General features: G+C 64.9%; 54 protein-coding genes (1 of these 54 running past the window's edge). 7 read left to right on the plus strand and 47 right to left on the minus strand.

Annotated elements, in window-relative coordinates; translation table 11 throughout:
• Positions 1 to 42: 42 nt before the first annotated feature.
• From N5D48_RS05485 to pmbA, 6 genes are all read right to left on the minus strand, one after another.
• Positions 43 to 936, minus strand: a complete 894-nt coding sequence (locus N5D48_RS05485) for a ZIP family metal transporter (RefSeq protein WP_279882139.1) — start codon at positions 934 to 936, stop codon at positions 43 to 45.
• An 11-nt stretch (positions 937 to 947) separates the two neighbouring features.
• The gene (locus N5D48_RS05490; protein ID WP_279881990.1) at positions 948 to 1,559 is read right to left on the minus strand and encodes a superoxide dismutase; all 612 of its coding nucleotides are present in this window, start codon (positions 1,557 to 1,559) and stop codon (positions 948 to 950) included.
• 1 nt (position 1,560) lies between these two features.
• Positions 1,561 to 2,022 carry a hypothetical protein gene (locus N5D48_RS05495; protein WP_279881993.1) on the minus strand — a complete coding sequence of 154 codons (462 nt, stop codon included), beginning with the start codon at positions 2,020 to 2,022 and terminating at the stop codon, positions 1,561 to 1,563.
• Between the two features lie 25 nt (positions 2,023 to 2,047).
• Entirely contained in the window at positions 2,048 to 3,424 is a 1,377-nt protein-coding gene (locus N5D48_RS05500; RefSeq protein ID WP_279881996.1) for a class II fumarate hydratase, read from the minus strand.
• Positions 3,417 to 3,821, minus strand: coding sequence for a FagA protein (locus tag N5D48_RS05505; RefSeq protein WP_279881999.1), 405 nt, complete (start codon positions 3,819 to 3,821; stop codon positions 3,417 to 3,419). The genes N5D48_RS05500 and N5D48_RS05505 overlap by 8 nt, the downstream gene beginning before the upstream one ends.
• A 208-nt stretch (positions 3,822 to 4,029) precedes the next feature.
• A complete protein-coding gene (pmbA, locus tag N5D48_RS05510; protein WP_279882002.1) occupies positions 4,030 to 5,376 on the minus strand; it encodes a metalloprotease PmbA in 1,347 nt (448 codons plus the stop codon).
• 109 nt (positions 5,377 to 5,485) lie between these two features.
• Here pmbA and yjgA point away from each other — a divergent pair, with 109 nt between their 5' ends.
• Complete coding sequence (gene yjgA / locus N5D48_RS05515; protein WP_028689647.1) at positions 5,486 to 6,007, plus strand: ribosome biogenesis factor YjgA; 522 nt, start codon at positions 5,486 to 5,488, stop codon at positions 6,005 to 6,007.
• Positions 6,008 to 6,145: 138 nt separating this feature from the next.
• Here yjgA and tldD read toward each other — a convergent pair whose 3' ends face one another.
• The 8 genes from tldD to mreB form a co-directional block, all read right to left on the minus strand.
• Positions 6,146 to 7,585 carry a metalloprotease TldD gene (gene tldD, locus N5D48_RS05520; RefSeq protein WP_279882006.1) on the minus strand — a complete coding sequence of 480 codons (1,440 nt, stop codon included), beginning with the start codon at positions 7,583 to 7,585 and terminating at the stop codon, positions 6,146 to 6,148.
• Between the two features lie 2 nt (positions 7,586 to 7,587).
• Complete coding sequence (locus N5D48_RS05525; protein WP_279882141.1) at positions 7,588 to 8,439, minus strand: carbon-nitrogen hydrolase family protein; 852 nt, start codon at positions 8,437 to 8,439, stop codon at positions 7,588 to 7,590.
• Between the two features lie 13 nt (positions 8,440 to 8,452).
• On the minus strand, positions 8,453 to 12,268 hold the full coding sequence (locus N5D48_RS05530) for a YhdP family protein (protein ID WP_279882008.1): 3,816 nt from the start codon (positions 12,266 to 12,268) through the stop codon (positions 8,453 to 8,455).
• 82 nt (positions 12,269 to 12,350) lie between these two features.
• Complete coding sequence (gene rng / locus N5D48_RS05535; RefSeq protein WP_279882011.1) at positions 12,351 to 13,808, minus strand: ribonuclease G; 1,458 nt, start codon at positions 13,806 to 13,808, stop codon at positions 12,351 to 12,353.
• Positions 13,809 to 13,862: 54 nt separating this feature from the next.
• Positions 13,863 to 14,462 carry a Maf family protein gene (locus tag N5D48_RS05540; RefSeq protein WP_279882013.1) on the minus strand — a complete coding sequence of 200 codons (600 nt, stop codon included), beginning with the start codon at positions 14,460 to 14,462 and terminating at the stop codon, positions 13,863 to 13,865.
• 28 nt (positions 14,463 to 14,490) lie between these two features.
• On the minus strand, positions 14,491 to 14,979 hold the full coding sequence (mreD, locus tag N5D48_RS05545; RefSeq protein ID WP_279882015.1) for a rod shape-determining protein MreD: 489 nt from the start codon (positions 14,977 to 14,979) through the stop codon (positions 14,491 to 14,493).
• Positions 14,979 to 16,010, minus strand: a complete 1,032-nt coding sequence (mreC, locus tag N5D48_RS05550; protein WP_279882143.1) for a rod shape-determining protein MreC — start codon at positions 16,008 to 16,010, stop codon at positions 14,979 to 14,981. The genes mreD and mreC overlap by 1 nt, the downstream gene beginning before the upstream one ends.
• 164 nt (positions 16,011 to 16,174) lie before the next feature.
• Positions 16,175 to 17,212 carry a rod shape-determining protein MreB gene (mreB, locus tag N5D48_RS05555; RefSeq protein WP_003255163.1) on the minus strand — a complete coding sequence of 346 codons (1,038 nt, stop codon included), beginning with the start codon at positions 17,210 to 17,212 and terminating at the stop codon, positions 16,175 to 16,177.
• Between the two features lie 202 nt (positions 17,213 to 17,414).
• Here mreB and gatC point away from each other — a divergent pair, with 202 nt between their 5' ends.
• The 6 genes from gatC to N5D48_RS05585 all read left to right on the plus strand — a co-directional run bounded on the left by gatC (position 17,415) and on the right by N5D48_RS05585 (position 22,647).
• Positions 17,415 to 17,702, plus strand: a complete 288-nt coding sequence (gene gatC / locus N5D48_RS05560; protein WP_134689941.1) for an Asp-tRNA(Asn)/Glu-tRNA(Gln) amidotransferase subunit GatC — start codon at positions 17,415 to 17,417, stop codon at positions 17,700 to 17,702.
• A 15-nt stretch (positions 17,703 to 17,717) separates the two neighbouring features.
• A complete protein-coding gene (gene gatA, locus N5D48_RS05565) occupies positions 17,718 to 19,169 on the plus strand; it encodes an Asp-tRNA(Asn)/Glu-tRNA(Gln) amidotransferase subunit GatA (protein ID WP_279882019.1) in 1,452 nt (483 codons plus the stop codon).
• Positions 19,170 to 19,180: 11 nt separating this feature from the next.
• A complete protein-coding gene (gatB, locus tag N5D48_RS05570; RefSeq protein WP_279882021.1) occupies positions 19,181 to 20,626 on the plus strand; it encodes an Asp-tRNA(Asn)/Glu-tRNA(Gln) amidotransferase subunit GatB in 1,446 nt (481 codons plus the stop codon).
• A 144-nt stretch (positions 20,627 to 20,770) separates the two neighbouring features.
• Entirely contained in the window at positions 20,771 to 21,145 is a 375-nt protein-coding gene (locus N5D48_RS05575) for a septal ring lytic transglycosylase RlpA family protein (protein ID WP_279882024.1), read from the plus strand.
• Between the two features lie 61 nt (positions 21,146 to 21,206).
• Complete coding sequence (locus N5D48_RS05580; protein WP_279882145.1) at positions 21,207 to 22,250, plus strand: calcium/sodium antiporter; 1,044 nt, start codon at positions 21,207 to 21,209, stop codon at positions 22,248 to 22,250.
• A 10-nt stretch (positions 22,251 to 22,260) separates the two neighbouring features.
• Positions 22,261 to 22,647 (plus strand): carboxymuconolactone decarboxylase family protein, encoded by a 387-nt coding sequence (locus N5D48_RS05585; protein ID WP_279882027.1) that lies wholly within the window; start codon positions 22,261 to 22,263, stop codon positions 22,645 to 22,647.
• Positions 22,648 to 23,364: 717 nt separating this feature from the next.
• Here the strand turns inward: N5D48_RS05585 and flhB are convergent.
• The 33 genes from flhB to flgG all read right to left on the minus strand — a co-directional run.
• On the minus strand, positions 23,365 to 24,507 hold the full coding sequence (gene flhB, locus N5D48_RS05590; RefSeq protein WP_279882030.1) for a flagellar biosynthesis protein FlhB: 1,143 nt from the start codon (positions 24,505 to 24,507) through the stop codon (positions 23,365 to 23,367).
• A 2-nt stretch (positions 24,508 to 24,509) separates the two neighbouring features.
• Positions 24,510 to 25,286 (minus strand): flagellar biosynthetic protein FliR, encoded by a 777-nt coding sequence (gene fliR / locus N5D48_RS05595; protein WP_279882033.1) that lies wholly within the window; start codon positions 25,284 to 25,286, stop codon positions 24,510 to 24,512.
• Positions 25,287 to 25,293: 7 nt separating this feature from the next.
• Positions 25,294 to 25,563 carry a flagellar biosynthesis protein FliQ gene (gene fliQ, locus N5D48_RS05600; RefSeq protein WP_279804628.1) on the minus strand — a complete coding sequence of 90 codons (270 nt, stop codon included), beginning with the start codon at positions 25,561 to 25,563 and terminating at the stop codon, positions 25,294 to 25,296.
• Between the two features lie 21 nt (positions 25,564 to 25,584).
• Complete coding sequence (fliP, locus tag N5D48_RS05605) at positions 25,585 to 26,340, minus strand: flagellar type III secretion system pore protein FliP (protein ID WP_279882036.1); 756 nt, start codon at positions 26,338 to 26,340, stop codon at positions 25,585 to 25,587.
• On the minus strand, positions 26,340 to 26,777 hold the full coding sequence (fliO, locus tag N5D48_RS05610) for a flagellar biosynthetic protein FliO (RefSeq protein ID WP_279882148.1): 438 nt from the start codon (positions 26,775 to 26,777) through the stop codon (positions 26,340 to 26,342). The genes fliP and fliO overlap by 1 nt, the downstream gene beginning before the upstream one ends.
• 12 nt (positions 26,778 to 26,789) lie before the next feature.
• Positions 26,790 to 27,248 (minus strand): flagellar motor switch protein FliN, encoded by a 459-nt coding sequence (fliN, locus tag N5D48_RS05615; RefSeq protein WP_279882038.1) that lies wholly within the window; start codon positions 27,246 to 27,248, stop codon positions 26,790 to 26,792.
• Positions 27,249 to 27,294: 46 nt separating this feature from the next.
• Complete coding sequence (fliM, locus tag N5D48_RS05620) at positions 27,295 to 28,263, minus strand: flagellar motor switch protein FliM (protein ID WP_279804633.1); 969 nt, start codon at positions 28,261 to 28,263, stop codon at positions 27,295 to 27,297.
• 10 nt (positions 28,264 to 28,273) lie between these two features.
• The gene (fliL, locus tag N5D48_RS05625) at positions 28,274 to 28,771 is read right to left on the minus strand and encodes a flagellar basal body-associated protein FliL (protein WP_279882039.1); all 498 of its coding nucleotides are present in this window, start codon (positions 28,769 to 28,771) and stop codon (positions 28,274 to 28,276) included.
• Between the two features lie 186 nt (positions 28,772 to 28,957).
• Complete coding sequence (locus tag N5D48_RS05630; RefSeq protein ID WP_279882041.1) at positions 28,958 to 30,277, minus strand: flagellar hook-length control protein FliK; 1,320 nt, start codon at positions 30,275 to 30,277, stop codon at positions 28,958 to 28,960.
• Positions 30,278 to 30,350: 73 nt separating this feature from the next.
• Positions 30,351 to 30,647, minus strand: coding sequence for an Hpt domain-containing protein (locus tag N5D48_RS05635; protein WP_279882150.1), 297 nt, complete (start codon positions 30,645 to 30,647; stop codon positions 30,351 to 30,353).
• Positions 30,648 to 30,755: 108 nt separating this feature from the next.
• Positions 30,756 to 32,444 (minus strand): fused response regulator/phosphatase, encoded by a 1,689-nt coding sequence (locus N5D48_RS05640; RefSeq protein WP_279882044.1) that lies wholly within the window; start codon positions 32,442 to 32,444, stop codon positions 30,756 to 30,758.
• An 8-nt stretch (positions 32,445 to 32,452) separates the two neighbouring features.
• Positions 32,453 to 32,758, minus strand: a complete 306-nt coding sequence (locus tag N5D48_RS05645) for an STAS domain-containing protein (RefSeq protein ID WP_232856532.1) — start codon at positions 32,756 to 32,758, stop codon at positions 32,453 to 32,455.
• Between the two features lie 328 nt (positions 32,759 to 33,086).
• A complete protein-coding gene (gene fliJ, locus N5D48_RS05650; protein WP_279882050.1) occupies positions 33,087 to 33,539 on the minus strand; it encodes a flagellar export protein FliJ in 453 nt (150 codons plus the stop codon).
• A 6-nt stretch (positions 33,540 to 33,545) separates the two neighbouring features.
• Positions 33,546 to 34,901 carry a flagellar protein export ATPase FliI gene (fliI, locus tag N5D48_RS05655; protein ID WP_279882053.1) on the minus strand — a complete coding sequence of 452 codons (1,356 nt, stop codon included), beginning with the start codon at positions 34,899 to 34,901 and terminating at the stop codon, positions 33,546 to 33,548.
• Positions 34,891 to 35,664 (minus strand): flagellar assembly protein FliH, encoded by a 774-nt coding sequence (gene fliH, locus N5D48_RS05660; protein WP_279882056.1) that lies wholly within the window; start codon positions 35,662 to 35,664, stop codon positions 34,891 to 34,893. The genes fliI and fliH overlap by 11 nt, the downstream gene beginning before the upstream one ends.
• A gap of 105 nt (positions 35,665 to 35,769) precedes the next feature.
• Complete coding sequence (gene fliG, locus N5D48_RS05665; protein ID WP_279882059.1) at positions 35,770 to 36,789, minus strand: flagellar motor switch protein FliG; 1,020 nt, start codon at positions 36,787 to 36,789, stop codon at positions 35,770 to 35,772.
• Positions 36,782 to 38,560, minus strand: a complete 1,779-nt coding sequence (fliF, locus tag N5D48_RS05670) for a flagellar basal-body MS-ring/collar protein FliF (protein ID WP_279882061.1) — start codon at positions 38,558 to 38,560, stop codon at positions 36,782 to 36,784. The genes fliG and fliF overlap by 8 nt, the downstream gene beginning before the upstream one ends.
• Positions 38,561 to 38,576: 16 nt before the next feature.
• On the minus strand, positions 38,577 to 38,909 hold the full coding sequence (fliE, locus tag N5D48_RS05675; protein ID WP_279882063.1) for a flagellar hook-basal body complex protein FliE: 333 nt from the start codon (positions 38,907 to 38,909) through the stop codon (positions 38,577 to 38,579).
• Positions 38,910 to 39,015: 106 nt separating this feature from the next.
• Positions 39,016 to 40,392: a sigma-54 dependent transcriptional regulator gene (locus N5D48_RS05680; protein ID WP_279882065.1), complete on the minus strand. Its 1,377-nt coding sequence runs from the start codon at positions 40,390 to 40,392 to the stop codon at positions 39,016 to 39,018.
• Positions 40,389 to 41,606 (minus strand): ATP-binding protein, encoded by a 1,218-nt coding sequence (locus N5D48_RS05685; RefSeq protein ID WP_279882067.1) that lies wholly within the window; start codon positions 41,604 to 41,606, stop codon positions 40,389 to 40,391. Before N5D48_RS05685 ends, N5D48_RS05680 begins: the two co-directional genes overlap by 4 nt.
• A gap of 555 nt (positions 41,607 to 42,161) precedes the next feature.
• Positions 42,162 to 43,637 (minus strand): transcriptional regulator FleQ, encoded by a 1,476-nt coding sequence (fleQ, locus tag N5D48_RS05690; protein ID WP_279882070.1) that lies wholly within the window; start codon positions 43,635 to 43,637, stop codon positions 42,162 to 42,164.
• Positions 43,638 to 43,803: 166 nt separating this feature from the next.
• Entirely contained in the window at positions 43,804 to 44,100 is a 297-nt protein-coding gene (locus N5D48_RS05695; protein ID WP_279882072.1) for a flagellar protein FliT, read from the minus strand.
• Between the two features lie 18 nt (positions 44,101 to 44,118).
• The gene (fliS, locus tag N5D48_RS05700) at positions 44,119 to 44,520 is read right to left on the minus strand and encodes a flagellar export chaperone FliS (protein ID WP_279882075.1); all 402 of its coding nucleotides are present in this window, start codon (positions 44,518 to 44,520) and stop codon (positions 44,119 to 44,121) included.
• A gap of 128 nt (positions 44,521 to 44,648) precedes the next feature.
• Positions 44,649 to 46,037: a flagellar filament capping protein FliD gene (gene fliD / locus N5D48_RS05705; RefSeq protein ID WP_279882078.1), complete on the minus strand. Its 1,389-nt coding sequence runs from the start codon at positions 46,035 to 46,037 to the stop codon at positions 44,649 to 44,651.
• An 83-nt stretch (positions 46,038 to 46,120) separates the two neighbouring features.
• The gene (locus N5D48_RS05710) at positions 46,121 to 46,471 is read right to left on the minus strand and encodes a flagellar protein FlaG (RefSeq protein WP_279882080.1); all 351 of its coding nucleotides are present in this window, start codon (positions 46,469 to 46,471) and stop codon (positions 46,121 to 46,123) included.
• Between the two features lie 75 nt (positions 46,472 to 46,546).
• Positions 46,547 to 47,962 (minus strand): flagellin, encoded by a 1,416-nt coding sequence (locus N5D48_RS05715; protein ID WP_279882083.1) that lies wholly within the window; start codon positions 47,960 to 47,962, stop codon positions 46,547 to 46,549.
• A gap of 354 nt (positions 47,963 to 48,316) precedes the next feature.
• Positions 48,317 to 49,246, minus strand: a complete 930-nt coding sequence (locus tag N5D48_RS05720; RefSeq protein ID WP_279882086.1) for a ketoacyl-ACP synthase III — start codon at positions 49,244 to 49,246, stop codon at positions 48,317 to 48,319.
• A gap of 283 nt (positions 49,247 to 49,529) precedes the next feature.
• Positions 49,530 to 51,092 carry a flagellar hook-associated protein 3 gene (locus N5D48_RS05725; RefSeq protein WP_279882089.1) on the minus strand — a complete coding sequence of 521 codons (1,563 nt, stop codon included), beginning with the start codon at positions 51,090 to 51,092 and terminating at the stop codon, positions 49,530 to 49,532.
• A gap of 12 nt (positions 51,093 to 51,104) precedes the next feature.
• On the minus strand, positions 51,105 to 53,147 hold the full coding sequence (flgK, locus tag N5D48_RS05730; protein WP_279882091.1) for a flagellar hook-associated protein FlgK: 2,043 nt from the start codon (positions 53,145 to 53,147) through the stop codon (positions 51,105 to 51,107).
• A gap of 10 nt (positions 53,148 to 53,157) precedes the next feature.
• Complete coding sequence (gene flgJ, locus N5D48_RS05735) at positions 53,158 to 54,339, minus strand: flagellar assembly peptidoglycan hydrolase FlgJ (RefSeq protein WP_279882093.1); 1,182 nt, start codon at positions 54,337 to 54,339, stop codon at positions 53,158 to 53,160.
• Positions 54,340 to 54,350: 11 nt separating this feature from the next.
• Positions 54,351 to 55,466 (minus strand): flagellar basal body P-ring protein FlgI, encoded by a 1,116-nt coding sequence (locus N5D48_RS05740; RefSeq protein ID WP_279882095.1) that lies wholly within the window; start codon positions 55,464 to 55,466, stop codon positions 54,351 to 54,353.
• A gap of 6 nt (positions 55,467 to 55,472) precedes the next feature.
• Positions 55,473 to 56,168 (minus strand): flagellar basal body L-ring protein FlgH, encoded by a 696-nt coding sequence (flgH, locus tag N5D48_RS05745; RefSeq protein WP_279882097.1) that lies wholly within the window; start codon positions 56,166 to 56,168, stop codon positions 55,473 to 55,475.
• Positions 56,169 to 56,247: 79 nt separating this feature from the next.
• A protein-coding gene (flgG, locus tag N5D48_RS05750; RefSeq protein WP_279882098.1) for a flagellar basal-body rod protein FlgG crosses the window boundary here: on the minus strand, positions 56,248 to 56,798 show its 3' portion. Its footprint extends 235 nt past the window's final position; only the last 551 of its 786 coding nucleotides appear in the window; its start codon lies beyond the right edge, outside the window; its stop codon occupies positions 56,248 to 56,250.

The raw sequence follows: 56,798 nt of genomic DNA on the forward strand, positions 1-56,798 counted from the left end.
CTTTCGCGACACAAGGCCGCTCCTACAGGGGCCGTGCCGAGCTCAGGACAGCGCCGTGTCCATGACCATCATCAGGCAGAACCCGACACACAGCCCCAGACTCGCCAAACGGTGATGCCCATTGCTGCGCGACTCGGGAATGACCTCCTGGGTCACCACCAGCAACATCGCCCCCGCCGCACAGGCCAGACCCAACGGCAGCAGCAGCTCGGCGACATTCACCAGCCAGGCACAGACCACCGCCGCCAACGGCTCGACCAGCCCGGACGCGGCGCCGATCAGGAACGCCTTGAAACGCGGCATGCCCGCCCCTGCCAGCACCAGCGCGATCACCAGCCCTTCCGGCACATCCTGCAGGGCGATGCCCATGGCCAGGCTGTCGGCATCGGGCATGCCGCCACCGGCGGAAACGCCAATGGCCATGCCTTCGGGAATGTTGTGGGCAATGATCGCGATGACGAACAACCAGATCCGTGCCGCGATCACCGGCTGCTGCGCCGTGCCCACCAGGGCCTCGGGTGAAGCCCCGGAGACCTTCAGGTCGACCAGGAACAGGCACAGGGCCCCGAACAGCAAGCCCGCGCTGATCAGGGCGCCGGCTCCCCAGGGAGTGAAGCCGATGGACAGGGCCGCCCCCAGCCCGGGAATGATCAGGGAAAACGCGGTGGCCGCAAGCATCACGCCCGCGCCGAAGCCCAACAGGGTATCGGCCAGGGCCACCGGCATGTTGCGAATGACCAGCACCGGTACCGCGCCCAGCGCCGTGCCCAACGCGCACAGGGCACCGCCCTCCAGGGCCCGCAACATGCGCGGCTCCAAGTCGAGCCAGGCGATGCCCCGAGCCACCAGCAAGGCACTGCCGACCAGCAACAGCAAAGTCCCCAGCGCCTGGCGGAACAGACGCACACTGCCGACAGACAACACCTGCGAGCGCATACCGGTTCGACTCACTTCAAGGCTTCAAGGTAGCGACGTTCGACTTCGGCCCAGTCGACCACGTTGTAGAACGCGCCAATGTATTCCGGACGACGGTTCTGGTACTTCAGGTAGTAGGCGTGCTCCCACACGTCCAGGCCGAGGATCGGCGTGTTGCCATGCATGAGCGGACTGTCCTGGTTGCCGCTGCTCTCCACCACCAGTTTTTTCTCCGGGGTCACGCTGAGCCAGGCCCAGCCGCTGCCGAAGCGCGTCAGCGCGGCCTTGGTGAAGGCCTCCTTGAATGCCTCGAAACCGCCGAGTTGCGTTTCGATGGCCTTGGCCACCTGCCCGTGGGGCTGGCCGCCGCCCTTGGGCGACATCACGGTCCAGAACAACGTGTGGTTGGCGTGCCCGCCGCCCTGGTTGATCACCGCGCCCTGCAGCTTCTCGGGCAGCTGCTTGACCGCGCCCACCAGCTTTTCCACCGGCCATTCGGCCCACTCGGTGCCTTCGATGGCGGCGTTGAGGTTGTTGATATAGGTCTGGTGGTGCTTGCTGTGGTGGATCTCCATGGTCTGGGTATCGATGTGCGGTTCCAGCGCATCGTAGGCGTAAGGCAAAGCAGGCAAGGTATGGGGCATATCAGTGGATTCCGTAGGCGGGTGTGCGATCAGTGATATCCGTTTGTGCGGCCAGCTCGCTGGCAGCCGGCGCCTGGCGATTGAGCAGGCGTTCGGTGCGCGGATACTGGCCGTATTCGGCGATGAAACTCAGCAATTCGGTGTAGGTGCGCCCGCTGTGGCGCAACGCGGCATCGCGCAGCGCCTGGGGCAGACGCTGGTCCTGGCTGGCCTGGAGCAGCCGCTGGTGGGCGGCACACAGGTAGTCGGCGCTTTCGTGCGGCTGGTTCAGGCGCAGGTGCAGGTCAGCCAGGTTGTGATGGGCGATGACCAGCGCGGCCACCGCTTCGTCGACGTCATGCCAGCGCTCGAACAGCACCTGGGCCAGCGCCAGCGCTTGCAGGCAGTGTTCCCGGGCATCGACCAGCTCACCCTGCTCGAACAGGCGATTGGCGGTTTGCGTGGTGCGTCTCCAGTGCTGCATGACGTGCCTCCAGGGCGGCCTTGGCTCAGATGCCGCCAGCGGTGAGTTTTTCCGGGTCCAGCAGGGCTTCGAGCTGGTCACGCGACAGGTCGGTGTGTTCCAGCGCCACCTCGATGATCGGCCGCCCCTGCTTGTAGGCGGTCTTGGCGATTTCGGCGGCCTTGAGGTAGCCGATGATCGGGTTCAACGCGGTGACCAGGATCGGGTTGCGCGACAGCGCTTCCTTGAGTTTGGTTTCGTTGACCTTGAAGCTGGCGATGGCCTTGTCGGCCAGCAGGCGACTGACGTTGGCCAGCAGCTCGATGCTCTCCAGCAGGTTGCGGGCGATCACCGGCAGCATCACGTTCAGCTCGAAGTTGCCCGACTGGCCGGCCACGGCGATGGTGGCGTCGTTGCCGATCACCTGGGCGGCGACCATCGCGGTGGCCTCCGGGATCACCGGGTTGACCTTGCCCGGCATGATCGAAGAGCCCGGTTGCAGCCCTTGCAGTTCGATTTCGCCGAGGCCGGCAAGGGGGCCGGAGTTCATCCAGCGCAGGTCGTTGGCGATCTTCATCAGCGCCACGGCGGCCGTCTTGAGCTGGCCCGAGAGCGCCACGGCAGTGTCCTGGGAGCCGATCAGGGCGAACAGGTTCTCTCCCGGGGTGAACTCGACCTTGGTCAGGCCGCTGAGCTGGCGGGCGAAACCGGCGGCAAACTGCGGATGGGCGTTGATCCCGGTCCCCACGGCGGTACCGCCCTGGGCCAGCGCCTGCAAGCTCGGCAACGTGTCTTCGATATGCGCCTGGGCGCCCTTGATCTGCGCCGCCCAACCGCCGAGCACCTGGCTCATGCGCACCGGCATGGCGTCCATCAGGTGAGTGCGGCCGGTCTTCACGTACTGGTGCACTTCGACCGCCTTGGCGTCGATCACCTGGGTCAGGTGCCGCAGGGCCGGCAGCAGTTGCTCGTGCAGGGCCAGGGCCGCGCTGACATGAATGGTGGTGGGGATGATGTCGTTGCTGCTCTGGCCACAGTTGACGTGGTCGTTGGCGTTGACCGGCTCGCCCAGCACGCGACTGGCCAGGGTGGCGATGACCTCGTTGGCGTTCATGTTCGAGCTGGTGCCGGAACCGGTCTGGAACACATCCACCGGGAAGTGCTGGATGAAATCGCCGGCCAGCAGCTGCTCCACCGCCTTGACGATGGCCTCGCCCTGCCCCGCGCTCAGTTGCGCAAGCTCGACATTGGCCTTGGCCGCCGCAGCCTTGGCCAGCAGCAGGGCACGGATGAACTGGGTCGGCATCGGCTTGCCACTGACCGGGAAGTTGTCGACCGCGCGCTGGGTCTGGGCGCCGTACAGGGCCTGGGCCGGCACCTGCAGCTCACCCATGCTGTCACGCTCGATACGGGTATCACTCATCGTCTTCAAGTCCTTGCATCAGTTCTTCGGGAGAAATCGACGGCAGCAGCACGCAGTTGGCGAGCTGCAGCGCATAGGGCTGCCAGCGTTGGTTCTGTTCGCGGCGATCGAGGTTGCGCAGGTCCAGCAACGGACGCCAGGCCTGGTCCAGGCACAGGCAGCGCCAATGCCAGGGCAGCATGCGGTCGTTGGCGGTATCCAGCAGCAGGCGGAAGGCGGTCAGCGCCACCGTCCAGGGCGAGGTCTCGGTGCAGCACACCAGGTAGCGGCCTTCGGCCAGGTAGTGCTCGATCAGGCGCGGCTCGTCGGGTTCGAGGGCGCAGCGGATGCGACGGCTGAGCCAGCGCCAGTTTTCCAGGTAGGGCAGTTCGTGGAGGACGGGTTTCATGAACATCATCGCCGGGTGACTGGATAATGATATTCATTATTAAGTGATAAATAGAATCAGTTCAAGCTAGACGATAGGCAAAAGAAACCCGGCGCGATGGCCGGGTCCTTTGCAAGACATGAGCAGGGCAGCGTGGGAGCGAGCTTGCCTCGCGATTGCAGGTGAGATTATCGCGGGGCAAGCCCGCTCCCACGCTCCCCAGCCAATAGAGCGCCGATCAGCTGCCAGCCACCGTCATCCGCTCGATCAGCACCGAGCCACTGTGGATATTGCTGCGGGTCTCGATATCGCTGCCGATCGCCACGATCTGCTGGAACATGTCCTTCATATTGCCGGCGATGGTCACTTCCTGGACCGGGAACTGGATCTCGCCATTTTCGACCCAGAAGCCCGCAGCACCACGCGAATAGTCACCAGTCACCATGTTCAGGCCATGCCCCATCAGCTCGGTCACCAGCAGGCCGCGCCCCATGCGCCGGATCAGCGCCGCCTGGTCCTCCACGCCATGGGTGACGAACAGGTTGTGCACGCCACCGGCGTTGGCGGTGCTCGGCAGTTGCAGCTTGCGCCCGGAATAGGTGCCGAGGATGTAGGACACCAGCTCGCCCTTGTCGACGAACGGCTTGGCGTAGGTGGCCAGGCCATCACCGTCGAATGCCGCGCTACCCAATGCACGCGGAATGTGCGGGCGTTCGTCGAGGGTCAGCCAGGTGGGGAACAGGCGCTGGCCGAGGCAGCCCTCGAGGAAGGACGACTTGCGGTACAGGTTGCCGCCGGAAATCGCCGAGAGGAAGCTGCCGAACAGGCCACCGGCCAGCTCGGCCGAGAACAGCACCGGCACCTCGCAGGTCGGCACCGGGCGGGCGCCCAGGCGGCTGGCGGCACGTTGCGCGGCGCGCTGGCCGATGCTGCGCGGGTCGGCCAAAAGCTGGCCCTGGCGGTTGACGTCATACCAGTAGTCACGCTGCATCTGTCCATCGCCCTCGGCGATCATCACGCAGCTCAGGCTGTGCCGGGTGGACGCGTAGCCGCCGATGAAGCCATGGCTGTTGCCATAGACCCGCACGCCCTGGTGGGTGTTGAGGGTGGTGCCATCGGCATTGAGGATGCGCTTGTCGGCGTCGAAGGCCGCCGCCTCGCAGGCCAGCGCCATCTCGATGGCCTTCTGCGGCTCGATGTCCCAGTCGTGGTACAGGTCCAGGTCAGGGATCTCGCGGGCCATCAAGGCGGCATCGGCCAGCCCCGAACACTCGTCCTCGGAGGTGTGCTTGGCGATTGCCAGGGCCGCCGCGACGGTCTCGCGGATCGCCTCAGGGCCGCTGGCCGAGGTGCTGGCCGAGCCCTTGCGCTGGCCTACGTAGAGGGTGATGCCAAAGCCCTGGTCGCGATTGAACTCGACGGTCTCGACTTCGCGCTGGCGCACCGTGGTGGACAGGCCCTGCTCCAGCGACACCGCCACTTCGCAGGCGCTGGCGCCCTGGCGGCGCGCCTCGGCGACGATCGCCTCGACCTGCTCCTGCAACGCCGGCAGGTCCTTGGGGCCTACGCTCTGGACTGCACTCATGGTTCTCTCCACTGAAAATTCTGCGTACGGCTTGGGTCATTCTACGACCGGGCCGGACAAGCGGCCCCCGACTGGTTATCATGGCGGCGATTTCCTGCGGACTGCCCCCATGGTTGATTCTTACGACGACGCCTTCGATGGCGAAAAAAGCAAAACCCAGATCAAGCGCGAGCTGCATGCGCTGGTCGAGCTCGGTGAGCGCCTCACCACCCTCAAGGCCGACACCCTGGCTCGCCTGCCGCTCACCGACGAGCTGCGCAAGGCGCTGGAGGAAGCCAGCAAGCACACCGCCCACGGCGCCCGCAAACGCCACATGTCGTTCGTCGGCAAGCTGATGCGCGTGCAGGACCTGGACGCCATCCATGCCGTGCTCGAGCAGGTCGACAGCTCGACCCGCCAGTACAACGAGCGCTTCCACGGCCTCGAGCGCTGGCGCGACCGCCTGATCGACGGCAACGACGAGGACCTCGAGCGCTTCGTCAACGAGTTCCCCGACACCGATCGCCAGCACCTGCGCTCGCTGATCCGTCATGCCCAGCACGAGAAGGCGCGGAACAAGCCGCCGGCGGCTGCGCGTAAAGTGTTCAAGTACATCCGCGACCTCGACGAGGTCCAGCGCGGCCTGCGTTAAACCCAGAACCGGTTCGCCCTCACAGGTAAGCATGGATGCCCTCTGTGGGAGCGGGTTCACCCGCGAACACCGGCGCAGCCGGTGCCATACACCGCGTCGCCTTCTTCGCGGGTAAACCCGCTCCCACAAGGTTCGGCGTCAAGCGCCGGTACCGCCCACGGTAATGGCATCCAGCTTCAGGGTCGGCTGGCCAACGCCCACCGGCACCGATTGTCCATCCTTCCCGCACGTGCCCACGCCGCTGTCCAGCGCCAGGTCGTTACCGACCATCGATACCCCCCGCATCGCCTCCGGGCCATTGCCGATCAAGGTCGCGCCCTTGACCGGCGCGGTGATCTTGCCGTCCTCGATCAGGTAGGCCTCGCTGGTGGAGAACACGAACTTGCCGCTGGTGATGTCCACTTGGCCACCGCCGAGATTGGCGCAGTAGATGCCCTTCTTCACCGACTTGATGATTTCCTCGGGATCGCTGTCGCCAGCGCGCATGTAGGTGTTGGTCATGCGCGGCATCGGCAGGTGGGCGTAGGATTCACGCCGGCCGTTGCCGGTCACCGCCATGCCCATCAGGCGGGCATTGAGCTTGTCCTGCATGTAGCCCTTGAGGATGCCGTTCTCGATCAGCGTGGTGCATTCGGTCGGCGTGCCTTCATCATCGACGCTGAGCGAGCCGCGACGACCCTCCAGGGTACCGTCGTCGACGATGGTGCACAGGCTCGAGGCCACTTTCTCGCCGATCCGGCCACTAAACGCCGAGCTGCCCTTGCGGTTGAAGTCGCCTTCCAGGCCGTGGCCGACCGCCTCGTGCAGCAGCACGCCCGACCAGCCTGGGCCAAGCACCACCGGCAGCGTGCCGGCCGGCGCCGGGATCGCCTCGAGGTTGACCAGGGCCTGGCGCAGCGCCTCGCGGGCATAGCCCATCACCCGCTCCTCGGTGAAGAAACGGTAGTCGGTGCGGCCACCACCACCCTGCCCGCCGCGCTCGCGACGACCATTGTGCTCGACGATCACACTGACGTTGAAACGCACCAGCGGCCGCACATCGGCGGCCAGGCTGCCATCGGTGGCGGCGACCAGGATGCGCTCCCAGACCCCAGCCATGCTCACGCTGACCTGCTGGATGCGCGGATCGAGGGCGCGGGTGGCGGCATCGACACGCTTGAGCAGCTCGACCTTCTCGGCACGGCTGAGCACATCCAGTGGGTTGTCCTGCGCATACAGCGCGGTCACGTCCTGACTACGGAACGCCTGCACCTTGCCGTTCTGCCCAGCGCGGGAAATCGAACGGGCCGCGCGGGCCGCGGAAGTCAGGGCTTCGAGGTTGATCGCGTTGCTGTAGGCGAAGCCAGTCTTCTCGCCGGACTGGGCGCGCACGCCCACGCCCTGATCGAGGTTGAAACTGCCTTCCTTGACGATGCCGTCCTCCAGCGCCCAGGTCTCCGAGATCTGGCCCTGGAAGTACAGGTCGGCGGCGTCGATGCCGGGCCCGGCCAGCTCGCCCAGTACCGTCTGCAAGCTGTCGAGGGTCAGACCGCCCGGGGCCAGGAGCTGCTCGCTGACGGTGGATAAAATCTCGCTCATAGTCACTCCGAGGTGTGCGCAGGCCGCAAGGCGTCCTGCGAGAAAAAGCGCCGGTGCGTGACCACCGGCATGCGCGCCCGGATGGACGCCTGTTCTTCACTGTCGCGCGTGGCGAGCAATACCGCTTCGCCCCGCGCCTGTTGCGCGACGATCCGCCCCCAGGGGTCGACGATCGCCGCCTGGCCGTGGGTTTCCCGCGGCCCCGGATGCAGGCCGCCCTGGGCGGCCGCCAATACATAGCACTGGGTCTCGATGGCCCGCGCGCGAATCAGCACTTCCCAGTGCGCCGCACCGGTCACCGCGGTGAACGCCGCCGGCGCGCTGATCAGCTCTGCCCCGGCGGCGCGCAAGGCGCTGTACAGCTCGGGGAAGCGCAGGTCATAGCACACCGACAGGCCCAGGCGGCCGACGGGTGTGTCGGCCACCACCACCTGGCTGCCATGGGCATAATCGTCGGACTCCCGGTAACGCCCGCGGTTGTCGGCCACGTCCACATCGAACAGGTGCAGCTTGTCGTAGCGCGCGGCGATCTCGCCGTGCTCGTCGATCAGCAGCGAGCAAGCATGCGCCTTGGCATCCGGCTCGCCGACCGGTGGCAGCGGCAAGGTGCCGGCGACAATCCATAACCTGAGGTCGCGAGCGGTGCGTTTCAACCAGGGCAGGATCGGCCCTTCGCCCAGCGCTTCGGCCCGACCGATCGCCGCGGCATCGCGCCGGCCCATGGCGGCGAAGTTCTCGGGCAGCACCGCCAGCCGAGCGCCACCCGCGGCGGCCTGTTCCAGCAACACCCTGGCACGCTGCAGGTTGGCCAACACATCGTCCTGGCTGACCATCTGGATCACTGCTGAGATCATCGCCACCCCGGGCTCATTTATCGAAAGGTTTCACAAAGGTGATTCTAGGCTCTTTGATCGGCCCCTCGACGCGATAGTGCACGCTGGCGAAGCGCGCCACCCGATCACCGATCAAACGATCGACCAGGAACAGCGCGCCACCGACCGCCGGCGCGCCGACGATCAACGCGGCCAGCGGCAAGTTGTTGGTCACCGGCAAGGTCACCAGCAGCTTGGCATCGACCCGGTCACGAACGAAGTCCATGGTGCCGTCGAGTTCGAAATTGCTCGACGGCCCAGTGACGGTGATCGGCTCGCGGGTCACGTAGACCCCTTCGCTGGCCACCAGCAGGCCCTTGACCCGGTCGTAGGCCAGGCCCTTGCTGAACAGGTCGGAGAAGTCCAGGCGCAGGCGTCGACCGATGGAGTTGAAGTTGAGCAGGCCGAACACCCGCAGGGCCTGGGCGCTGCCTTCGACTTCGACGAACTGGCCGCTGCGCAAGGCTGCGTCGAGGCTGCCGGAGTAACGGTTGAGGCTGACCCAGGCTGGCGAGCCCGACCACCGGCCATCCACGTCCATGCGAAAATCGCGGCTGGTCACGGTGGGCGCGAAGCCCCAGGCCTTGAGCACATCGCCCAGGTTCTTGCCGTCCAGTCGCCCCTTGTACCAGCTCGACGACTTGCCGGGTTCGCCTTCCCAGCCGCCACTGCCGTCGATATGCAAGCCCTTGAGGTCCAGGTCGATATCGCTCATCGCCGTGCCGCGAGGTGTCTGCCGCAGTTTCAGGGTGGCACTGCCGAACAGCTCGTCGCCGCGATACAGCTTGTCGATGGTCAGGTCCAGCGGCGGCACCTTGCGTGGATCGATATCGGCCAGTGGATCCGGGGCGTTTTCGTCCTGTGCTTCGTTCGGGTCGGCCGCGGGCAGGCGCAGGGTCTGCAGACGAATGGTCATCGGCGTGGCCTTGGCATCGGGAATGCGCGCATTGCCGATCACCTCCTTGCTGTCCAGGCGCAGGTCCCAGGCCGCACCGCCACGCGCCAGGCGGACCACCGCCTGGTTGAGGTCCATGCCGAAGGCCTTGAGCTGGCCGATGCTCAGGTCCACGCCCTGCAGGTTCTGCCGCGCGCTGCCGCCCGGGTCCTTGCCGGCCAGGCGCTCCATCTGCTGCTGCCAGGGCGCAAGGTCCAGCGCCTCGAGCCGACCGCGCACACGCAGGCCCTGGCCGGTCGGCAGGCTGGCATCGCCCGTGCCCAACAGCAGTTCACCTCGGCCCTGATCCAGCTTGTCGGCGGGCGCGGCATAGGCGAAGCGGGCAAGGTCGGTGTAGCTGGCATCGATGCGTCGCTCCGGTCCTTGCAGCGATAGCCCGAAGCGACTGTCACGGGTTTCCCCGGCACTCTTGCCGAACGGTGCCGGCAGGTCGATGGCCAGCCCCTTGAGCGATGAGTTGACGGTAAGCCGGTTGTCACGGCTGCCCAGCATCACTTGCAACTGATAGGGCAGTTCGCCCGACACCGGCAACGGTTGCTGGAATTGCAGCCAGTCGGTCAAGGCCTTCAGGCCGACCTGACCATTGGCGCTGATGCGGGTCTGGATCTGCCCGTCCTGGCCTTCGGCGGCGATCTGGGCGCTGACCGGTTTGCCGAACGCCTGCAAGGTGATGTCCTTGCCGCTGAGGCCTTTGTCGAAATCGAAGCTGAAGTTGCCCTTCAGGCGGCTCAGTTCCAGGCTCGGCGGCGCTACTTTCAAGGTCGCGTCAGCGGTCGCGAAATCCACCAGCACCTTGGGACGCTGGCCGTGTGCCAAGGGGATATCGAGCTTGACCTTGCCCTTGAGCGGCCCCTCGCCTTCCCAGCCGGCGAAGATCTCACCCGTGCCGATGGGCGCTTCCTTGAGGATCTTCAGGCCGTCGCCAAGGCGGCCATCGAAGTTGCCTTCGAGCAACAGATGGCTGTGCTGATCGCCCTCGACATGGGGAATGTTCACGCTGACATCGCTGACCTGGGTGTCGAGCAGCAATCCGCGGTTGGCCTTGATGCGCACCCCGGTGTCCTCGATGTAGACATTGCCGTCGACCTGCTGCACCTGCGGCCAGCCGGGCTGGAAGTCCAGCGCCGCATCATGGACCTTGAAGAACAGGCTGATATCCCGGGCGTGGGGCGGCGCGTCGTGGTGCAGCGAGCCTTGGTACTGGAAGTAGCCCTCATCGACGTTGCCCTTGACGATGGCGCTGCGCAGCCATTCGTCCAGTGCCGGGCTGAGCACCTCGGGCAGGTACTTGGCGGTGTAGCGCCCATCCCCCTCGGTAAGGCCGACGCGCAGGTCCATGTAGTCTTCGTGGCCGGGCTCCAGGTGAATGCGGATCAGGAAGTCCGCGGCGATCTTGCCTTCGTCGCCCAGCACCTTGATATAGGGGGCGACCAGGGTGAAGGCCTGCTTGTCGAGCGTCCAGGTCAGGCGCGCGTTGGCCTTCGGGTAGTGCCAGGGTTTGCCGAAGATCGGGTACAGGTGCAGCATGAACGCCTGGGTATCCAGGCGCAGCTCGCCATGGCCGAGATCACCGCTGATGGCGCCGGTCACGTTGCCGGCGGCCGGCGCGCCGTGATAGGCGTCGAAACCGACCTTCTCCAGATTGGCGGCGAACTGCACGCGCTGGTCACCTTCGGCCTTGGGACGGATGTCCAGGCGTACATTGCGCAGCGAGCCGGTCACCTTGAGCGCATCGACCACGGTCATCAGCTTGTCCGGCAGCGGCGCCAAGGCATCGATCAACGGCGTCAGCGGCGTCAGGTCGAGGCGGTCGGCCTGCACCTGCCAGCTTTCCTCGGCCGGATTCTGGCCAGGGCGCTGCGCCAGTTGCAGATGGGACTCCCAACGGGTCTTGCCCAGGCTCATGGCCAGTGAATCGACGGCGACGTCGAAGCCCTGGTCGTTGCGCTGGAACCAGGCCGACAAGGCCAGGTTGTCCAGGGTGACGGCCTTGCGCCCGGTGTAGGCGCCCTTGAGCTGCGGTGCGTTGAGGCGGACCGTCGCCTGTTGCAGCTGCCCCTTGCTCCAGTCGACCCAGAACTCACCACCGGCACGCAGCGTCCCGGCCTGCCACTGGCCCAGCAGCTTCGGCGGCAACCAGCGTGCCCAGTCGCTCTGCGGCAGGCTCAGGTAAGCCTGCACCCGCCCGTCACGCCAGGTCTTGGCGCTGGCGCGGCTATTCAGGCTCACGGCCAGGGGCTGACCATCGGGCAGCGTGGCGCGCAGGTCGATGCTCTGGCGCGAAGCCCCGGCTTGCAGGCCCAGGCTGACATAGGTGAGTGTCAGCGGATCGCGTTTCCAGGCGTGCAGGGTGACCTGACTGTCGAACACATCGATGCGCCCCAACTGGCGAAGGCGCTTGAGCGCATCGGCGGGGTCCAACGGTGCATCATCCTTTTTCGGCAGGCCTTCGAGGGCCCAGGCGCCCTGCTCGTCTTCACGCAGGATCAGTTGCAACCCACTGAGCTGAATACGTGCAAGACGCACCTCACGCGCCTTGATACTGGCCCACAGGTCCGGCACCAGCCTGACATCGTCCAGGCGCAAGGCGCCCGCGCCCTCGCCCAGTTGCAAGTCGCGCACGCGCAATACCGGCGCCAGCCCGCTCCAGCGGCCCTCCAGCGCGCCGACATGCACGGGCAGGCCCAAGGCCTGTTCGGCCTTGAGCTCGGCATCGGCACGGTATTCGGCGACCAGGGGTACCAGTTGCCGACCGAGGCTGACATACAGCGCCACCAGCACCGCCAGCAGGGCGCAGATTCCCAGCCCCCAGCGGGTCAAGGCGCCCAGAACGCGGGTCAGACGTTCCATGGCCATGGCCCTCCAAGTCGTCCCTTAACTATGGCCGGTGTATAGCGCTTTGCCAGCCCATCCTTGGGGCAACCGCTTTCAGCACGGGTCAGAGCAGCACCACATCGTATTGTTCCTGGGAATACATGGACTCCACCTGGAAGCGGATGGTTCGCCCGATGAACGTCTCCAGTTCGGCGACGTTACCCGATTCCTCGTCGAGCAGGCGGTCCACCACCTTCTGGTTGGCCAGCACCCGGTAGCCCTCGGCCTGGTAGGCGCGGGCCTCGCGGAGGATCTCGCGGAAAATTTCGTAACAGATCGTCTCGGGAGTCTTCAGCTTGCCACGCCCCTGGCAGGCGGCGCAGGGCTCGCACAGCACCTGTTCGAGGCTCTCGCGGGTACGCTTGCGAGTCATCTGCACCAGGCCCAGCTCGGTGATGCCGATGATGTTGGTCTTGGCGTGATCGCGCTCGAGCTGCTTCTCCAGGGTACGCAGGACCTGGCGCTGGTGCTCCTCGTCCTCCATGTCGATGAAGTCGATGATGATGATCCCGCCGATGTTGCGCAGGCGCAGTTGCCGGGCAATGGCGGTGGCCGCCTCGAGGTTGGTCTTGAAGATCGTCTCTTCGAGGTTGCGATGGCCGACGAAGGCGCCGGTGTTGACGTCGATCGTGGTCATCGCCTCTGCCGGGTCGACCACCAGGTAGCCACCGGACTTGAGTGGCACCTTGCGCTCCAGGGCGCGCTGGATCTCGTCCTCGACACCGTACAGGTCGAAGATCGGTCGTTCGCCGGGGTAATGCTCCAGGCGGTCGGCGATTTCGGGCATCAGCTCGGCGACGAACTGCGTGGTTTTCTGGAAGGTCTCCCGTGAGTCGATGCGAATCTTCTCGATCTTCGGGTTGACCAGGTCGCGCAGGGTGCGCAGGGCCAGGCCGAGGTCCTCATAGATGACGGTCGGCGCGCCGCAGGTCTGGATCTGCGAGCCGATCTGCTCCCACAGCCGGCGCAGGTAGCGGATGTCCTGGAGGATATCCTCGGCACGGGCGCCCTCGGCGGCGGTGCGCAGGATGAAACCCCCGGCATCCTTCATCTCTTCCTGGGCCATGCAGTCGGTGACCACCTGCTTGAGGCGATCACGCTCGGCTTCCTCTTCGATCTTCAACGAAATGCCGACATGGCTGCTGCGCGGCATGTACACCAGATAGCGCGACGGAATCGACAGCTGGGTGGTCAGGCGCGCGCCCTTGGTGCCGATGGGGTCCTTGGTGACCTGCACCACCAGCGCCTGTCCCTCGTGAACCAGGGCGGTGATGGTCTCCACCGCCGAACCTTCGCGCTGGGAGATTTCCGAGGCATGGATGAACGCCGCCCGCTCCAGGCCGATGTCGACGAACGCCGCCTGCATGCCCGGCAGCACGCGCACCACCTTGCCCTTGTAGATATTGCCGACGATGCCACGGCGCTGGGTGCGCTCCACGTGCACCTCCTGCAGGACTCCGTTCTCCACCACCGCCACGCGCGATTCCATCGGGGTGATGTTGATCAGGATCTCTTCACTCATGGCGCGCTCTCGTCAGGGGTCTGGGGTAATGATGGATTGCTGCGGCGTGGCTGGCTAGCGCTGTGCGGAATCCTCTTGCAGTTGCCAACATGGCACGCCGAATTGCTCGAGCAGTTCGGCGGTTTCACTCAGGGGCAGGCCGACCACGGCCGAGTAGCTGCCCTCGATGCCGCTGACGAACACCGCGCCCAATCCCTGGATGGCATAGCCACCGGCTTTGTCGACCGGCTCGCCGCTGTCCCAGTAGCGCAGTGCTTCCTCGAAAGAGATGGTGCGAAAACGCACGGTGGTGCTGACGCAGCGGCTGACACTGCGCTGGCCATCGGTCAGCGCCACGGCGGTCAGCACCTGGTGTTCGCGCTTGGAAAGGTCGCCGAGCATGGCCAGCGCCTGCTCGCGATTCTCGGGCTTGCCAAGGATCTGGCCATCGAGCACCACGGTGGTGTCGGCGCCCAGTACCACGCCCGCTTCATCGGTATGGGCGAATCCGGCCACGGCCTTGGCCTGGGCCAGACGCTCGACATAGGCCGCCGGCGCTTCGCCCGGCAGCGGGGTTTCATCGATGGGCGCGCTGACGACAGTGAACGGCACGCCGATCTGGGTCAGCAGTTCACGGCGACGAGGTGAGCCGGAGGCCAGGTACAGCTGGGGCATTGGACTTCTCCCTGTCGATGACGGCGCGTCAGTGGATGTGCAGGCGACGGCGCAGGCCGCGCAGGGCGAAGCTGACCCAAGGCCAGAGCAAGGCGCTGATCACCGCCGACCAGACCAGTGCCAGGGTCGGCAGGCGATTGCCGGTCAAGGCGCTGAGCCAGAGCTGAATCAGCTGGGCGATGCCGAAGACCACCAGGATCACCAGACTCTGCTGCCACATGGGGAACATGCGCAGGCGCTGCTGCAACGACAACACCAGGAAGGTGATCAGGGTGAGGATCAGCGCGTTCTGGCCAAGCAAGGTGCCGTACAGCACATCTTCGGCCAGGCCAAGCACGAACGCGGTGGTCATGCCGACCTTGCCGGGCACGGCAAGGGTCCAGAAGGCCAGCAGCAGCGCCAGCCACATGGGCCGGAACACTTCCATGAACTGCGGCATGGGCGAGACGCTGAGCAACAGGCCAATGGCGAAGGTCAGCCAGATGGCCCAGCCGTTTCTGCTACGGGTGCTGGCCATTATTGTCTCCGGGGTTGAGCGGGCGCGGCGGGCGGATGGGCCTCGGTCGCGCCGTTGGCCGCGGGTGCCGGCGCCACGGGTGCAGCGGCAGGTGGCGTGGCGGCTGGCGCGACGGGCGCCGGGCTGGCCGGGGCCTGGCCATGGCTGGCGCCCTGGCGGTCGGCTTCTTCCTGGGCGATCGCCGCTTCGGTGGCACGCTCTTCCGGCGTGCGCCGGTCGCTGAACACCAGCAGCATGTAGCGGCTGCGGTTGAGCGCGGCGGTGGGAATGGCGCGAACGATGGCGAACGGCTGGCCGGAATCGTGGATCACTTCGTTGACCGTGGCCACCGGGTAGCCGGCCGGGAAGCGCTGGCCCATGCCCGAGCTGACCAGCAGGTCGCCTTCCTTGATGTCGGCGGTGTCGGCCACGTGGCGCAACTCCAGGCGCTCCGGGTTGCCAGTGCCACTGGCGATGGCGCGCAAACCGTTGCGGTTGACCTGCACCGGAATGCTGTGAGTGGTGTCGGTGAGCAACAGCACCCGCGAGGTGTAAGGCATCAGCTCGACCACTTGGCCCATCAGGCCACGGGCGTCGAGCACCGGTTGGCCGAGGAACACGCCGTCGCGCTCGCCCTTGTTGATCAGGATGCGGTGGGTGAACGGATTGGGATCGACACCGATCAGCTCGGCGACCTCGACCTTCTCGTTGACCAGCGCCGACGAATTGAGCAACTCGCGCAGGCGCACGTTCTGCTCGGTCAGGGCCGCCAGCTTCTGCAGGCGCCCCTGCAACAGCAGGGCCTCGGTCTTGAGTTTCTCGTTCTCGGCGATCAGCTCGGTGCGGCTGCCGAACTGGCCGGCCACGCCCTGCCACATGCGCTGCGGCAGATCGGTGATCCAGTAGGATTCCATCAGCACCAGGCCCATCTGGCCACGCACCGGCTTGAGCAGGTCGAAGCGCGAGTCGACCACCATCAACGCGATCGACATCACCACCAGTACCAGCAGGCGAACGCCCAGCGAGGGGCCCTTGGAGAAAAGCGGTTTAATGGGCCGTTCCTCGTGGACGACTCAGGAGGTCATTGGACATGGGGCAATGCACCGGCCTGCTTGCGGATTGACGAAAACGGCGCCCGGAGGGGCGCCAGCACAGCGCATACAGGTAGCACTGTGCGTGCCACCTGTAAACCTGAGGATACGCGACTCGCCGGCGATCACTCGCTGGAGAGCAGGTCCATGGCGTGCTTGTCCATCATCTCCAGGGCACGACCGCCGCCACGGGCGACACAGGTCAGCGGGTCTTCGGCGACGATGACCGGCAGGCCGGTCTCCTGGGCCAGCAGCTTGTCCAGGTCGCGCAGCAGCGCGCCACCGCCGGTCAGCACCAGGCCGCGCTCGGCGATATCCGAGGCCAGCTCCGGCGGCGATTGCTCCAGGGCGCTCTTGACCGCCTGGACGATGGTCGCCAGCGACTCCTGCAGGGCTTCGAGCACTTCGTTGGAGTTCAGAGTGAAGGCGCGCGGCACGCCCTCGGCCAGGTTGCGGCCACGCACGTCGACTTCACGCACTTCGCCACCCGGGTAGGCGGTACCGATTTCCTGCTTGATGCGCTCGGCGGTGGACTCGCCGATCAGGCTGCCGTAGTTGCGGCGCACATAGGTGACGATGGCTTCGTCGAAACGGTCGCCGCCAACGCGCACGGACTCGGCGTAGACCACGCCATTGAGCGAGATCAGGGCGATTTCGGTGGTGCCGCCGCCGATATCGACGACCATCGAGCCACGGGCCTCTTCGACCGGCAGGCCGGCACCGATGGCCGCGGCCATCGGTTCTTCGATCAGGAACACTTCGCGGGCACCGGCGCCGAGGGCCGACTCACGAATGGCACGGCGCTCGACCTGGGTCGACTTGCACGGCACGCAGATCAGCACACGTGGGCTGGGCTGCAGGAAGCTGTTTTCGTGCACCTTGTTGATGAAATACTGCAACATTTTTTCACAAACGCTGAAGTCGGCGATCACGCCGTCCTTCATCGGACGAATGGCTGCGATGTTGCCGGGGGTGCGGCCCAGCATGCGCTTGGCTTCGGTACCGACTGCGACGACGCTTTTCTGGTTGCCGTGGGTACGGATGGCAACAACCGAGGGCTCATTCAGGACGATACCGCGCTCACGCACGTAGATAAGGGTGTTGGCAGTACCCAGGTCGATGGACAGATCGCTGGAAAACATGCCACGCAGTTTCTTGAACATGGGAAAGTGACCCTGGGGAAAGCGTGGGTAAAAAAGTGCGGCAAACTCTAACAATGGCAGGGATTTTGGGCAAGGAGCCAATATGTTAAATTGGCTGTTTTTCCGAGCATGCCTGCCGATGATCGCGGCCCTTTGACCGCCGGAATCCCGGCATGTTCCCCATCACGGACCCATTCCGTTCCTCGAATTCCCGGAGATCCCCATGGCGCTGCAACGCTCCGACGTGGAAAAGATCGCCCATCTGGCCCGCCTGGGCCTGAATGAAGGCGAACTGCCACGCATCACCGATGCCCTGAACAGCATTCTCGGGCTGGTCGACCAGATGCAAGCCGTCGACACCACCGGCATCGAACCGCTCGCCCACCCGCTGGAGACCACCCAGCGCCTGCGCCCCGACCAAGTCACCGAAAGCAACCAGCGCGACCGCTACCAGGCCGTCGCCCCGTCGACCGAGAACGGTCTGTACCTGGTTCCGAAAGTCATCGAATAAGGGATTGCGCCTGCCATGCATCAACTCACCCTGGCCGAGATCGCCCGTGGTCTCGCCGACAAATCGTTTTCCTCGCAAGAGCTGACCGGCGCCCTGCTGTCGCGCATCAAGCAGCTCGACCCGCAGCTCAACAGCTTCATCACCGTCACCGAGGCGCAGGCCCTGGAGCAGGCGCGTGCCGCCGACGCCCGTCGCGCCGCCGGTGAAACCGGCGCGCTGCTGGGCGCGCCGATCGCCCACAAGGACCTGTTCTGCACCAACGGCGTGCGCACCAGCTGCGGCTCGAAGATGCTCGACAACTTCAACGCCCCGTATGACGCCACCGTGGTCGCCAAGCTGGCCGAAGCCGGCATGGTCACCCTGGGCAAGACCAACATGGACGAGTTCGCCATGGGCTCGGCCAACGAGTCCAGCCACTACGGCCCGGTGAAGAACCCGTGGAACCTCGAGCACGTGCCGGGCGGTTCGTCCGGCGGCTCGGCCGCCGCCGTGGCCGCGCGCCTGCTGCCGGCCACCACCGGTACCGACACCGGCGGCTCGATCCGCCAGCCGGCGGCACTGACCAACCTCACCGGTCTCAAGCCAACCTACGGCCGCGTCTCGCGCTGGGGCATGATCGCCTATGCCTCGAGCCTCGACCAGGGCGGCCCGCTGGCCCGCACCGCCGAAGACTGCGCCCTGCTGCTGCAAGGCATGGCCGGTTTCGATGCCAAGGACTCGACCAGCGTCGATGAGCCGGTGCCGGACTACAGCGCCAACCTCAACGCCTCGCTGCAAGGCCTGCGCATCGGCCTGCCGAAGGAGTACTTCGGCGCCGGCCTCGACCCGCGCATCGCCGAGCTGGTCCAGGCCAGCGTCAAGGAGCTGGAAAAGCTCGGCGCTGTGGTCAAGGAAATCAGCCTGCCGAACATGCAGCACGCCATCCCGGCGTACTATGTGATCGCCCCGGCGGAAGCCTCCTCCAACCTGTCGCGCTTCGACGGCGTGCGCTTCGGCCACCGCTGCGCGAACCCGACCAACCTGATCGACCTGTACGAACGTTCCCGTGGCGAAGGTTTCGGCGCGGAAGTGCAGCGGCGCATCATGGTCGGCACCTACGCCCTGTCGGCCGGCTACTACGACGCCTACTACATCAAGGCCCAGCAGATCCGCCGCCTGGTCAAGAACGACTTCATGGCCGCCTTCCACGACGTCGACGTGATCCTCGGCCCGACCACGCCGAACCCGGCCTGGAAGCTTGGCGCCAAGAGCGCCGACCCGGTCGCCGCCTACCTGGAAGACGTCTACACCATCACCGCCAACCTGGCGGGCCTGCCGGGCCTGTCGATGCCGGCCGGCTTCGTCGACGGCCTGCCGGTGGGCGTGCAACTGCTGGCCCCGTACTTCCAGGAAGGCCGCCTGCTCAACATCGCGCACCGTTACCAGCAAGTCACCGACTGGCACACCCGCGCCCCCAACGGCTTCTGAGGAGTTCACACATGCAATGGGAAGTTGTGATCGGGCTGGAGATTCATACCCAGCTCGCCACCCAGTCGAAGATCTTCTCCGGCAGCGCCACCACCTTCGGCTCCGAGCCGAACACCCAGGCCAGCCTGGTTGACCTTGGCATGCCCGGCGTACTGCCGGTGCTCAACCAGGAAGCCGTGCGCATGGCGTGCATGTTCGGCCTGGCGATCGATGCCGAGATCGGCCCGCGCAACGTATTCGCGCGCAAGAACTACTTCTACCCCGACCTGCCCAAGGGCTACCAGATCAGCCAGATGGACCTGCCGATCGTCGGCAAGGGCCACCTGGACATCGCCCTGGAAGACGGCACCATCAAGCGCATCGGCGTGACCCGCGCGCACCTTGAAGAAGACGCCGGCAAAAGCCTGCACGAAGACTTCAACGGCGCCAGCGGCATCGACCTGAACCGCGCCGGCACCCCGCTGCTGGAGATCGTCTCCGAGCCGGACATGCGCAGCGCCAAGGAGGCCGTGGCCTACGTCAAGGCGATCCACGCCCTGGTGCGCTACCTGGGCATCTGCGACGGCAACATGGCCGAAGGCTCGCTGCGCTGCGACTGCAACGTCTCGGTGCGCCCGAAAGGCCAGGCCGAGTTCGGCACCCGCTGCGAGATCAAGAACGTCAACTCGTTCCGTTTCGTCGAAAAGGCGATCAACTACGAGGTCCAGCGCCAGATCGACCTGATCGAGGACGGCGGCACGGTGGTGCAGGAAACCCGCCTGTACGACCCGAACAAGGACGAGACCCGTTCGATGCGCAGCAAGGAGGAAGCCAACGACTACCGTTACTTCCCCGACCCGGACCTGCTGCCGGTGGTGATCGAGCCGAGCTTCCTCGAGACCGTGCGCGCCGCCCTGCCGGAGCTGCCCACGCAGAAGGTCGAGCGCTTCCAGAGCCAGTACGGCCTGTCGGCCTACGACGCCAACGTGCTGGCCTCCAGCCGCGAACAGGCCGACTACTTCGAGCAGGTGGTGAAGATCGGCGGCGACGCCAAGCTGGCCGCCAACTGGGTCATGGTCGAACTGGGCAGCCTGCTGAACAAGCTGGGGCTGGACATCGACCAGTCGCCGGTCAGCGCCGAGCACCTCGGCGGCATGCTGCTGCGCATCCGTGACAACACCATCAGCGGCAAGATCGCCAAGACCGTGTTCGAGGCCATGGCCGCCGGTGAAGGCGATGCCGACGGCATCATCGAAAGCAAAGGTCTCAAGCAGGTCACCGACACCGGCGCGATCGACAAGATGCTCGACGAGATGCTCGCCGCCAACGCCGAACAGGTCGAACAGTACCGCGCCGCCGACGAGGCCAAGCGCGGCAAGATGTTTGGCTTCTTCGTCGGTCAGGCGATGAAGGCATCGAAAGGCAAGGCCAACCCGGGGCAAGTGAACCAATTGCTCAAGGCCAAGCTCGAAGGGTGATTGTTTTACCCTCGTAGCCTTGCGAGGGCTTCGCCCTCGCTCGCGGGTAAACCCGCTCCCACAGGTACTGTGCTGCCCTTTTGGAACGGCACGGGACCTGTGGGAGCGGGTTTACCCGCGAAGGGCAGCACCGGAGCATTCGACTTGATCAAGCGTTCCCTCACCACCTTCACCCTCTTCGCCCTGCTGGCCGGCTGCGCCAGCCATGACCTCGCCCCCCGCGGCTACGACCAGACCGGCACCGCCTCCTACTACGGCGCCCGCCACCACGGCAAACGCACCGCCAGCGGCGAGCCCTTCAACCAGCACGGCCTCACCGCCGCCCACCGCAGCCTGCCCTTCGGCAGCCGGGTACTGGTCACCAATCTCGCCAACCAGCGTAGCGTCGTGGTGCGCATCAACGACCGCGGCCCGCATACTCGTGGCCGGTTGATCGACCTGTCACGCGCCGCCGCGGAAAAAATCGGCATGCTCCGTAGCGGAACCGCGCGAGTCCGGGTACAAGGTCTGAGCGACTGACCTGACTGGAGCCTTCGCCATTTTCGACCTGGCCACCCTTCCCACCTTCAGCCTGCTGCGACTGGGCCTGGGCCTGCTGCTGCTGATCATCGGCGCCGAACTGCTGGTGCGCGCCGCCCTGCGCCTGGCCACCCGCCTGCATGTGCGCCCGCTGATCATCGGCCTGAGCCTGGTAGCCTTCGGCAGCACCGCGCCACAGTTGACCGTGAGCCTGCAGGCCGCCTACCAGGGCGCCCCGGACGTGGCCGTCGGCAGTGTCGTCGGCAGCAACATCTTCAACGTGCTGGTGATTCTCGGCCTGGCGGCGCTGATCATTCCACTGCGCGTGTCGCGTCAGCTGGTGCGTCTGGATATCCCGTTGATGATCCTGGCCAGTGCGCTGGTATACCTGCTCGCGCTCAACGGCCAACTCGGACGCCTGGAAGGTGGTCTGCTGCTGCTCGGCCTGCTGGGCTACCTGGCCATGCTCTGGCATCAATCCCGCCACTACGCCCGCACCTACCCCGCGCCGAGTACCACGCACGCCAGCGCGCTGCGGTTCTGGAGCAGCACGGTGCTACAGATTGTCGTGGGCCTGAGCCTTCTGAGCCTCGCCGGTCACCTGCTGCTTGAAGCTGTAGTCGAGGTGGCGACCGATCTGGGCCTGTCCGAGCGCATCATCGGCCTGACCGTGGTTGCCGTGTGCACCTCGCTCCCGGAGCTTGCCGCCGCGTTGATCGCGGCCCTGCGCGGCGAGCGGGAGATCGCGGTGGGCACGGTGATCGGCAGCAACCTGTTCAATCTGCTGGCGGTGCTGGGGTTCACGGCAATGATCACCCCCGAGCCCCTGTCCATCTCGCCCAACGCCCTGGACTTCGACCTGCCGGTGATGCTCGGCGTCGCCGCCCTGTGCCTGCCGGTGTTCTATTCCGGTTACCGCGTCACTCGCGCCGAAGGCCTGGTGTTCCTGTGCCTGTACCTGGCCTACGGCCTGCACGTGGTGGCCTTCACCACCGGCATGCCGCTGGCCGGACGCCTTGAACGACTGATGCTGTTCTATGTGATGCCCGTGCTCGGGGTCGTGCTGCTGTACACCACGATCCGCGCCTGGCGCCGCCAACACTAAGGAAAACAACATGGCTGACACGAAACAGACCGGCGAGAGCATTCGCCGCCAGGTGATGGGCGATGCCTTCGTCGATCGCGCCCTGGGCAACGCGACCGCGTTCACCCAACCGCTACAGGATTTCGTCAACGAACATGCCTGGGGCAGCGTCTGGGCCCGTGACGGGCTGGCGCTGAAGACCCGCAGCCTGATCACCCTGGCCACCCTGACCGCGCTCAAGTGCCCGCAGGAACTCAAGGGTCACGTGCGTGGGGCGCTTAACAACGGCTGCACCGTCGAGGAGATCCGCGAGGCACTGCTGCATTGCGCGGTGTATGCCGGAGTGCCGGCGGCGATCGATGCGTTTCGCGCGGCGCAGGAAGTCATTGATAGCTATCAGGCGAGTTCCACCGACTGAGGGCATGCGCCCTGGCCTCGTGAGTGTTACCTATGTGAGTGAACTACTGTGCAACCCATGTGGGTGATCCAAATATTCTTTCGCGGGCAAGCCCGCTCCCACATGGATATATATGACCCTGTGGGAGCGGGCTTGCCCGCGAAGGCGACCTTGAGATCACACAGCTGCAACTAGCGTCAGCTGCGCCAGCCCAGGCGCCGCCCGTACCTTCGCGACTTCAGGAGGCCGAACGCAGGCCTTGCGGATGAGGGCAGGCGCCCTGGCCTCGTGACTGTTACCTATGTGAGTGAACTACTGTGTAACCCATGTGGGTGATCCAAATATTCTTTCGCGGGCTTGCCCGCGAAGGCGACCTTGAGATCACACAGCTGCAACTAGCGTCAGCTGCGCCAGCCCAGCCGCCGCCCGTATCTTCGCGACTTCAGGAGGCCGAACGCAGGCCTTGCGGAGGGAGGTGACGGGCATGGATGCCCGTCAAGCGCTGCGGCCCAGGATGGGCCGTTCAGCGCGGTCCTCCCGGGAGCAAGGCCGGAGTGAGGGGACCCGGAGCGAAGCGTAGGGCCGGATGAATGGAGCGCAGCGTTTTTTGGTTACTTTTTGTCGCGTTTGACAAAAAGTGACCCGCCGTAAGGGCGGAAAGGTGACTATGCGTCGACATCGCAAATGAATGCGCATACAACTTTCAAAACAATCCAATAACCCAATAACCCAATAACCTCAACTATCCCGCCGCAAATCATCAGGAATAGGCAGATCCTTCTTCAACGGCTCCGGCGCCTTACCCCGCCCAGCCCGATACTGCCGAATCTGGAACACATAGGCCAACACCTGCGCCACCGCCAGGTACAACCCCGCAGGAATCTCCTGCTCGATCTCGGTCGAGTAGTAAATGGCCCGCGCCAGGGCCGGTGACTCAAGGATCTGCACCTTGTGCTCAACCCCGATCTCACGCATCTTCAGGGCCAGGAAGTCAGTCCCCTTGGCCAGCAGCAAAGGCGCCGTACCGCCCTTCTCCGGGTCGTACTTCAAGGCCACCGCGTAATGAGTCGGGTTGGTGATGATCACATCCGCCTCGGGCACCGCCGCCATCATCCGCCGCTGCGACATCTCCCGTTGCAGCTGGCGAATCCGCTGCTTGACCTCAGGCTTGCCCTCGCTGTCCTTGTACTCGTCCTTGACCTCCTGCTTGGTCATCTTCATCTTCTTGTGCGACTGGAACAGCTGGTAAGGCACATCGAGCCCGGCGATCAGCAGCAAACCCGCCGCCATCCACAAGGCGCTCCAGCCCACCACCTGCACGGCATGGATGATCGCCTGCTCCATCGGCTCGTTGGCGATGGCCAGCAGCGCCTCCCGGTCGCTGGCCAGCACCAGCAACGCCACCATCAGGATCATGATGAACTTGGCGACCGCCTTGAGCAGCTCGGTGAGCGCATTCATCGAGAACATGCGCTTGATCCCGGACAACGGGTTCATGCGGCTGAACTTCGGCTGCAGCAGACTCCCGGAGAACAGGAAACCACCCAGTGCGATCGGCGCGACGAAAGAGATGACGAACAGCAAGATCAGGATCGGCTGCACCGACCAGATCGCCATCTTGCCCGACGCCAGCAGGAACGCGCCCATGCTCCGCTCATCGACGATCACTTCACGAGTCAGGCTGAAATTCATGCGCATCAGGGTCATCAGGGTTTCCGCCAGATAACCGCCAAACGCCAGCAAGCCACCGGCACCGGCCAGGGTCACCGCGACCGTGTTCAGCTCCTTGGAGCGGGCAACCTCACCCTTCTCGCGCGCGTCACGCTTGCGCTTCTCGGTGGGCTCCTCTGTCTTGTCCTGACCGCTTTCGCTCTCTGCCATGCTCAGCGCGCCCGTGCCAGTTCACGCAGCCACTGCAGCGCTTCGCTGGCCAGTGCCTGGTAATGGGGGAGAATGTCGGCCAAGCCGACCCAGAAGATGCCCATGCCCAACACCAGGGTGAGCGGGAAACCGATGGAGAAGATGTTCAGCTGCGGCGCGGCGCGGGTCATTACGCCAAAAGCGATGTTGACCACCAGCAGCGCGGCGATCGCCGGCAGGATCAGCAACAGCGCCGCCGCCATCACCCAGCTCAGGCGCCCAGCCATCTCCCAGAAATGATTGACCACCAGGGCACTGCCCACCGGCAGCGTGGTGAAGCTCTCGGTCAGCACCTCGAACACCACCAGGTGGCCGTTCATCAGCAGGAACAGCACGCTCACCAGCATGGTCATGAACTGGCTGATCACCGTGACGTTGACACCGTTGGCCGGATCGACCATGGAGGCGAAGGCCATGCCCATCTGCACCGCGACAATCTGCCCGGCGATGACGAAGGCCTGGAACAGCAACTGCAGGGAGAACCCGAACAACGCCCCGACGATGACCTGCTCGAAGCACAGCAGCACGCCACGCAAGCTGAGCGGATCGATCTCGGGTAGCGGCGGCAGGCCCGGCACGATGACCACGGTGATCGCCACGGCCGCATACAGACGCACCCGTGCCGGCAGCATCTTGGTGCCGAAGATCGGCATGGTCATCAGCACCGCCATTACCCGGAACAGCGGCAGGATGAAGGTGGCGACCCAGGTGCCGATCTGCGTGTCGGTCAGCTCCAGCATGGCGCCCTCAACCGATCAGGTGCGGAATGCTGGTGTACAGGCCCGTGAAGTACTCCATGAACTTCTGCACCAGCCACGGCCCGGCGATGATCAGCGTGACCAACATCACCAACAGACGCGGCAGGAAGCTCAGGGTCTGTTCGTTGATCTGCGTGGCGGCCTGGAACATCGCCACCACCAGGCCAACCAGCAGGCTCGGCACCACCAGCACGGCAACGATCAGGGTGGTCAGCCATAGCGCGTCACGGAACAGATCGACAGCGACTTCAGGGGTCATGCGAGGTTCTCCTTGGCAACGTCAGACGCCGCCGAAACTACCGGCCAGGGTCCCCATGATCAGCGCCCAGCCATCGACCAGCACGAACAGCATGATCTTGAACGGCAGCGAGATGATCAGCGGCGACAGCATCATCATGCCCATGGCCATCAGCACGCTGGCGACCACCATGTCGATGATCAGGAACGGGATGAAGATCATGAAACCGATCTGGAACGCGGTCTTGAGCTCGGAGGTGACGAACGCCGGCACCAGGATGGTCAGCGGCGCCTGGTCGGGCCCAGCGATGTCGGTGCGCTTGGACAGGCGCATGAACAGGTCGAGATCGCTCTGCCGGGTCTGCGCCAGCATGAAGTCCTTCAACGGCCCCTGGGCCTTGTCGATGGCCTGCTGGGCGGTCATCTGCTCGGCCAGGTAAGGCTGCAGGGCATCCTTGTTCACCCGATCGAACACCGGCGCCATGATGAACAGGGTCAGGAACAGCGCCATGCCGGTGAGCACCTGGTTCGACGGCGTCTGCTGCAGGCCCAGGGCCTGGCGCAGGATGGAGAAGACGATGATGATGCGGGTGAAGCTGGTCATCAGGATGACGAACGCCGGAATGAAGCTCAGCGCCGTCATGATCAGCAGGATCTGCAGGCTGACCGAATATTCCTGCTGCCCGTCCGCCCCGCTCGACAGGGTGATGGCCGGAATCGACAGTGGGTCGGCGGCCAGGGCCAACGGCGCGGCCAGCAGCAGCGCCAGGGTCAACAACACGCGCAGTGCGCCGCTCATCACATCTTGTCCTTCTGATCCTTGCCCATCAGCTCGAGCAGCCGCTGGGCGAATTCCGGCGTGGCCTGGCGCGCCGCGGCGGGCACATCCACGGGCTCGGCCAGCACATGCAGGGCCTCGATGCTGCCCGGCGTGTGGCCGATGAGGATCTGCTCCTTGCCGACCTGCACCAGCAGCAGCCGATCGCGCGGGCCGATGGCCCGGCTGCCGACGATCTCGATGACCTGGGCACCGCGCTGGGCGTTGCCCTGCATGCGTCGCAGCAACCAGGCCAGGGCGAAGATCAGGCCGACCACCAGCAACAGGCCGAAGACCATCTGCGCCAGCTGCGCGCCCATGCCTCCCGGCAACGGAGCAGCTGGCGCCGCAGCAGGCTCGGCCGCGGCGATCACCGCCTCACTGGCCAGCAGCGCGCCAAGGGCCGTGAAACCCCGCATCATGCCCTTCACTCAGCGCAGCTTCTTGATACGTTCGCTGGGGCTGATCACGTCGGTCAGGCGGATGCCGAACTTCTCGTTGACCACCACCACCTCGCCATGGGCGATCAGCGTGCCGTTGACCAGCACATCCAGCGGCTCGCCAGCCAGGCGGTCCAGCTCGATCACCGAACCCTGGTTGAGCTGCAGCAGGTTGCGGATGCTGATTTCGGTGCTGCCCACTTCCATGGAAATGCTCACCGGAATGTCCAGGATCACATCCAGGTTCGGCCCTTCGAGGCTGACGTTGTCACTGGGCCGGGGCGAACTGGCGAACTCCTCCATCGGCAGGCGGCCCGAAGACGGCCCATCCGCGGCGAGCAAGGCGTCGATGTCGGCCTGGCCGGCGTCGCCGGTCTCTTCCAGGGCGGCCGCCCACTCATCGGCCAGGGCCTGTTCCTCGGGAGAGGTGATCTCGTTTTCGTTAGCCATGATTTCCTCGGCAGGCATTCAATACGTTAGAGCGACCGACACGCCGTCAGCGGCGTTCGATCGGGTCGATGATCTGCAGCGACAGGGTGCCCTTGTGCGAACCCAGCCGCGCCTTGAACGACGGCACGCCGTTGGCGCGCAGCACCAGGTGCTCCGGCAGTTCCACCGGGATCACGTCGCCGGGCTGCATGTGCAGGATGTCGCGCAGCTTCAACTGGCGCCGGGCAACAGTGGCCGACAGCGGCACGTTCACGTCCAGCACGTCCTCGCGCAGGGCCTTGACCCAGCGCTCGTCCTGATCGTCGAGGTCTGACTGGAAGCCGGCGTCGAGCATCTCGCGCACCGGCTCGATCATCGAGTACGGCATGGTCACATGCAGGTCGCCACCGCCGCCGTCGAGTTCGATGTGGAAGGTCGAGACCACCACCGCCTCGCTGGGGCCGACGATGTTGGCCATGGCTGGGTTGACCTCGGAGTTTATGTACTCGAAGTTGACCGGCATGATCGCCTGCCAGGCCTCCTTGAGGTCGACGAAGCACTGGTCCAGGACCATGCGCACCACCCGCAACTCGGTCGGGGTGAACTCACGACCCTCGATCTTGGCGTGACGGCCATCGCCACCGAAGAAGTTGTCCACCAGCTTGAACACCAGCTTGGCGTCGAGGATGAACAGCGAGGTGCCGCGCAGCGGCTTGATCTTGACCAGGTTCAGGCTGGTCGGCACATACAGCGAATGCACGTACTCGCCGAACTTCATCACCTGCACGCCGCCCACCGCCACATCGGCGGAGCGACGCAACAGGTTGAACATGCTGATGCGGGTGTAGCGGGCGAAACGCTCGTTGATCATTTCCAGGGTCGGCATGCGCCCCCGGACGATACGGTCCTGACTGGTCAGGTCGTAGCTCTTGATGCTGCCGGGCTCGGCGGCACTCTCGGTTTGTACCAGCCCATCGTCCACCCCATGCAGCAGGGCATCGATCTCATCCTGGGACAGCAGGTCCTGCACGGCCATCTATGTGCTCCTACTGCAATACGAAATTGGTGAACAGCAACTGGTCGACGACCGGCCTGCCGATTTCCTTCTGCGCCACTTCCTGCACCACCGCGGTGGCTTTCTGGCGCAGCATCTCCTGGCCGACCGCGCTGCTGGCGAGCGTGTCGAAGCCCTGGCCGGAAAACATCATCACCAGGTTGTTGCGAATCACCGGCATGTGCACCTTGAGCGCGTCGAGGTCGCTCTGGTTGCGACCCTGCATGGTGATGCTCACCTGCATGTAGCGCTGACGGCCGTTCTGGTTGAAGTTGACCACGAAGGCCGGCGCCAGCGGCTCGTAGATCGCGGCGGGCTTGACGTTGCTCTGCGCCGCCTCGGGGGCCGGCGCCGACTCGCTCTTGTGCATGAAGAACCAGGTCGCGCCCACCGACAGGCCGACCGCCAGAAGCAGGGCCAGCACCAGCAGCAGGATCAACTTGAGTTTGCCTTTCGTGGCGGGGTCTTTCACTGCGTCGCTCTTCGCCATGCCAATAATCCGTCGTCCATCGCGGTTTCAAAGAAGGATGACGTGGCTTGAGCAAGTGTTATGCCAGATTTGTCAGGCGCGAGGTGTGAATCGTCCCCGCCCCTTCGGGCCGCGCCGCCGAGCAGGAAACAGCACTGCAAATCTCACCAGCGTGGGAGCGGGCTTGCCCCGCGACGGGACCACACGTCAGGCGTAGTAGTCCACCGCACTGTCGCCCACCACCACCTGGTGCTCGACCGGACGCACGGCATTGCCAGGCTCCCCGCCCTCCCCGCCCGCTTCGGCGCGGCGCGCGGCAACCCCGGACAGATTCGACTCACCCTGCTGGGCTTGCTGCTGTTGCTGACCACGGGACTGGTCGGCAACGCTGACGTCCGGTTGCGCCAAGCCCTGCTGGGCGAACATCTCGCGCAGGCGATGCACCTGGCTGTCGAGGGCATCACGCACGCCGGCATGGCCGCTGACGAAATGGATCTGGGTCGGCTGGTCCGCCGCGACATTGACGCGGATGTCCAGGCGCCCCAGCTCCGCGGGCTCCAGCTGAATGTCCGCCGACTTGAGGTTCTGGCTGGACAGGTACATGACCCGGTTGACCAAGCCTTCGGCCCAGGCACCCTGGTTCATCGCCAACGGTTGCTGCAACGGGTTCGAGGTGACCGGCACGGCATTGGCGGTCTTCACCGTGGCGGCCTGGGTAAGGCTGGCCAGACGGTTGGCGAAATCGTCAACCCGCGTATCGCTGCCCGCAGCCTTGAGATCCTTGAGGCCATCGTCGATCAGGCCCGCGAAGGCCTTGTCGCCACGTTCGCCACGCCCGGCTTCGGCCTCGGTTTTCTCGACCATGTTCGCCAAGGTATTGACGGGGGCCGCACTCGGCTCGGCGACCTGCGGGTTGCTGTCGAGGCGGGTGGCAGTGGCATGCGCCGAGGTCGTGCCCTTGGCCTTGGCATCCTGCTCGAGGGCCAGGCGCAATGTCGGCATGTTCGCCAGCGGGTCGGCAGCGGGATCGAACGCTTCGGCCTCTGCCGGCGTCGGCGCTGGCGGAGTCGATTGCGCGGCAGGCTGGACCGCGGCCTGCAGGACCGGCGCGACCGCTTCGGCCTGCGCCTGAAGCAACTGCGCGCCTGGCTGGGCATCGGTCACCTGGCCCGCCACCAGACTGGCATCGAGGGCTGGCGAAGCCTCCTGGCTGTCGGCGTCCTCGGCGTCGCTCAGCGCCTGAGTTTTCACATCCCCTGGCAAAACCTTGCCGTCATCGGCAACCGCTGGCGCGCCATTGGCCTGTTGCTTGCCGCTGGCGGCAGGCTCCGATTGCGGCTTGGCGCTCGCCTGCGCCGCTGGCCGGGTCGGTTTGTCATCCCGCGCAGAAACACTGTCGCGCCCCTGGCCGGCCATGACCTGATCGAAGCCGCCGCCCTGCTGCGGCTTGTCCGCCACGCCGGCAGCCGGCCGCGACACCTTGTTCACGGAGCCGGCTTGCAATAGAGGGTTGGGTGCGACAGGCATGGAAAAATCTCCGCTCCAGCATCTGGAAAATTACGTCTGGAGCTTGGACTAGCAAGACTCGCGCCAGATATTCCTAGCTCGCGGAAATTCGTTCCCGCTCGCCACGATAGAAGCGTTGCACCTCAAGGTACTCCTGATCGATGCGGTTGATCAGGTCCTCGATGCCATAGAGCGACTGGTCGCGCACGCGCTCCTCCAGTTGCTGGCAAAGGCCGGCAAGCCCGACGGCGCCCATGTTGCTGCTGCTACCCTTGAAGCTGTGCGCGGCCAGGCCGAGCTCGTCGGCATCCTTGGCTTCATGCAGCTGGCTCAAGCGACGTTCGGAGTCCTCGAGAAAGGTTTCCAGCAATTGCAGGTACCCCTCCTCCATGACCTCGCGCAGGTCACTCAGCACCTTCTGATCGATATGCGTTTCCACTTGTTCGCTCCCTGATCAAGCCTCAGTACGCCCGAGCACGGGCAACCCGCCCGCGCGGACTCACCATTCGAACACCACCTGGGCCAGACGCCCATCCTCCAGCCACTGGGCACGGTCCGCCAAGCGTCGCACCAGGCTTACACCACGCCCACTGAACCCACGCCCCGGTGCAGCGTCAAGCACGGAGCCCACATCGAATCCTGCGCCGCTGTCACGGACCTCGATCATCAGATGCCCACCCGCGGCCCGAGGTTCCACCCGCAGGGCGATGGCAATGCAGCCGTCGACCTGTCGGGCCAGGCGCTCGCCACGCTGGCGATAGTACTCGGAGAAACCCTGGGCGTCGCGCTTGAGCCGCGAGTCCAGGCCCAGCACGCCATGCTCGAGCGCATTGGCGTAAAGCTCGCTGAGCACCGCGTGCAAACGGCCGCCACTGGGGCGCAGACCGTGAACCTCCTGCAACAGTTGCACCAGGTAGGGCACCGGATTGAAACGGCCGAGGCTTTCCCCACGCAACTCGAAGCGCATCGACCAGTCCAGCGGACTGGAGCGCCCGCTGTCGGAATAGACCACGGGCTGCGGCAATACCTGGCCCGGCTCCAGCATGCGGATGTCACACAGGCTGATGTCATCCCGAGGCCGCCCGCCGAAGCTCTCCAGCGCCGCCATCACTTCATCGAACAGACGCTCCGGACGCAGATTGCGCGCCAGCACCTGACGCAGTCGCGTGACACCGAACAGGCGCTCCTGGTCGTCTGCGGTATCGACCACGCCATCGGAAAGCAGGAACAGCCGCTCGCCCGGGGCAAGCGGCAACACCTCCGTAGTCGCATCGAACCGCTCCGGCGCCAGGATGCCCAGCGGCAGATGACGCGAAGGCAGCAATGCCAGCACCTCACCCTCGGCATCCAGTCGATAGCCATCCGGCATCCCGCCATTCCACACCTCTACCGTGGCACGCTGGAAACTCAGGTTCATCAGCAAGGCACAGCAGAACATGTCCACGGGCAGGATGCGCTTGAGCTTGGCATTCATCTCCCGCAACGTTTCGACCAGCCCGTATCCCTTGGCGGTCATGCCGTAGAACACCTCCGCCAGCGGCATCGCGCCCACCGCCGCGGGCAGGCCGTGACCGGTGAAATCGCCCAGCAGCACGTGCATGTCGCCGGACGGCGTGAACGCGGCCAACAACAGATCGCCGTTGAACAAGGCGTAAGGGGACTGTAGATAGCGGATATTAGGTGCATTCAGACAGCCGGAATGCGCCACCTTGTCGAATACCGCCTTGGCCACCCGCTGCTCGTTGAGCAGGTGGTGGTGATGCCGGGTAATCTGGTCGCGCTGCTCGAGCACCGTGGCTTGCAGACGGCGCAAACGGTCCATGGCGCGGATCTTGGCACCAAGGATCACCGCACTGTAGGGCTTGGCCATGAAATCGTCGCCCCCGGCTTCCAGGCAACGCACCAGCGCCTCCTCTTCGTTGAGAGAAGTGAGGAAGATGATCGGCACCAACGCCTCGCCCGCCAGCGCCTTGATCCGCCGCGCGGCTTCGAAACCGTCCATCACCGGCATCAAGGCATCGAGCAGCACCAGCTGCGGCCGCCGCTCGATGAACAAGGCGACTGCCTGTTCGCCGTTCTCGGCAGTGAACACCTCGTGCCCCTGGCGCCGGACGATCTGCGCCAGCAACAGGCGATCCGCGGCTCCATCCTCGGCCACCAGTACGGTCAACGCCTGATCGGCGGGCATGACGATGCTCAACTGATATCGAACAGCTTTTCGAAGTTGGAGATAGCCAGGATCTTGCGCACGTCAGGGCTGGCATGGACCACGCGGATATCCGAGTCCTCGCCACCGACGTGATCGCGCAGCAGCAACAGCATGCCCAGCGCCGAGCTGTCGAGATACGTGGCCTCCTTGAGGTCGACCACCACCGAGTCCGGTCTAGGGCGCTGACGCTCGTAAGCGTCTCGGAATTCCTGATGCTTGCCGAAATCGAAACGACCCTTGACCTTGATCGTCAGCTTTTTCCCATCCTGTGAAAAATCAGTTTCGACTGCCATGCGAGCGATTCCTTCGATGATGGCGAATGCGACTCCTGAAGGTTTAGCAGGCGCTGGCGGCAGGTGCAAGGCGGCGGACTAGAGGTTGCCTTGCGCCCCGCCGGGCTGCGCTGTCGTGCCGGGAACCCTGATTGCGCGGCCAGCGCACATCCTGTGGGAGCGGGTTTACCCGCGAAGCAATGGACGCGGTGGATGGCACCGGCTTCGCCGGTGTTCGCGGCTAAAGCCGCTCCCACAGGGATCGCACTGACCTCAGGCCGAACAAGGCAGTTGTTCCCACAACCACCTGCCAGATCAATACGTTATCTACGGGCACAAGCCAGGTCGATCAGGGATGGCTCTGGCGCGGCAGGCGTTGAGAGAGTTCGTCGAGCAGCTTCTGCTCGCGCTTGTCCTCGGCCCTACGGGCTTCGTCCAGGTAACGCTGTACCAGCTTGCGCAATCCCTCGACCCGGGCATAGGCCTGCTGCCAGGTATTGCGCGCATTGTTGAGGTTGTTCTGGTGCCAGGTCATGCTCTGGCGCTGCTGGGTCATGGCCGTTTCCAGCTGTCCCAGGAAGCGCTGGTAGTTGACCAGCCAGTTGCCATCGACCCCTTGCGAGCCACGGTTGATCCACTGCTGCTGGTACGCCTCGCGAAAGCTCTCGAGCTCGGCCAGCTTGGCCTGGGCGTCGCTCAGCAGCTTCTGGAAATGCCCCAGGCGCTGGGCGGCCTTGCGCTCGGCCTCCTCGGCCATCTCGACCACCGGCGCCAGGCGCGCGGCTCGGCTGGGCTGGCTCATGGCCTATCAGCCCGCCGGCGGCGCGAAGATCGCGCCCAGCTGCTCACGGCTCTGGGCCATGCCGACGTTTTCATCCAGGCGCTGACGCAGGAACTCCACCAGCTTGGACTGCAGAGCGATGGCCAGGTCGGTTTCCGGATCGCCGCCGGCGACATAGGCGCCAACGCTGATCAGGTCGCGGCTCTGCGACAGGCGCGACCACAGTTGCTTGAACTTCTGCGCCTGGCGCAAGTGATCGGGATCGACCACCTGGGGCATGACCCGACTGATCGACGCCTCGATATCGATGGCCGGATAGTGCCCTTCCTCGGCCAGGCGCCGGGACAGCACGAAGTGACCATCGAGCACCCCGCGCGCCGAGTCGGCAATCGGGTCCTGCTGATCGTCGCCCTCCGACAGCACGGTGTAGAACGCGGTGATCGAACCGCCTCCGGGCTCGCCGTTGCCAGCCCGCTCCACCAGCTTGGGCAGCTTGGCGAATACCGATGGCGGATAGCCACGAGTGGCCGGCGGCTCGCCGATGGCCAGGGCGATTTCCCGCTGGGCCTGGGCAAACCGGGTCAGCGAATCCATCAGCAGCAGGACATTCTTGCCCTTGTCGCGAAAGTACTCGGCGATGCGCGTGCAGTACATCGCCGCCCGCAGGCGCATCAACGGCGCATCGTCGGCGGGCGACGCCACCACCACCGAGCGCTTGAGCCCTTCCTCGCCGAGGATGTGCTCGATGAACTCCTTCACCTCGCGCCCCCGCTCGCCGATCAGCCCGACCACGATGATCTCCGCCTCGGTGAAACGGGTCATCATGCCCAGCAGCACCGACTTGCCGACACCGGTACCGGCGAACAGCCCCAGGCGCTGGCCGCGACCGACCGTGAGCAGGCCGTTGATGCTGCGAATACCGACATCCAGCGGCTGACTGATCGGATCGCGGTTGAGCGGGTTGATGATCGGGCCGTCCATCGGCACCCAGTCCTCGGCCTTCATCCCGCCCTTGCCGTCCAGCGCACGACCGGCACCATCGAGCACCCTGCCGAGCATGCTCATGCCCATGGGCAGGCGACCGCTGTCGTCCAGTGGCACCACTCGGGCACCGGGGGCCAGGCCAACGATGCTGCCCACCGGCATGAGGAACACCTTGCTGCCGGCAAAGCCCATGACCTCGGCCTCGACCTGCACCGGGTGATAACTGTCGTCATTGATCACCAGGCAACGGCTGCCAACCGCCGCCCGCAGCCCTTCGGCCTCGAGGGTCAGGCCGACCATGCGCAGCAGGCGCCCTTCGACGATCGGCTGCTCCGGCAGCTTCACCGCGTCGGCGTAGCCTTGCAGGCGCTTGCCGAAACTGGTGCGATCAAGACGCATCGGTCACACCTGCTGGCGGGTCGATGTCGACGTGGATATCGGCTGCGGCAGGGTGCAGGGCCTGATCGTGGGACTGGTCGAACAGTTGCGCCACGGCTTTCTCGATCCGGGTCTCCATGGTCGCGTCGATGCGGCTATGGGCTGTTTCGATGCGGCAGCCACCCGGCAGCAAGGCCTCGTCCTCGAGCAGTTTCCAGTTTTCCTCGTGGCGCTCGCGCAAGGCCTTGGCCAGCTCGAAGTCCTGCGGATTGAGGTGGATACGGATGTTGTCGGCGCCCATCGGCAGCAGTTTCAGCGCCTCGCGCAACACATGGGTGATCTGGCTCGAGTCGCCGCGCAGCTCGCGGCCGATGACCTGGCGCGCGATGCCGGCCACCAGCAACACCAGCGCTTTCTCGATCTGGGTGTCCTGCTCGGCGATCGGCTCGAGCAGATGGCTCATGACCTGTTCGAGGCTGGCCAGCTTGGCCGCCAAGGCCACCTCGGCCTCCTGGCGCACCTTCAGCTGGGTGCTGTGGAAGCCCTCGCGCTCGCCGGTGGCGAAGCCTTCGTTGTAGGCCTCCTGGCGGATGGCCTCGAGCTCTTCGAGGGTCAGTGGCTGGACTTCCTCCAGCGGCACCTCTTCGACTTCTTGCTCGATGATTTCCGGCTCAGGCTCCGGCTCGGGCTCAGGTTCCGGGTCGAAGCTGGGCAGCGCCCACACGTCGACGCCCTCGAGGTCGCGGGCGCGGATCAGGTCGCTGGGGTGTTCGGTGGTGGACATGCTCAAAAACCTCTTTAGCTGCAAGCTTCAAGCTTCAAGCCGCAAGAAAAGGCGGTCCTCGCTCGGTCCGCTGTTTCTTGTCGCTTGCCGCTTGCCGCTTGCCGCTTAAATCATTTCCTCGGCACCCTTGCCACCGAGCACGATCTCGCCGGCCTCGGCCATGCGTCGGGCAATGGTGAGGATTTCCTTCTGCGCCGTCTCCACGTCGCTGACCCGTACCGGCCCCTTGGCCTCCAGGTCGTCGCGCAGCAGTTCGGAGGCACGCTTGGACATGTTCTTGAAGATCTTGTCCTTGACCTTCTCGTCGGCGCCCTTGAGCGACACCACCAGCACGTCGGAGGACACCTCGCGCAGCAGCGCCTGGATGCCACGGTCGTCGACGTCGGCCAGGTTGTTGAAGACGAACATCAAGTCTTCGATCTGCTCGGACAGGTCGCTGTCGATCTCGCGGATCGCATCCATCAGCGCGCCTTCCACCGAGCTGTCGAGGAAGTTCATGATGTCGGCGGCACGCTTGATGCCGCCCAGCGTGGTGCGCGCGGCGTTGGAGTTGCCCGAGAACTGCTTCTCGAGGATCTGGTTGAGCTCCTTGAGCGCCGCGGGCTGCACGGTATTGAGCGACGAGACGCGCAGGACGATGTCCAGGCGCACCTTGTGGTCGAAGTTGCTCAGCACCTCGCCGGCCTGGTCGGGGTCGAGGTAGGCGACCACGATGGCCTGGATCTGTGGGTGCTCGTAGCGGATGACATCGGCCACGGCGCGCGGCTCCATCCACTTGAGGCTGTCCAGGCCGCTGGTGTTGCCACCGAGCAGGATGCGGTCGATCAGGCCGTTGGCCTTGTCCTCGCCGAGGGCCTGGTTGAGCATCTTGCGAATGTAGCCGTCGGAGCCGACGCCCAGGCTGGTCTGGTCGCCGACGATCTCGACGAACTCGCTCATCACCTGCTCGACCTGCTCGCGATGCACGTTGCCCATCTGCGCCATGGCCACGCCGACCCGCTGCACTTCCTTGGGCCCCATGTGACGCAGGACCTGCGCGGCATCGGTCTCGCCGAGCGAGAGCAGGAGGATCGCCGCCTTGTCGACGCGGCTCAGCTTGGCGGTAAGGGCTCGATTGTCACTCATCGGCGTTGATCCACTCTTTCACGACCTGGGCCACGCGGCCCGGGTCTTCGGCCACCAGGCCCTTGATTGCGTTGAGCTGCGCCTCGTAACCCTCGCTGGGGCTTGGCAGCAGAATGCTTGTCGGGCCACCCAGGCTGACGCGGTCGTTGGCCAGTTCGCCATCCAGACCGATCATGCCGCCCAGCTCCATGTCGCTGTCCGTGGCAGCCTGCTTGCCGCCACCGGTGATGTTGTTGAGCACCGGACGCAGCACACCGAACACCAGCACCAGGATGAACAGTACGCCCAGCACTTGCTTGACGATGTCCCAGAACCACGGCTGCGAGTAGAACGGAATGTCGGCCAGCTCGTCGCCCCGGTCGGCGGCGAACGGCACGTTGATCACGGTGACACTGTCGCCACGGCTGGCATCGAAGCCCACCGCGTCCTGGACCAGACGGGTAAAGCGCGCCAGATCCTCGGCGCCCCAGGGGGCACGGGTCGCCTCGCCGGTGGCGGCGTCGAGCTTGACCTGGTCATCCACCACCACGGCGACCGACAGGCGAGTCAGGCGCCCCTGCTGTTGGCGGGTATGACTGATGGAGCGGTCCAGCTCGAAGTTCTTGGTGCTCTGCTGACGCTTGTCGCTCGGATACGGCGCCAGCATCGGCTGGCCTGTGGCCGGGTCCATGATCTGCTGGCCGTTGGCATCGAGCAGCGGCTGGCCTGGCTGGATGGCGCCAGCCGGCGTGGCGGCGGCACGGGCGTTTTCAGGCGCGGCGGCACCGGCCGGCGGCTGGTTGCTCAGCGCGCCGGGAACACCCTGCGGGCCGCTGCTGCTGGCACGCTGTTCATTGACCGACTGCTCGCTGCGCAGCGCCGGCTGGTCGGGGTTGAACTGCTCGGAGGTGGACTCCACGGCGCTGAAGTCGACGTCGGCCGACACCTCGGCTTTGTAGCGGTCGTTGCCCAGCACCGGCTGCAGGATATTGTGCACGCGCTGGGTGAGCATGCCTTCCATGCGACGGCTGTAGTCGAACTGCTTGCCCGCCATGGTCAGGGCGGTGTCCTGCAGTTGATCGGACAGCAGGTTGCCCTTCTGGTCGACCACGGTCACCTGGGACTTGTCCAGCTCCGGGACGCTGGTGGCCACCAGGTTGACGATGGCCATGACCTGGCCGGCTTCCAGGCTGCGGCCCGGGTACAGTTCGACCAGCACCGAGGCGCTGGGCTTGCGCTCGTCGCGCACGAACACCGAGCTTTTCGGGATCGCCAGGTGCACGCGGGCGGCCTTGACGTTGTTCAGGCTCGACACGGTGCGCGCCAGTTCGCCTTCCAGGCCGCGGCGGTAGCGGGTGGCTTCCATGAACTGGCTGGTGCCCAGGCCCTGGTCCTTGTCCAGCAGTTCGAAACCGACGTTGCCATCGCTCGGCGCCACGCCGGCGGCCGCCAGCTTCAGGCGCGCGCGGGAGAGGTCGTCGGCCTTGACCAGCAGGGCGCCGGAGTTCGGCTCCACGCGATAGGGAATATCGGCCGCGGTCAGCGCGTCCACCACTTGCTTGGTGTCCATGCCTGCCAGGCTGCCGTACAACGGCCGGTAGTCGGGTTGCTGCGACCAGAGCACCACGGCGAAGCCGATGGCCACGCTGGCGGCCAGACCGACCAGCAGGCCGACCTGACGCAGCATGGGCATCTGCGAAATGTTTTCCAGGAACGCCATGCCGAACAGCGGCGGCTTGGCGGCTGGCGGGCCACTCTTGGCGGGGGCGTTATCGACGACTGCTTCGGCCATGACTCAACTCTCGCCCTTAAACCGGCATCTGCATGATGTCCTGGTACGCCTGTACCAGCTTGTTGCGCACCTGGGTCAGGGCCTGGAACGACACCGAGGCTTTCTGCGAGGCGATCATCACATCGGTCAGGTCGACGCCGCTCTTGCCGATCTCGAAGGCGTTGGCCAGCTGACTGGACGCCTGCTGCGTCTCGTGCACCTTGCCGATGGCCTGGCCGAGCATGTCGGCGAAGCTGCTCTGCCCTGGCGCCAGCTCGGGCGCGGCAGCCAGCTTGGGCTGGGACATGGCCTCGGCCTGCATGGCCCGCATGTCCAGCATCAGACGATTGAATTCAACACCTTGGGTCATGGACTTCTCTCTCCGGCGGCCGCATTTTTTTGACACTCATGCGGCGGATAGGCTGGAGCTAGCAAGAGAAGTGCCAGCCAGCCCGACAAACATTCACAAGGATGTGTCAGCCAAACAGGCTGGCCTCGACATCGAGCCCGGCGTCGCGCATCTGCGCAAGCTTGTAGCGCAGGGTACGCGGGCTGATGCCAAGGCGTTCGGCGGCTTCCTTGCGCCGCCCACGCTCGGCGCGCAGGGTGTCGATGATCATCTGGAACTCGTGGCGACGCATGTCATCGCCCAGGCCTCCGGCTTCAGCGACCGCGCTCAACACTGATGGCTCGGTGATGGCCACGCTCGGCGCCGACAAGGGAATGGCGCCCGCCAGACAGAAATCCGCCGCTTCGATCACGCCGCCCTGCTGCAGGATCAGCGCCCGCTGCAGGGCATTGTCCAGCTCGCGCACGTTGCCGGGCCAGGCATGGGCCAGCAGGCAGGCGCGCGCATCGGCGGACAGCCGGACCTGCGCATGGCGCATCTTCGCCACATGGCGCGCCAGCAGGCGCTCGGCAAGCGGCAGGATATCGGCGGGACGCTCGCGCAAGGCACGCCACGCCATGGGGAACACCGAAAGACGGTAGTACAGGTCTTCGCGGAAACGCCCCGCGGCCACCTCGGCCGCGAGGTCGCGGTTGGTGGTGGCGAGCACGCGGATATCCAGGGCGACCGGCTTGCGCCCACCGACACGCTCCACTTCGCGCTCCTGCAACACACGCAGCAGCTTGGCCTGAAGACCCAGCGGCATTTCGGAAATCTCATCCAGCAGCAAGGTACCGCCGTCCGCCTGCTCGAACTTGCCCGCCTGGGCGGCGATGGCGCCGGTGAAGGCGCCCTTTTCGTGGCCGAACAGCGTTGCCTCGAGCATGTTGTCGGGGATCGCCGCGCAGTTGATCGCGACGAACGCCTGCTCGGCCCGCGGCGATTGTTGGTGGATATAGCGCGCCAGCACTTCCTTGCCAGTTCCCGACTCTCCGGAGATGAGCACGGTGGAGTCGCTGCGCGCGACCCGTGCCGCCAGCTCGAGCAGCTGCCGGCTGGCCGGCTCGCAGGCCACCGGCCCCTCATCCTCGGCCAGCGCGCCGCTGCCGGCGCCATGACGCGCCACCAGGCTGAGCAGGGCCTTGGGCTCGAACGGCTTGACCAGGTAATCGACGGCTCCCTGGCGCATGGCGTCCACCGCCCGCTCGACCGCCGCGTGCGCGGTCATCAGCAGCACAGGCAACTGGGGATGCTGGCGACGCAACTGACCAAGCAGTTGATGACCATCCATGCCCGGCATGTTCACGTCACTGACCACCAGGCCGAATGCCTCCTCGGTCACCGCGTGCAGCGCCTCCTCGGCGCTGGCGACGGCACGGTGGGCGAAGCCGCCGATCTCCAGGGTATCGGCCAGCGCCTGGCGCAGCACGCGGTCATCCTCGACCAACAGCACCTTGACGCTCATCGCTCGCCCTCCCCCGCACCGCCGATCAGCGGCAGCACCACCGTCACGCAGGTACCACGCCCGACCTTCGAACGCACGCGCAACGTGCCCCGGTGCGCGCGCACCACCGCCTGCACCACGGCCAGTCCCAGGCCCGTGCCCGTGGCCTTGGTGGTGAGGAAAGGTTCACCCAGGCGCGCCAGCAACTGCGCGTCGATGCCGCTGCCAGCGTCGCTGACACACAGATGCAAGGCATCCCCACGGCGCAGCAGGTGAACTTTCAGACGCGCCGACTCGCCACTGGCCTGCAAGGCGTTCTCGACAAGGTTGAGCAATGCCCCCACCAGGGTGTCGCGGTTGCACAGCAGCTCACCCAGGTGCGTGTCGCACTGCCAGCGCACCGCGTGCCCCTGGACGTGCGCCTGGGCCGCCTGCTGCAACGCCTGGAACAACGCCTTGGGGGTGATCCGGTCATTGAGCGGCAACTCGCCACGGGCGAACACCAGCATGTCGCGAACCTGGTGCTCCAGCTCGTGCAGTCGCTCCTTGAGGTTGCCAGCGAAGCGCTGCCGGGTTTGCTCGGGCAATGCCTGCGTGGAATCGGCCAGGTGGCTGGCATAGAGCATGGCGGCCGACAGCGGTGTACGGATCTGGTGGGCCAGCGAGGCGACCATGCGCCCCAGCGAAGACAGCCGCTCGTGCCGCGCCAACTGGTCCTGCAGGCGCCGGGTTTCGGTCAGGTCGTTGAGCAGCACCAACTGGCCAGGTTCCGCGTCCAGAGAGCAGGTGGCGATCGACAGGCGCCGCCCGTCGCGCAGGGAGACCTCATGGCCGTCGTCCTCGCGTGGCGCGAAGCTGCGGGCGATCACCTGACGCCAGAGCAGCCCGACCAGCGGCTCGCCGAGCAGCTGGCAGGCCGCCGGGTTGGCCTCGCGCACATAGCCCTCGACATCGATCACGATCACCCCGCCTGGCAGCAAGTCCAGCAGGTTCTGCAGGCGGTTGGCCAGGCGCTCCTTCTCGTCCAGTTCGGCCATGCGCTGGGCACTGACCACCGCCAGCTCGCCCTTGAGCTCGCTGACGCGGGCCTCGAGCATGTTGTAGGACTGGCTGAGCTGGGAGGAAACCTGATCGAACAGGGCGAACGCCTGCTCAAGACCCTGCCGGCTTTCCTGCTCGAGCGGGACGTGCGCGCGCGGATCGGGGGCATGGGAACTGTGGGCGGCCTGGGGCATCGTGCTCTCTCGCATGGCTGACCGTCATAAAAACGGTATGTTGCCAGCGGTGTAGCAATAGCCGTGCCGGAGATGGGGGTTTAAAGCCATGCCCTTCTCAAGGACCTTGGGGCAAGGGCTCTTGATCGGGCAGGGCCTCGAGGTGTCCGCCGACAGTATTTTTGCGCCTATCAGATCGAGCGCCGCCCGCGCGGCGCATCGCGACGCAAGGCCGCTCCTACATTTGTTTCGGGCCAATGAGTCCTGTGAAAGTACCGCTGCCCGCCTTGGCGCACGCCTTGAGTCATGTGGGGCGGCAGCAACGCCCACGCTGGAATTGTGTCGAGCCAACAAGGCGGACCAGGTAATGGCACAGGAGAGACTGGCTCGAAACAAATGTAGGAGCGGCCTTGCGTCGCGATGCGCCGCGCGGGCGGCGCTCGATCTCATAGGCGCTGCAACTCTAACGGCGAACACCTTGAAAGGAACGGGCCTTACAACGTCATCGCCGGCAGGCCCGACCACAGCATGTATCTGCGGTACGGACCTGCCGGCGCTGTGAAGTTGCCCAGGCAGTCAGTCGTCAGCCTGCTCGTCGCCGCCCTGGCGACTCATGCCGTACTTGCGCATCTTCTCCACCAAGGTGGTGCGGCGGATGCGCAGGCGCTCGGCGGCACGGGCGACGATGCCATTGGCATCGTCCAGCGCCTGCTGGATCAAGCCCTGCTCCAGGCTACCGAGGTAGTCCTTCAGGTCCAGGCCTTCCGGCGGCAGCATGGCGTGGCTGGCGAAGTTCGGCGCATGCCCGTTGATCGCCACGCGCTCCTCGAGATCGGAGCGCAGGCTGTCGACCAGCTGCTCGTCCTCATCGTCCACGTAGCGGAACTTCTTCGGCAGCTCCGCCACGCCGATCACCCCGTACGGATGCATGATCGCCATGCGCTCCACCAGGTTGGCCAGCTCACGGACGTTGCCCGGCCAGCCATGCCGGCACAGCGACATGATCGACGCCGAATTGAAGCGGATCGAACCGCGCTTCTCGTGCTCCATGCGCGAGATCAGCTCGTTCATCAGCAGCGGGATGTCCTCGACGCGCTCGCGCAGCGGGGCCATCTCGATGGGGAAGACATTGAGCCGATAGTAGAGATCTTCGCGGAAGGTGCCTTCCTCGATCATGCTCTCCAGGTTCTTGTGCGTCGCGGCGATGATGCGCACATCGATGCTCTGGGTCTTGTTGCTGCCGACCCGCTCGAAGGTGCGCTCCTGCAGCACGCGCAGCAGCTTGACCTGCATCGGCAACGGCATGTCGCCGATCTCGTCGAGGAACAGGGTGCCGCCGTTGGCCAGTTCGAAACGCCCGGCACGGCTGGTGATCGCGCCGGTGAACGCGCCCTTCTCGTGACCGAACAGCTCGCTCTCGAGCAGCTCCGCCGGGATGGCGCCACAGTTGACCGGCACGAACGGCGCCTCGCGACGCTTGGAGTGGTAGTGCAGGTTGCGCGCCACCACTTCCTTGCCGGTGCCCGACTCACCCAGGATCAGCACGCTGGCGTCGGTATCGGCCACCTGCTGCATCATCTGCCGCACATGCTGGATGGCACGGCTGGTGCCCACCAGGCTGCGGAACAGGTTGGGCTCGCGCTGGCGACCGCGCTCGCGGGCCTGGTCATACATCTCGCGGTAGACCTGGGCACGGTGCAGCGAATCGAGCAGCTGGCTGTAGCTCGGTGGCATCTCGAGGTTGGAGAGCACACGGCGACGCAGGTCCTCGGGGAACTCCGCGGAAGAAATTTCACCCAGAAGCAGCACCGGAAGGAACTCGTCCCACCCAGCCACTGTCTTAAGCAGCCCCAGCACGCTGGCCGGAGCATTCACAGCCCCGATCAGGACGCACAGCACTTCACGGCTGGAAGGCAAACCTTCGACCACCTGCTGCCAGTCCTGGCTGGAGCAAGAAAGGTTTTCTTCGCCGAGAAAATTCAGGACCACCGCCAGATCGCGGCGGCGTTCGCTGTCGTCATCGATCAGGAGAATCTTGGTTTCACGCCACATGCAATAGCAACTTCCCTAGTCATATCGGCGCCCGGAGGGCGTGCACGACATCATTCCGACTGAATGGTCAGTGTTCGGACGTCTGAATTTCGAAAACAGCCACTAGTTAAGTCAAAAAGGCCTGCACAGTCAAATTTATGGCGCCTTTTGCTCAGTGCGGTGCATCTTAACTGAACAAATGGTAAACCTTCGAAGCATTCTTTGCTTGATTGATCTGGGTCATCTCATCGGCAATTGCCTGGCGCTCGCCGGTGGTCACGCTGACCAGTTCGCCGTACAGCGCCAGCAAGCCTTCCAGACGCTCGCGAACCAGCGCTTCGTCCAGCGTTGGGGCATTGACCATGGCATCGATGCAGCCACGGCAGGTTTCGTCGAGCCGGCCGATGGCTTCCCAGTCGCGCGCGCCCAGCGCCTCGAGCAGCGCGTCGCGGGTTTCGTCGAATCGTTGCAGCTCGCTGTTCACCTTGCTCTCCTTGCCGGCTCAGCCGGGCTGCTGCGCTTCGGCGATCGCGTCCCAGCCGCTCTTGACGGTGATCAGCAACTGGGCGACCTCGTCGATGATCGCCGGGTCGTTGTCGATGTTGGCCTGCATCAGACGGTTGGTCATGTAGGCGTAGAGACTCGACAGCTGCTCGATGTAGGCCGGGTCTGCGCTCTTCTGCGCATCGAGACCGTCGTTCAGGCCGATGATGATATCGATGGCCTTGCCCAGCATCAGGCCTTTCTCGGCGATGTCGCCACGGGCCAGCGCACCTTTGGCCTGGGCCATGCGATCGAGCCCACCCTCCATCAGCATCTGCACCAGACGATGGGGCGTTGCTTCGGAAATCTGGGCATGGGAATTGACCTTCTGGTACTGACGAAGGGCTCTCATGGGATTCATCTTGCGACCTCGTGACGGGCAAAAACGGAAGGTTCGATAGTCCCTGTATCGGGCCGGAGGCGAAAAACTTTACCGGTCGATGACATGAAGCCGGGCATGATGCCCGGACTTCACGCGGCGTTCACGGATTATTTGTCGCTCTTGGCGTTGTTCAGCGCGTTGAGCGTGCCCAGCACGTTGTTCTGCTGCTGGCGCAGCTGGGTGACCAGGGTGTCCATGCTGTTGTACTTGTCCTGCAGGCTGATGCGCAGGGCTTCCATGCGGGTATCCAGGGTGTCCTGCTCGGTCTTGAGCTTGGTCAGGCTCTCGGAGAGGGCCTTGGAGCGTTCGGCGAGGGTGCCGGTGGAAGCCTTGGCATACGGCTCGGTCGCAGTCTGCAGACGCGCCAGCAGGCCATCCTTGCCGTTGAAGATACTGGTCAGGTCAGCTGCGTTGGTAGCGGCTGCCTTGTCCCACTTCTTGTCGTCCAGGGTCAACAGGCCACCGTCCTGGGAAGTGCTGACGCCGAATGCGGCGAGCGACTTCAACGTGCCATTGCCGGACAGCGCGTTCATCTCTTCGCGGATCGAGGACATCAAGGCACGCATCGAGGCATCACCGGTGAGCGCCGCCGGCGTCATGGAGCCATCGGCGTTCTTGGTCACTCGGGTTTCGGCGTTGACGACCTTCATCAGCGCGTTGTAGGTATCGATGAACCCCTTCAGGCCCGACTTCAGCGCGGTGGTGCTGGTGGTCAGCGACAGCGTGGTCTTGACGAGGTCGTTGCTGTCCTTTTCCTTGGCGGAAACCCCGACCAGCTTGATGTTCAAGCCACTGACCGCATCACTGATGTCGTTGCTCTTGGACTCCATGGAGATGCCATCGAGCGTGTACTTGGCATTCTGAGGCTTCTCCACGACGGTGTAGCCAGTATCAATGCCGGAGTTACCCGACAAGGTGATATCGGACCCCACGCCCATCTTGTTGGATGTGATCACCAGACGCGAACCCGAGGCGTCGGTCAGAACGTTGGCGCTCAGCCCCGCGGTCCCGAACTGGCTGTTGATGGCCTCACGCACCTGCTGCAACGTGGCCCCCGGGGGAATGCTCACGTCATGGGCCTTGCCATTCTGGGTGATGGTCAGCTTGGTCGCGGAAGTACCGGCATTGACCACGCTATTCGCCCCACCGGCGTATACCTTGGTGGAGACCTTGGACGCCGACGCCAGCTGCTCCACCTGCAGGGCGAACGAACCATTGGCTGCCCCGGCCCCGGCGGTGATGGTCGCAACCTTCTCGTCCGAGGATTTCAGGGCCAGACCGCCGAAGCTGTTGTCGTTGGTCATGCTGGTCAAGGCGCCACGGAAGGCATCCAGCGCCGCCTGGATCTTGCCGATAGAGGACAACGTGGTGGTTGCCTTCAGTGTCTGGGTATTGATCTGTGCCTGCTTCGGCGCCTTCTGCGCGTCCACCAGGGACTTCACAATCGCCTGGGTATCGATGCCCGATCCGATACCGCTGACTGTTGTACCTGCCATCATTGCTCTCCTTGTTCAGTAGCCGCCGGGTCCTTGACGAATACGGTCATCAAATGCCCGACAGCAACAAAAATCATGCCAGCCTAGGCCTTGCCGTCGAACAGCAGACTGCCGGCTTCGCTGAGGCTTTGCGCAAGCTTCAACGCGGTTTCCGACGGGATCTGGCGGATCACGTCACCGGACTCGGTGGCGATCACCTTGACCACGACCTGGCCGGTGGAATCATCGATGGAGAAATCCAGCTTGCGCTGGCTCGACTGGACGAAATCGCGGATCTCGCCAACCGCCTTCTCCAGGTCCTCGCGCGTGTGCGCCTGATCGTCAGGGGCCGCGGCTTCCTGCACCTTGGCAGGCACGACCGGATCCTTGGCGACCGATACCGCCTGCGGCGCCATCGAGGGGTATACCTGGTTCAGCTTGACACTCATGTCCATGCTTGGAACTCCTCATGTCAAAAAGGTGAAAGGGCACGTAAACGCGCCCTTCCACCTTTCACTCAGGCGCCTGAATTACTGGAGCAGCTTCAGGACCGAGGATGGCAGCTGGTTGGCCTGCGACAGGATCGCGGTCGAAGCCTGCTGCAGGGTCTGCTGCTTGGTCAGCTCTGCGGTTTCCGAGGCGAAGTCCACGTCCTGCACGGTGGAACGGGCAGCGGTGGAGTTCTTCTGGATGTTCTGCAGGTTGTCGACGGTGGTGGTCAGACGGTTCTGGGTAGCACCCAGGCCCGAACGGACGCTGTCGATGGAACCGATAGCCTTGTCGATAACGGCCAGGGCGTCTTGAGCCTTGGTGGCGTCGGTGACGTCGGTGTTGGCGATAGTGGTCTTGGCCGAGGTGGCGGCAGCGGTAGCGGAGAACAGACCGGTGATACCGGCACCGTTCAGCGCGTAGCCCTTGGCGGAGTCGAGATTAACAGAGCCAGTGGCGATCAGATCGTCAGCCAGGGCTTGGGCTGTGCCGTAGGTGCCCGAGCCATTTTTGGTCGCAATAGTGACACCGGCGCCGTTGGCGGTGTTGTCGAACGAGAGGTTTTCACCGCTGTCGGACTTCACCGACAAGGTGCCTTTGCTCTGGTCGTAGTTGACGCTGATGCCCAGTTTGGCAGCGTTGGATTTCAGCTGATCAGCCAGGTTAGCAGTGTCGGTAACGCCAACAAACTTGACAGTTTGACCACCAACAGTCATGTCAAAGTCAACAGGAGCGCCGGCAGCGGCACCAAGAACCTTGAACTCAGCCTCGGTGCTGGCAGTGGCGGTCAGGCCACCGATGACGCCGTTCATGTTCTTGGCGATGGTTTTGGCCGAGTCAGCCAGAGCCACGTTCACAGTAGCGGTTTGGCCGTTACCGGTGACAGTGAAGCTGCCAGCAGCAACACCGGTACCTGGAGTGATGCTTTGGCTTTTGATCTGTTGCGAACCAATGTTGTTGGCAGCAACGTTTTCCAGGCTCAGGTTGATGGTTTCGTTGGCGTTGGCGCCGACCTGGATGGCCTTGGTGCCGTAGGAGCCGTCCAGCAGCTTCTGGCCACCGAAGGTGGTGGTAGCGGAGATACGGTTCAGTTCGGCGGTCAGAGCCTGGTATTCGTCGTTGTTCGACTTACGGTCGTCGGGGCTCAGGGAGCCAGTAGCCGAGGACAGGGCCAGGGTACGCATTTTTTGCAGGATGTCGGTCGAAGCCTGCATCGCGCCTTCGGCGGTCTGGGCGATCGAGATACCGTCGTTAGCGTTCTTGACAGCCTGGCCCAGGCCGTTGATCTGGCTGGTCAGACGGTTGGCGATCTGCAGGCCGGCAGCGTCGTCTTTGGCGCTGTTGATGCGCAGGCCGGAGGACAGGCGCTGCATGGAAGTAGCCTGGGCGTTGCTGGCCTTGTTCAGGTTGACCTGAGTAGTAACCGAAGCAATGTTGGTGTTTACAGTTAAAGCCATGACGAAATCCTCGTTGGATGGGTGCTGCGGCTTCCGGCCCTGGCATCCGCCGGGTATGGCCTAGAGAACCTTCGTAATGGTTATCGTCGTTTGCGTGGGTTGCTTGAGGGCATTTTCGAAAAAAAAATGCCATCACCCCGCCACCCCCACGAAATCAGGGGGTTATCGATGCGAGGGCGGCCCACCCCTCCTCCCGGATCTTGAATGCGACAGGGCACCCGTGGGAGCGGACTTGCCCGCGAACGCCGCTCCATGCACGACAACGCGGCCCAAAGGGCTGAGCGATCTGCAAATCCCAGGCATAAAAAAACGCCTGGCGGGCTGCGCCAGGCGTTCTTTCGATCAGGCTCGGACTCAGTCGCGATACAGGATCGCCGAGCCCCACGACAGTCCCACGCCGAAGCCGCTGATGGCCACGCGCTTCCAGCTGCTGTCGAACATGTGCTTCTGCAGCAGCAGCGGCACGCTGGAGGAGACGGTGTTGCCGGTCTCGAGCATGTCCTTGACGAACTTCTCCGGGTGCTGCTCCTCGAAGCGGCGAGCCACGGCGTCGACGATGGCCGCACTGCCCTGGTGGATGCAGAAGGCGTCGATATCCGACGACTGCAGGCCACTGGCGTCGAGCAGCTCGTGCAGGTGCGCCGGCACCTTGACCAGGGCGAAGTTGAACACCTGGCGACCGTTCATGAAGAAGGTGCCATCGCTGACCTTCAGGTGCTCGGCGCCCGAGCCGTCGGTGCCGAAACGCGCCTCGCCCAGCTGCCACACCGCATCCTCGCCCATCCAGGTGGCCGTGGCGGCGTCGCCGAACAGCATGGTGGTGTTGCGGTCTTCCGGGTCGACGATCTTCGAGTACGGATCGGCGGTGATCAGCAGGCCATTCTTCAACCCCGCCGCCTGCATGAAGCCCTTGATCGCGTACAGGCCATACACATAGCCGGAGCAGCCCAGGGAGACGTCGAAGGCCGCCACGCGCGTGGACAGCCCCAGCTTGTTCTGGACGATGGCCGCGGTGTGCGGCAGGCCCTCTTCGTCACCGTTCTGGGTGACCACGATCAGCACGTCGATCGATTGCGGATCGAGCCCAGGGTTGCTGGCGAACAACGCCCGCGCCGCCTCGACGCACAGGTCGGAAGTCTCTTGCTCCTCGGCCTTGCGCGGCAGGAAGGAGGCGCCGATCTTGCCGAACATGAACTCTTCGTCCTTGCCGAACTTCGCACCCTGGACATAGTTGTCCAGGCCAGCGGTGGGCACGTAACTCGCGATGCTTTTGATGCCAATCATTCTGGCTTCCCAATGAAAACAGCCAAAGACCGCCGCTCGATGAATTGAGGGCGCCACCTACCGGGTCAAGGCCACTGCGACCCTGGACAGGCCGACATCAGGCCCGTCACGTCCACACCGGTAACAAAATGCTGCAACAGCTGCCGCATAGAATACAGGGAAGATGCGCGTTTTGACCCATTGGTCACACTCATTTATCGCGAAAGCCGTCGCAGGCACGCGCAGCGGACATGAAAAACCCCCGGTAGCGCAGTGCTGACCGGGGCTTTTCAGACGCAGGGGATCAGAGCTTGTTGAACAGGCTCAGCTGCGAAATGCGCGAGAACGCCAGTTGCGAGGCCTCGAGCATGGCCTGCTGCAGAGTCAGCATGATCGAGGCGTCGGCCATGTCGGTGTTGCCGATGGCGTCCTGGGTGATCTTGTTGGCCGTGGTCAGGCTGGTATTTTCCTGGCGCTGAATGTCGAGCGAATTGCCCCGCGCACCGATCGAGCCACGGGTGATGTCCACCTGCTCGCGCGCGCTGCTCAGGTTGGCGATGGCCGAGGCGACCGCGTTCTTGATCGCCAGGTTGTTGCCTTCGGTGCCGGGCGGCGCATCCAGGGCGGCACGCAGCTGGCCGAGCGTCTCCAGCACGTTCTGGTTCTGGTGGTTGTTGGCGGCCACCGAGAACTGGTCACCGGCCTGCGGCGCACCCGATACCTGGTAGGTGACGCCCGCCACGGTCAGGGCCGGCGCGGTGAAGGTGCCACTGGCCACCGGCTTGCTGTCGGCGGTCAACGGCTGGGCATAGAACTCGTAGGTGTTGGCACCGGTGAACTTGATCACCGCGCCATTGCTCGGGAAGGTGCTGCGGTAGGCCGCCTCGTTGGTCACGGCGCTGCCGGTGACCTGGGCACTGGACGGGTTGCCGGCGCCACGGGTGGTGGTCAGCGTGTCCGGACGCGACTGCACGGTGAATGCATGCCCCGCCACGGCGGCGTCCGGGTCATCGCCTTCCTTCAGCGAAACGTTGACCTCGAACTCGACCCCGCGCAGCGCGATACGGTTGCCGCCTTCGGTCTTGCTGTCGAACTTGCCGTTGGTGGCGGTTTCGGCGGTGATGTCGTTGCCGCTGGCATCGGTCACGGTGAACTGGGTGGCGCTGGTGAAGGTGATCTTGTACGGCTGGCCGGCCGTGAAGCTGTTGCTGTAGGTGTTGCTCGACGTCAGCAGGCCCGGCGACAGCGCGACGCGACCATCGTCGACCGGCGGCGCGACCAGGGTGGATTCGGTGCGGCTCTTGTTCTTGGCCGAATCGAAAATGCTGAAGCCGGTGTCGTTGGTCGCCAGGTGCAGGGTGTCGGACACCTGCAGGCTCAGCTGGGTCTGGTCGCCGTGATAGCTGTAGGTGCCGTCGGCGTTGCGCACATAGGGTGGCGACGAAGTCTTGGTGCCGCCGAACATGTAGTCGCCATTGGCATCGCGCGAGTTGAGCAGGCCGAAGATGTTGGCCTCGATCTCCTTGAGTTCGGCGCTGATGGAGGTGCGGTCGGCATCGGTGACACCGGCGCTGCCGGCGCGAATCGCCAGCTCGCTGGCGCGCTGCATGGCCTCGTTGATGGTCGACAGCACGCTCTCTTCCTGCAGCAGCGAGTTGTTCACCGTGGTCATGTTGCTGTCGTACTGCTTGAGCAGGCCCTGCTGCTGTTGCAGCAGCAGCAGGCGCGCGGCACCGACCGGATCGTCGGCGGCGGTCTGGATGCGCACGCCGCTGTCGATCTGGGTCTTGGTCTTCATCAGATCGGCGAAGTTCTTGGTGTAGCTGCTGGCGCTCGACTCATAGAACTGAGCGGTGGAAATACGCACGATGGCTACTCCTTACAAAGCGTTGATCAGGATGCTGAAGGTTTCTTGCGCCGCCTTGATGATCTGCGACGACGCGGTGTAGTAGTGCTGGAACTTGATCAGGTTGGCCGCCTCATCGTCCAGGTTGACACCGGAAACCCCGTTGCGGCTTTCCTTGGCCGAGTCGAGCACGGCCTTGGTCGCCACGGTGTCGATCTTGGCCTGGTTGGCCTTGGCGCCGACGCGCTCGACCAGCGAGGCATAGGCGGAGGTGAAACTGGAACCACCACCGGAGTTCACGCCGACCGTGGACTTGGTCTGCAACCCGAGCAGCGCCTGGGCGTTGCGGTTGTCGGACTTGCCGTCGACGTTGAAGGCGAAGGTGAAGCTGTCGTTGAGCGCCGGACTGCCACCGACGGTGGTCTCCACGCTGAAGGTGCGCGGATTGCCGCTGCCATCGAGGATCGGCGCGCCACTGGCGTCACGCATCGGCACGTTGATCGACAGCTTGTTTTCCTGGCCGGGCACGATGCTGCCGGTGCCGATGGAGTTGCCCTTGGCGTCGTACAGGGTATAGCCCTGGGTACCGCCGCTGGCGGCCTGGAACACCACGCGCACCGGCATCGAATGCTTCATCGAGTCCTGGATCAGCGCGGTGTCGGCGCCGCCGTAGATATCCAGCTTGGCGCCCAGGTTCGGTGGGGTGATGGTGCCGGTCCCGGTATTGCCACTGCCGACCGTGCCATTGATCGGCCCGGCGAAGGCCAGCTTGTTGGCATCGGTGAGCACGGTATTGATGGAGCCGGCCGCCGCACGGGTCGGGCTCACCTTGAAGCTGTCGCCCGCCGCCAGGCCGCCGCCATTGAGCTTGAGGGTGAAACCATCGATCACCGGTGGCGGCGTGGTGGTCAGGTCGAAGTTGCCCATGTCGGTGCCATCGGAACGGCGCACGCTGTACTGGTTGGGGCCGGTGAACTTGACTTCGTAGTCGTAGGTGGTGAGCGCGCCGCTGTTGGCGATGGTCACGTCCAGGTTGCCGGAACCGGCGCTGTTGGCCGAGGACGCCAGGCTGCGCTGGCTGATCGCCGCGGCGCTGTTGATGCTGGAGAACAGCGCGCTGCCGAACTGGCCATTGGCGTCGAGCCCCTGCCCCAGCTGGCTGTTGATGCTGTCGGCCACCACCAGGGCGACACGCCCCAGCTCGTTCATCGACGGGTTGAGCACATCATTGCGGTAGCGCAGCAGGCCACCGATCTGCCCGCCAGTGATCACCGAGGTGACGTCCGAGGAGAAGTCCTGGTAGTTGATCTGCAGGCTGTACTGGCTCTTGTCGGCGGTGCTCGGCACGGCGCTGAGGGTGTTGGCGCGGTTGCCGGTGACCAGCGACTGGCCGTTGCCCAGGTACACATCGTAGTTGCCGTCGCGCTCCTGCACGGTGACGCCGACCAGCTCGTTGAGCTGGCGCACCGCTTCGCTGCGCGCGTCCAGCAGGTTGTTCGGCGAGGCGCCGGACGCCGACAGCTGGGTGATCTGTTTGTTGAGGTCGGCAATGCTCGAGGTCAGCTTGTTGACCTGGCCCGACAACGTGTCGAGCTGGCTGTTGATGCCATCGTTCTGCTTGCTCATCTGGGCGGAGATGGCATTGAAACGGTTGCTCAGGGTCTGCGCCTGGGTCAGCAGCAGCTGCCGCGACGCCACATCGCTGGGCTTGGCCGAAGCGGTCTGCAGGGCCGAAAAGAATGCGGTCAGCACCGAGCTGATGCCGGTGTCGCTTTCGGCCAGCAGCTTGTCGATACCGGTGATCTGATCCTGGAACGCCGCCGCGTCGGTATTGAGCGAGGTCGCCGTCTGCAGTTGGTTGTCCAGATAAGCGTTGTAGATGCGTCGCACGTCCGACAGCGTGGTCCCCGTGCCGACGAAGCCAGCGCCGATCTGGTGCGACGGCCCGGTGGTCTGGATGGTCTGCTGGCGCGAGTAACCGGAGACCGCCGCGTTGGCGATGTTGTTACCGGTAATGGACAGCGCCGTCTGGCTGGCATTCAGGCCGGACAGCCCGATCGAGATCAGGTTAGACATGCTTCAATCCTTATAGATTCGTGGTAGTGCCGGCCATGGCGTATTCCTGGGCGGGCTGCAGCTGTCGGGCAATGCTGATGATCTTGCGGGCATAGTCCGGGTCGGTGGCGTAGCCAGCCTTCTGCAGCTCGCGTGCAAACTGTTCCGGGTTATCGGCGGCACCGACCGCATCTTTATAGCGACCGTTGTTCTGCAACAGGCTGACCAGATCGTGGAAGCTGTCCTGGTACGAATCGTAGGAACGGAACGCCGCCGTTTCCTTGACGAACTGACCATCGCGAAACTCGCTGGTGATCGCCCGCGCCTCGCCACCCTGCCAGCTGCCGCTGGCCTTGATGCCGAACAGGTTGTGGCTGCTGCTGCCGTCGGCGTTGCGCATGACCGACTTGCCCCAGCCGGTTTCCAGAGCGGCCTGGGCCACCAGGTAGCGTGGATCGATACCGATGCGCTTGGCCGCCTGCTCGGCCATCGGCAGCATGGTGGCAACGAAGGCGTCACTGTCGCTGAACGCCTTGTTCGGCGCCAACGGCGGCTGGGCCACGGCCCGACCGAGGATGCGCATGCCCTCGCGCGGCGCGGCGAAGGTCTGCGCCGGCTGCCAGTCGCCCCGGGCCACGCCGGCGAGCGATGGAGCGTTGCGATTGGCGGTGGCGCCATCGCCGCCAGCGGCGGACGGCACGATGCCTGCCAGCAGACGATCGGTCAGCTTGCCCGGCAGGGCCAGGCGCCGGGAATTGAGCGCCGCGACATCGTTGCGTGCGACACCGGCCTGCTCGGCATGCACCGGGGCGTCGACGCGATTGCCCCACAACACCGGCGCCGCCCCGTCGGTACGCGGGAACGGGCTGTTATTGACGCTGTGCCTGGTCTTGCTCAACTGACGCACCAGCACGTCCTGCAGACCGATGCCGCCGCCCTGGCGGGACATGCTCACCGCCAGCTGCTGGTCGTACATGTCGCGGTACTGCTTGACCGTGTCGCTGTTCATCGGGCTGTCTTCGTCGGCCATCACGTCGGTGGCCTTGCGCGACGCCTTGAGCATTTCGCTGACGAACAGCGACTCGAATTCCTGGGCCACCTTGCGGATGTTGCCCTCGCTGTCGCGGTCGCCATGCTTGAGCGAACTCAGGCGATTGAGGTCGGTGTAGGAGCCGCTGTCGGCAACTCCGGAAACCAGGCTTTTCGGGTTCATCCGCGACGTCCTCAGATCACGATCAGGTCGGCCTGCAACGCGCCGGCCTGCTTCAGGGCTTCGAGGATCGCCATCAAGTCGCCCGGCGCCGCGCCGACCTGGTTCACCGCGCGGACGATCTCATCCAGCGTGGTGCCCGGACCGAACTTGAACATCGGCTTGGCCTCCTGCTCGGCATTGATCCGAGAGCGCGGCACCACCGCGGTCTGGCCATTGGAGAACGGCCCCGGCTGGCTGACGATCGGGTCTTCGGTGATGGTCACGGTCAGGCTGCCGTGGGTGACCGCCGCCGGCGAGACCTTGACGTTCTGGCCGATGACGATGGTGCCGGTGCGCGAGTTGATGATGACCTTGGCCACGGCCTGGCCCGGATCGATCTCGAGGTTCTCCAGGATCGACAGGTAGTCCACGCGCTGGCTCGGATCCATCGGCGCGGTGACCCGCACCGAGCCACCGTCGAGGGCCTGGGCCACGCCCGGACCGAGCAGCTCGTTGACCTTGTCGACGATGCGCTTGGCGGTGGTGAAGTCCGGGCGATTGAGGTTGAGGGTCAGGCTGTTGCCCTGGTTGAACCCGCTCGGCACCGCGCGCTCCACTGTCGCGCCGCCTGGAATGCGGCCGGCCGACGGGACGTTGACGGTGATCTTCGAGCCATCGCGGCCTTCGGCGTCGAAGCCACCGACCACCAGGTTGCCCTGGGCGATGGCGTAGACGTTGCCGTCGATACCCTTGAGCGGCGTCATCAGCAGGCTGCCGCCGCGCAGGCTCTTGGAGTTGCCGATCGACGACACGGTGATATCCACCACCTGGCCGGGCTTGGCGAACGCCGGCAGGTCGGCGTGCACCGACACTGCCGCGACGTTCTTCAGCTGCACGTTGCCGGAGCCTGCCGGCACCTTGATGCCGAACTGCGACAGCATGTTGTTGAAGGTCTGCAGGGTGAACGGCGTCTGGGTGGTCTGGTCACCGGTACCGTTCAGGCCCACCACCAGGCCGTAGCCGATCAGCTGGTTGGTGCGCACGCCAGAAATGCTGGCGATGTCCTTCAAGCGCTCGGCGTGGGCGGCGAACGCACAGGTCAGGAGAAGTGTCGCGGCAATCAACCGCCTAGCGTTGAACATGGTCATCCGTACTCAGAAGGGCCAGAGCGGGCTGATGAAGAAGCGGTCGAGCCAACCGGGCTGACTGGCGTCGGCGAACGAGCCGGTGCCCGAATAGGTGATGCGCGCGTCGGCCACGCGGGTGGACGGCACGGTGTTGTCGGTGGCGATATCGTCGGCGCGCACCAGGCCGGCGATGCGCACCAGCTCTTCGCCGGTGTTCAGGGTCATCCACTTCTCGCCGCGCACGGCGATGATGCCGTTGGGCAGCACTTCGGCCACGGTGACGGTGATCGAACCGGTCAGGGTGTTGCCCTGGGTGGCCTTGCTGTCGCCCTTGGTGCTGCGGTCGCCGCTATAGCCGGCCTCGAGGGTGAGATCGCCACTGCCCAGCGGGTTGTTGGTGTTCGGCACGGTGCCGAATAGCGAGGTCAGGCCGATGTCCGCCTTGCTGTTCTTCTGGATCTGCGAGCCGGCGTTCTTGCTCGCCGAGGTACGCTCGTTGAGGGTGATGGTGATGATGTCACCGACCCGGAACGCCTTGCGGTCGGTATACAGGCCCTGCTCGAAACCGGCCTGGTAGATCGAGCCGTTGTTGGCCGCCGCCGGCAACGGGGTGCGCGGCAGGACCGGCGCATAGTACGGGTCGTTGGGCTTGGGCGTCGGCGCGACGCAACCGGCCAGCGACACCGCCCCCCCAAGGGCGAAAACGGACAACAGACGCTTCATGACACTTACCTCACGGTGAAACAGACGCTGCAACAGCGAGCGATGGGTCAGCGGCCCGCGCTCGACGGGCCGTCGGGGCTTACAGCTGCTGGGTGACGAACGACAGCATTTTGTCGGCGGCGGAGATGACCTTGGAGTTCATCTCGTAGGCGCGCTGGGTGGTGATCATGTTCACCAGCTCTTCGACGGTGCTGACGTTGGAAGCTTCCAGGGTCTGCTGTTCGGTGGTGCCGAAACCGTTCAGGCCCGGGGTGCCGACCTGCGGCGCGCCGCTGGCGGCGGTCTCGAGGAACAGGTTGCCGCCGATGGCCTGCAGACCGGCCGGGTTGATGAAGTCGGCGGTCTGGATATTGCCGATGACCTGCGCAGCCGGGTTGCCCACGGTGGTGATCGACACGGTGCCGTCCTTGCCGACGGTGAAGGTCTGCGCGTCCGGCGGCACGACGATGGCCGGCTCCAGCGAGAAACCGTTGGCGGTGACGATCTGGCCATCGGAGTTCAGGTGGAAGGTGCCGTCACGGGTGTACGACACGGTGCCATCGGGTTGCAGGATCTGGAAGAAGCCACGACCGTTGACCGCCATGTCCAGCGGGTTCTCGGTGGTCTGCAGGCTGCCGGCGATGAAGCTCT

The organism is Pseudomonas sp. GD03858, from assembly GCF_029840925.1.
In the GTDB taxonomy this organism is placed as follows: Bacteria; Pseudomonadota; Gammaproteobacteria; order Pseudomonadales; family Pseudomonadaceae; genus Aquipseudomonas.

Excerpts from the sequence above, each read along its gene's own strand:
- N5D48_RS05485 (WP_279882139.1), bottom strand. The coding sequence starts at position 936 with ATGCGCTCGCAGGTGTTGTCTGTCGGCAGTGTGCGTCTGTTCCGCCAG.
- N5D48_RS05490 (WP_279881990.1), bottom strand. The coding sequence starts at position 1,559 with ATGCCCCATACCTTGCCTGCTTTGCCTTACGCCTACGATGCGCTGGAA.
- N5D48_RS05495 (WP_279881993.1), bottom strand. The coding sequence starts at position 2,022 with ATGCAGCACTGGAGACGCACCACGCAAACCGCCAATCGCCTGTTCGAG.
- N5D48_RS05500 (WP_279881996.1), bottom strand. The coding sequence starts at position 3,424 with ATGAGTGATACCCGTATCGAGCGTGACAGCATGGGTGAGCTGCAGGTG.
- N5D48_RS05505 (WP_279881999.1), bottom strand. The coding sequence starts at position 3,821 with ATGATGTTCATGAAACCCGTCCTCCACGAACTGCCCTACCTGGAAAAC.
- pmbA (WP_279882002.1), bottom strand. The coding sequence starts at position 5,376 with ATGAGTGCAGTCCAGAGCGTAGGCCCCAAGGACCTGCCGGCGTTGCAG.
- yjgA (WP_028689647.1), top strand. The coding sequence starts at position 5,486 with ATGGTTGATTCTTACGACGACGCCTTCGATGGCGAAAAAAGCAAAACC.
- tldD (WP_279882006.1), bottom strand. The coding sequence starts at position 7,585 with ATGAGCGAGATTTTATCCACCGTCAGCGAGCAGCTCCTGGCCCCGGGC.
- N5D48_RS05525 (WP_279882141.1), bottom strand. The coding sequence starts at position 8,439 with ATGATCTCAGCAGTGATCCAGATGGTCAGCCAGGACGATGTGTTGGCC.
- N5D48_RS05530 (WP_279882008.1), bottom strand. The coding sequence starts at position 12,268 with ATGGCCATGGAACGTCTGACCCGCGTTCTGGGCGCCTTGACCCGCTGG.
- rng (WP_279882011.1), bottom strand. The coding sequence starts at position 13,808 with ATGAGTGAAGAGATCCTGATCAACATCACCCCGATGGAATCGCGCGTG.
- N5D48_RS05540 (WP_279882013.1), bottom strand. The coding sequence starts at position 14,462 with ATGCCCCAGCTGTACCTGGCCTCCGGCTCACCTCGTCGCCGTGAACTG.
- mreD (WP_279882015.1), bottom strand. The coding sequence starts at position 14,979 with ATGGCCAGCACCCGTAGCAGAAACGGCTGGGCCATCTGGCTGACCTTC.
- mreB (WP_003255163.1), bottom strand. The coding sequence starts at position 17,212 with ATGTTCAAGAAACTGCGTGGCATGTTTTCCAGCGATCTGTCCATCGAC.
- gatC (WP_134689941.1), top strand. The coding sequence starts at position 17,415 with ATGGCGCTGCAACGCTCCGACGTGGAAAAGATCGCCCATCTGGCCCGC.
- gatA (WP_279882019.1), top strand. The coding sequence starts at position 17,718 with ATGCATCAACTCACCCTGGCCGAGATCGCCCGTGGTCTCGCCGACAAA.
- gatB (WP_279882021.1), top strand. The coding sequence starts at position 19,181 with ATGCAATGGGAAGTTGTGATCGGGCTGGAGATTCATACCCAGCTCGCC.
- N5D48_RS05585 (WP_279882027.1), top strand. The coding sequence starts at position 22,261 with ATGGCTGACACGAAACAGACCGGCGAGAGCATTCGCCGCCAGGTGATG.
- flhB (WP_279882030.1), bottom strand. The coding sequence starts at position 24,507 with ATGGCAGAGAGCGAAAGCGGTCAGGACAAGACAGAGGAGCCCACCGAG.
- fliR (WP_279882033.1), bottom strand. The coding sequence starts at position 25,286 with ATGCTGGAGCTGACCGACACGCAGATCGGCACCTGGGTCGCCACCTTC.
- fliQ (WP_279804628.1), bottom strand. The coding sequence starts at position 25,563 with ATGACCCCTGAAGTCGCTGTCGATCTGTTCCGTGACGCGCTATGGCTG.
- fliP (WP_279882036.1), bottom strand. The coding sequence starts at position 26,340 with ATGAGCGGCGCACTGCGCGTGTTGTTGACCCTGGCGCTGCTGCTGGCC.
- fliO (WP_279882148.1), bottom strand. The coding sequence starts at position 26,777 with ATGCGGGGTTTCACGGCCCTTGGCGCGCTGCTGGCCAGTGAGGCGGTG.
- fliN (WP_279882038.1), bottom strand. The coding sequence starts at position 27,248 with ATGGCTAACGAAAACGAGATCACCTCTCCCGAGGAACAGGCCCTGGCC.
- fliM (WP_279804633.1), bottom strand. The coding sequence starts at position 28,263 with ATGGCCGTGCAGGACCTGCTGTCCCAGGATGAGATCGATGCCCTGCTG.
- fliL (WP_279882039.1), bottom strand. The coding sequence starts at position 28,771 with ATGGCGAAGAGCGACGCAGTGAAAGACCCCGCCACGAAAGGCAAACTC.
- N5D48_RS05630 (WP_279882041.1), bottom strand. The coding sequence starts at position 30,277 with ATGCCTGTCGCACCCAACCCTCTATTGCAAGCCGGCTCCGTGAACAAG.
- N5D48_RS05635 (WP_279882150.1), bottom strand. The coding sequence starts at position 30,647 with ATGGAGGAGGGGTACCTGCAATTGCTGGAAACCTTTCTCGAGGACTCC.
- N5D48_RS05640 (WP_279882044.1), bottom strand. The coding sequence starts at position 32,444 with ATGCCCGCCGATCAGGCGTTGACCGTACTGGTGGCCGAGGATGGAGCC.
- N5D48_RS05645 (WP_232856532.1), bottom strand. The coding sequence starts at position 32,758 with ATGGCAGTCGAAACTGATTTTTCACAGGATGGGAAAAAGCTGACGATC.
- fliJ (WP_279882050.1), bottom strand. The coding sequence starts at position 33,539 with ATGAGCCAGCCCAGCCGAGCCGCGCGCCTGGCGCCGGTGGTCGAGATG.
- fliI (WP_279882053.1), bottom strand. The coding sequence starts at position 34,901 with ATGCGTCTTGATCGCACCAGTTTCGGCAAGCGCCTGCAAGGCTACGCC.
- fliH (WP_279882056.1), bottom strand. The coding sequence starts at position 35,664 with ATGTCCACCACCGAACACCCCAGCGACCTGATCCGCGCCCGCGACCTC.
- fliG (WP_279882059.1), bottom strand. The coding sequence starts at position 36,789 with ATGAGTGACAATCGAGCCCTTACCGCCAAGCTGAGCCGCGTCGACAAG.
- fliF (WP_279882061.1), bottom strand. The coding sequence starts at position 38,560 with ATGGCCGAAGCAGTCGTCGATAACGCCCCCGCCAAGAGTGGCCCGCCA.
- fliE (WP_279882063.1), bottom strand. The coding sequence starts at position 38,909 with ATGACCCAAGGTGTTGAATTCAATCGTCTGATGCTGGACATGCGGGCC.
- N5D48_RS05680 (WP_279882065.1), bottom strand. The coding sequence starts at position 40,392 with ATGAGCGTCAAGGTGCTGTTGGTCGAGGATGACCGCGTGCTGCGCCAG.
- N5D48_RS05685 (WP_279882067.1), bottom strand. The coding sequence starts at position 41,606 with ATGCCCCAGGCCGCCCACAGTTCCCATGCCCCCGATCCGCGCGCGCAC.
- fleQ (WP_279882070.1), bottom strand. The coding sequence starts at position 43,637 with ATGTGGCGTGAAACCAAGATTCTCCTGATCGATGACGACAGCGAACGC.
- fliS (WP_279882075.1), bottom strand. The coding sequence starts at position 44,520 with ATGAATCCCATGAGAGCCCTTCGTCAGTACCAGAAGGTCAATTCCCAT.
- fliD (WP_279882078.1), bottom strand. The coding sequence starts at position 46,037 with ATGGCAGGTACAACAGTCAGCGGTATCGGATCGGGCATCGATACCCAG.
- N5D48_RS05710 (WP_279882080.1), bottom strand. The coding sequence starts at position 46,471 with ATGGACATGAGTGTCAAGCTGAACCAGGTATACCCCTCGATGGCGCCG.
- N5D48_RS05715 (WP_279882083.1), bottom strand. The coding sequence starts at position 47,962 with ATGGCTTTAACTGTAAACACCAACATTGCTTCGGTTACTACTCAGGTC.
- N5D48_RS05720 (WP_279882086.1), bottom strand. The coding sequence starts at position 49,246 with ATGATTGGCATCAAAAGCATCGCGAGTTACGTGCCCACCGCTGGCCTG.
- flgK (WP_279882091.1), bottom strand. The coding sequence starts at position 53,147 with ATGTCTAACCTGATCTCGATCGGGCTGTCCGGCCTGAATGCCAGCCAG.
- flgJ (WP_279882093.1), bottom strand. The coding sequence starts at position 54,339 with ATGAACCCGAAAAGCCTGGTTTCCGGAGTTGCCGACAGCGGCTCCTAC.
- N5D48_RS05740 (WP_279882095.1), bottom strand. The coding sequence starts at position 55,466 with ATGACCATGTTCAACGCTAGGCGGTTGATTGCCGCGACACTTCTCCTG.
- flgH (WP_279882097.1), bottom strand. The coding sequence starts at position 56,168 with ATGAAGCGTCTGTTGTCCGTTTTCGCCCTTGGGGGGGCGGTGTCGCTG.